Annotated in this window: 53 protein-coding genes (2 of these 53 cut by a window edge); 44 read left to right on the top strand and 9 right to left on the bottom strand. The window is 40.8% G+C overall.

Annotated features, from left to right (window positions below):
• From GRQ40_RS18990 to GRQ40_RS09170, 10 genes are all read left to right on the top strand, one after another.
• On the top strand, window positions 1-79 hold the 3' end of the coding sequence (locus GRQ40_RS18990) for a hypothetical protein (RefSeq protein ID WP_370514154.1). It extends 92 nt beyond the left edge of the window; the window shows 79 of its 171 coding nt (coding positions 93-171); its start codon lies off the left edge, out of view; its stop codon occupies window positions 77-79.
• 145 nt (window positions 80-224) lie between these two features.
• Window positions 225-410 carry a DUF4083 family protein gene (locus tag GRQ40_RS09210; protein ID WP_066149887.1) on the top strand — a complete coding sequence of 62 codons (186 nt, stop codon included), beginning with the start codon at window positions 225-227 and terminating at the stop codon, window positions 408-410.
• 68 nt (window positions 411-478) lie between these two features.
• Window positions 479-937: a YoqH family protein gene (locus tag GRQ40_RS09205; protein WP_066149890.1), complete on the top strand. Its 459-nt coding sequence runs from the start codon at window positions 479-481 to the stop codon at window positions 935-937.
• Window positions 938-1276: 339 nt separating this feature from the next.
• A complete protein-coding gene (locus tag GRQ40_RS09200; RefSeq protein ID WP_159719814.1) occupies window positions 1277-3343 on the top strand; it encodes a BglG family transcription antiterminator in 2067 nt (688 codons plus the stop codon).
• Window positions 3344-3583: 240 nt separating this feature from the next.
• Window positions 3584-3865: a PTS sugar transporter subunit IIB gene (locus GRQ40_RS09195; protein ID WP_044742463.1), complete on the top strand. Its 282-nt coding sequence runs from the start codon at window positions 3584-3586 to the stop codon at window positions 3863-3865.
• A 13-nt stretch (window positions 3866-3878) separates the two neighbouring features.
• Window positions 3879-5255 (top strand): PTS ascorbate transporter subunit IIC, encoded by a 1377-nt coding sequence (locus tag GRQ40_RS09190; protein WP_080861317.1) that lies wholly within the window; start codon window positions 3879-3881, stop codon window positions 5253-5255.
• 88 nt (window positions 5256-5343) lie between these two features.
• Window positions 5344-6186, top strand: a complete 843-nt coding sequence (locus GRQ40_RS09185) for a transketolase (RefSeq protein WP_159719813.1) — start codon at window positions 5344-5346, stop codon at window positions 6184-6186.
• On the top strand, window positions 6183-7145 hold the full coding sequence (locus GRQ40_RS09180; RefSeq protein WP_080861323.1) for a transketolase family protein: 963 nt from the start codon (window positions 6183-6185) through the stop codon (window positions 7143-7145). The genes GRQ40_RS09185 and GRQ40_RS09180 overlap by 4 nt, the downstream gene beginning before the upstream one ends.
• 259 nt (window positions 7146-7404) lie before the next feature.
• Entirely contained in the window at window positions 7405-7962 is a 558-nt protein-coding gene (locus GRQ40_RS09175) for a GNAT family N-acetyltransferase (protein WP_159720833.1), read from the top strand.
• Between the two features lie 293 nt (window positions 7963-8255).
• Window positions 8256-9578, top strand: coding sequence for a TIGR00366 family protein (locus GRQ40_RS09170; RefSeq protein WP_159719812.1), 1323 nt, complete (start codon window positions 8256-8258; stop codon window positions 9576-9578).
• Between the two features lie 106 nt (window positions 9579-9684).
• On the opposite strand, the gene GRQ40_RS09165 is transcribed toward GRQ40_RS09170, so the two are convergent.
• Window positions 9685-11136: a MocR-like pyridoxine biosynthesis transcription factor PdxR gene (locus GRQ40_RS09165; RefSeq protein ID WP_159719811.1), complete on the bottom strand. Its 1452-nt coding sequence runs from the start codon at window positions 11134-11136 to the stop codon at window positions 9685-9687.
• A 240-nt stretch (window positions 11137-11376) separates the two neighbouring features.
• Here GRQ40_RS09165 and GRQ40_RS09160 point away from each other — a divergent pair, with 240 nt between their 5' ends.
• Complete coding sequence (locus GRQ40_RS09160) at window positions 11377-11997, top strand: LysE/ArgO family amino acid transporter (RefSeq protein WP_080861334.1); 621 nt, start codon at window positions 11377-11379, stop codon at window positions 11995-11997.
• Between the two features lie 385 nt (window positions 11998-12382).
• Window positions 12383-13738, top strand: coding sequence for an Nramp family divalent metal transporter (locus GRQ40_RS09155; protein ID WP_201295950.1), 1356 nt, complete (start codon window positions 12383-12385; stop codon window positions 13736-13738).
• Between the two features lie 477 nt (window positions 13739-14215).
• Here GRQ40_RS09155 and GRQ40_RS09150 read toward each other — a convergent pair whose 3' ends face one another.
• The gene (locus tag GRQ40_RS09150; RefSeq protein ID WP_159719810.1) at window positions 14216-14509 is read right to left on the bottom strand and encodes a hypothetical protein; all 294 of its coding nucleotides are present in this window, start codon (window positions 14507-14509) and stop codon (window positions 14216-14218) included.
• 378 nt (window positions 14510-14887) lie between these two features.
• On the opposite strand from GRQ40_RS09150, the gene GRQ40_RS09145 reads away from it, so the two are divergent.
• From GRQ40_RS09145 to GRQ40_RS09135, 3 genes are all read left to right on the top strand, one after another.
• Window positions 14888-15736 (top strand): aminoglycoside 6-adenylyltransferase, encoded by an 849-nt coding sequence (locus GRQ40_RS09145; protein WP_159719809.1) that lies wholly within the window; start codon window positions 14888-14890, stop codon window positions 15734-15736.
• A gap of 251 nt (window positions 15737-15987) precedes the next feature.
• On the top strand, window positions 15988-16464 hold the full coding sequence (locus tag GRQ40_RS09140) for a tetratricopeptide repeat protein (RefSeq protein ID WP_159719808.1): 477 nt from the start codon (window positions 15988-15990) through the stop codon (window positions 16462-16464).
• Window positions 16465-16952: 488 nt separating this feature from the next.
• Window positions 16953-18536, top strand: coding sequence for a Vga family ABC-F type ribosomal protection protein (locus GRQ40_RS09135; RefSeq protein ID WP_159720829.1), 1584 nt, complete (start codon window positions 16953-16955; stop codon window positions 18534-18536).
• A gap of 4 nt (window positions 18537-18540) precedes the next feature.
• Here GRQ40_RS09135 and GRQ40_RS18985 read toward each other — a convergent pair whose 3' ends face one another.
• Both GRQ40_RS18985 and GRQ40_RS09125 read right to left on the bottom strand, forming a co-directional pair.
• Entirely contained in the window at window positions 18541-18840 is a 300-nt protein-coding gene (locus tag GRQ40_RS18985) for a cysteine hydrolase family protein (RefSeq protein WP_311975619.1), read from the bottom strand.
• Window positions 18841-19048: 208 nt separating this feature from the next.
• Window positions 19049-19516, bottom strand: coding sequence for a carboxymuconolactone decarboxylase family protein (locus tag GRQ40_RS09125; protein WP_159719807.1), 468 nt, complete (start codon window positions 19514-19516; stop codon window positions 19049-19051).
• 122 nt (window positions 19517-19638) lie between these two features.
• On the opposite strand from GRQ40_RS09125, the gene GRQ40_RS09120 reads away from it, so the two are divergent.
• Window positions 19639-20106 (top strand): Lrp/AsnC family transcriptional regulator, encoded by a 468-nt coding sequence (locus GRQ40_RS09120; RefSeq protein WP_159719806.1) that lies wholly within the window; start codon window positions 19639-19641, stop codon window positions 20104-20106.
• 231 nt (window positions 20107-20337) lie between these two features.
• On the opposite strand, the gene GRQ40_RS09115 is transcribed toward GRQ40_RS09120, so the two are convergent.
• On the bottom strand, window positions 20338-21003 hold the full coding sequence (locus GRQ40_RS09115) for an ATP-binding cassette domain-containing protein (protein ID WP_066149916.1): 666 nt from the start codon (window positions 21001-21003) through the stop codon (window positions 20338-20340).
• A gap of 53 nt (window positions 21004-21056) precedes the next feature.
• On the bottom strand, window positions 21057-21731 hold the full coding sequence (gene modB, locus GRQ40_RS09110) for a molybdate ABC transporter permease subunit (RefSeq protein ID WP_044741787.1): 675 nt from the start codon (window positions 21729-21731) through the stop codon (window positions 21057-21059).
• 290 nt (window positions 21732-22021) lie between these two features.
• Here modB and GRQ40_RS09105 point away from each other — a divergent pair, with 290 nt between their 5' ends.
• Together GRQ40_RS09105 and modA are read left to right on the top strand one after the other, a co-directional pair.
• Window positions 22022-22957 (top strand): helix-turn-helix transcriptional regulator, encoded by a 936-nt coding sequence (locus GRQ40_RS09105; protein ID WP_044741788.1) that lies wholly within the window; start codon window positions 22022-22024, stop codon window positions 22955-22957.
• Window positions 22958-23160: 203 nt separating this feature from the next.
• Window positions 23161-23961, top strand: a complete 801-nt coding sequence (modA, locus tag GRQ40_RS09100; RefSeq protein WP_369818763.1) for a molybdate ABC transporter substrate-binding protein — start codon at window positions 23161-23163, stop codon at window positions 23959-23961.
• Window positions 23962-24266: 305 nt separating this feature from the next.
• On the opposite strand, the gene GRQ40_RS09095 is transcribed toward modA, so the two are convergent.
• Entirely contained in the window at window positions 24267-26306 is a 2040-nt protein-coding gene (locus GRQ40_RS09095; RefSeq protein WP_159719805.1) for a molybdopterin oxidoreductase family protein, read from the bottom strand.
• 640 nt (window positions 26307-26946) lie between these two features.
• Between GRQ40_RS09095 and GRQ40_RS09090 the strand changes: the two genes are divergently transcribed.
• Window positions 26947-28146 carry a macrolide family glycosyltransferase gene (locus tag GRQ40_RS09090; RefSeq protein ID WP_159719804.1) on the top strand — a complete coding sequence of 400 codons (1200 nt, stop codon included), beginning with the start codon at window positions 26947-26949 and terminating at the stop codon, window positions 28144-28146.
• A 67-nt stretch (window positions 28147-28213) separates the two neighbouring features.
• Entirely contained in the window at window positions 28214-29080 is an 867-nt protein-coding gene (locus GRQ40_RS09085; RefSeq protein WP_159719803.1) for a GNAT family N-acetyltransferase, read from the top strand.
• 236 nt (window positions 29081-29316) lie between these two features.
• On the opposite strand, the gene GRQ40_RS09080 is transcribed toward GRQ40_RS09085, so the two are convergent.
• Entirely contained in the window at window positions 29317-30636 is a 1320-nt protein-coding gene (locus GRQ40_RS09080; protein ID WP_236546433.1) for an IS1182 family transposase, read from the bottom strand.
• Window positions 30637-30883: 247 nt separating this feature from the next.
• Here GRQ40_RS09080 and GRQ40_RS09075 point away from each other — a divergent pair, with 247 nt between their 5' ends.
• The 5 genes from GRQ40_RS09075 (at window position 30884) to GRQ40_RS09055 (ending at window position 38290) form a co-directional block, all read left to right on the top strand.
• The gene (locus GRQ40_RS09075) at window positions 30884-31399 is read left to right on the top strand and encodes a hypothetical protein (protein ID WP_159719802.1); all 516 of its coding nucleotides are present in this window, start codon (window positions 30884-30886) and stop codon (window positions 31397-31399) included.
• Between the two features lie 620 nt (window positions 31400-32019).
• Complete coding sequence (gene katG, locus GRQ40_RS09070) at window positions 32020-34233, top strand: catalase/peroxidase HPI (protein ID WP_159719801.1); 2214 nt, start codon at window positions 32020-32022, stop codon at window positions 34231-34233.
• Between the two features lie 169 nt (window positions 34234-34402).
• Complete coding sequence (locus GRQ40_RS09065) at window positions 34403-36250, top strand: IS1182 family transposase (RefSeq protein WP_236546432.1); 1848 nt, start codon at window positions 34403-34405, stop codon at window positions 36248-36250.
• Window positions 36251-36432: 182 nt separating this feature from the next.
• Window positions 36433-37698: an MFS transporter gene (locus tag GRQ40_RS09060; protein ID WP_236546431.1), complete on the top strand. Its 1266-nt coding sequence runs from the start codon at window positions 36433-36435 to the stop codon at window positions 37696-37698.
• The gene (locus GRQ40_RS09055) at window positions 37691-38290 is read left to right on the top strand and encodes a TetR/AcrR family transcriptional regulator (protein ID WP_080861387.1); all 600 of its coding nucleotides are present in this window, start codon (window positions 37691-37693) and stop codon (window positions 38288-38290) included. Before GRQ40_RS09060 ends, GRQ40_RS09055 begins: the two co-directional genes overlap by 8 nt.
• A 351-nt stretch (window positions 38291-38641) precedes the next feature.
• Here the strand turns inward: GRQ40_RS09055 and GRQ40_RS09050 are convergent, their stop codons facing one another.
• The gene (locus tag GRQ40_RS09050; RefSeq protein ID WP_159719799.1) at window positions 38642-40855 is read right to left on the bottom strand and encodes an MMPL family transporter; all 2214 of its coding nucleotides are present in this window, start codon (window positions 40853-40855) and stop codon (window positions 38642-38644) included.
• A gap of 126 nt (window positions 40856-40981) precedes the next feature.
• Here GRQ40_RS09050 and GRQ40_RS09045 point away from each other — a divergent pair, with 126 nt between their 5' ends.
• The 19 genes from GRQ40_RS09045 to GRQ40_RS08950 all read left to right on the top strand — a co-directional run.
• Window positions 40982-41596, top strand: a complete 615-nt coding sequence (locus GRQ40_RS09045) for a TetR/AcrR family transcriptional regulator (RefSeq protein WP_159719798.1) — start codon at window positions 40982-40984, stop codon at window positions 41594-41596.
• Between the two features lie 46 nt (window positions 41597-41642).
• Window positions 41643-41996, top strand: coding sequence for a DUF2200 domain-containing protein (locus GRQ40_RS09040; RefSeq protein WP_066149946.1), 354 nt, complete (start codon window positions 41643-41645; stop codon window positions 41994-41996).
• 922 nt (window positions 41997-42918) lie between these two features.
• Window positions 42919-43443 carry a sigma-70 family RNA polymerase sigma factor gene (locus GRQ40_RS09035; protein WP_236546430.1) on the top strand — a complete coding sequence of 175 codons (525 nt, stop codon included), beginning with the start codon at window positions 42919-42921 and terminating at the stop codon, window positions 43441-43443.
• The gene (locus GRQ40_RS09030) at window positions 43440-44504 is read left to right on the top strand and encodes an anti-sigma factor (RefSeq protein WP_159719797.1); all 1065 of its coding nucleotides are present in this window, start codon (window positions 43440-43442) and stop codon (window positions 44502-44504) included. The genes GRQ40_RS09035 and GRQ40_RS09030 overlap by 4 nt, the downstream gene beginning before the upstream one ends.
• Window positions 44505-44523: 19 nt before the next feature.
• Window positions 44524-44787 (top strand): hypothetical protein, encoded by a 264-nt coding sequence (locus GRQ40_RS09025; RefSeq protein WP_044741800.1) that lies wholly within the window; start codon window positions 44524-44526, stop codon window positions 44785-44787.
• A 303-nt stretch (window positions 44788-45090) separates the two neighbouring features.
• Window positions 45091-45438: an ArsR/SmtB family transcription factor gene (locus GRQ40_RS09020; protein WP_159719796.1), complete on the top strand. Its 348-nt coding sequence runs from the start codon at window positions 45091-45093 to the stop codon at window positions 45436-45438.
• A 25-nt stretch (window positions 45439-45463) separates the two neighbouring features.
• Entirely contained in the window at window positions 45464-46525 is a 1062-nt protein-coding gene (gene arsB, locus GRQ40_RS09015) for an ACR3 family arsenite efflux transporter (protein ID WP_159719795.1), read from the top strand.
• Window positions 46526-46546: 21 nt separating this feature from the next.
• On the top strand, window positions 46547-46969 hold the full coding sequence (gene arsC / locus GRQ40_RS09010; protein ID WP_159719794.1) for an arsenate reductase (thioredoxin): 423 nt from the start codon (window positions 46547-46549) through the stop codon (window positions 46967-46969).
• Between the two features lie 136 nt (window positions 46970-47105).
• Entirely contained in the window at window positions 47106-47552 is a 447-nt protein-coding gene (locus GRQ40_RS09005) for a MarR family winged helix-turn-helix transcriptional regulator (protein WP_159719793.1), read from the top strand.
• Between the two features lie 81 nt (window positions 47553-47633).
• On the top strand, window positions 47634-48500 hold the full coding sequence (locus tag GRQ40_RS09000) for a permease (protein WP_159719792.1): 867 nt from the start codon (window positions 47634-47636) through the stop codon (window positions 48498-48500).
• A gap of 118 nt (window positions 48501-48618) precedes the next feature.
• Window positions 48619-49896: an IS110 family RNA-guided transposase gene (locus tag GRQ40_RS08995; protein ID WP_159719187.1), complete on the top strand. Its 1278-nt coding sequence runs from the start codon at window positions 48619-48621 to the stop codon at window positions 49894-49896.
• A gap of 389 nt (window positions 49897-50285) precedes the next feature.
• Window positions 50286-50444, top strand: coding sequence for a hypothetical protein (locus GRQ40_RS08990; RefSeq protein ID WP_156450535.1), 159 nt, complete (start codon window positions 50286-50288; stop codon window positions 50442-50444).
• A gap of 369 nt (window positions 50445-50813) precedes the next feature.
• Window positions 50814-50984 carry a hypothetical protein gene (locus tag GRQ40_RS18980; protein WP_159719791.1) on the top strand — a complete coding sequence of 57 codons (171 nt, stop codon included), beginning with the start codon at window positions 50814-50816 and terminating at the stop codon, window positions 50982-50984.
• Window positions 50985-51003: 19 nt separating this feature from the next.
• Complete coding sequence (locus GRQ40_RS08980; RefSeq protein ID WP_082741694.1) at window positions 51004-51171, top strand: S-layer homology domain-containing protein; 168 nt, start codon at window positions 51004-51006, stop codon at window positions 51169-51171.
• Window positions 51172-51502: 331 nt separating this feature from the next.
• A complete protein-coding gene (locus GRQ40_RS08975) occupies window positions 51503-51901 on the top strand; it encodes an S-layer homology domain-containing protein (RefSeq protein WP_066149319.1) in 399 nt (132 codons plus the stop codon).
• A 3-nt stretch (window positions 51902-51904) separates the two neighbouring features.
• Window positions 51905-52327: a hypothetical protein gene (locus GRQ40_RS08970; RefSeq protein WP_159719790.1), complete on the top strand. Its 423-nt coding sequence runs from the start codon at window positions 51905-51907 to the stop codon at window positions 52325-52327.
• Window positions 52328-52673: 346 nt separating this feature from the next.
• Window positions 52674-53708 (top strand): DUF3231 family protein, encoded by a 1035-nt coding sequence (locus tag GRQ40_RS08965; RefSeq protein ID WP_066149315.1) that lies wholly within the window; start codon window positions 52674-52676, stop codon window positions 53706-53708.
• 863 nt (window positions 53709-54571) lie between these two features.
• Entirely contained in the window at window positions 54572-56707 is a 2136-nt protein-coding gene (locus GRQ40_RS08955; protein ID WP_159719789.1) for an alpha-amylase family glycosyl hydrolase, read from the top strand.
• A gap of 616 nt (window positions 56708-57323) precedes the next feature.
• Window positions 57324-57671, top strand: the 5' end (the start) of a protein-coding gene (locus tag GRQ40_RS08950; protein ID WP_159719788.1) for an aminoglycoside 6-adenylyltransferase. 489 nt of this gene lie beyond the right edge of the window; the window shows 348 of its 837 coding nt (coding positions 1-348); the start codon lies at window positions 57324-57326; its stop codon lies beyond the right edge, outside the window.

Below are 57671 nucleotides of genomic sequence, written 5' to 3'. Positions count from 1 at the left end.
GACAATATGGAAGACGATAATTATGAGAAAGAGCATATGCCAAAAAGGACGGAAAAAGAAAAAGCGAAATGATCCTTAGATGAATGTTCAATTATGTATTTTGTGCATAAAGAAGCATAACACGTCTTTATATATGTTGTCTTATCTTAGGGAAGCTTAAAGTAAAATTTTCTCTGCTACTGCGTCACTCCTTATGGTACAATAAGGAAAAAAGGAGAGTTGACATGCAGTGGGGAGACCTCATCTTTTTGCTGTTGATGCTCGCGTTATTTGCGGCTTTCATAAGTGCGATCTTTTGGGCGACCCGATCATTATTAGGGAGAAGCAGAGGCTCTGAAAGCCAATTAACTCAAATAGAAGAAAAGCTCGATCGGATCATTGAACTGCTGGAGAAGCAAAGGAAAAAATAGCGGATGGATGGTATAAGGGCGTAAAAAAAGATAAACACTAACCCAAAATGAACGGAATGGAGGTACATATGCAACGGGTCATTTTGGGATTAGGGTTAATCGGGATGATGACTGTAAGCTCTCACCACACTTATGCAGAATCTGAACGATCTTTGCCATGCAGCATGATTTTGCCATCTGTAGATCAGCGAAGTAAAAATGCAAACGGAGCCGCTCTGATTTACAAGGTGAAGCTGACGCCAAGTTTTCCGCGAACAAGCATCAGTATCCACGCTCTCCATTTGCCCGCCCCTAGCACTTTAGGAAATTACGATACGTATGAAGGGTTTGCTTTTATTCCAGGAGAAATTAGCTGGCGATTCAAGCTCCAGCCCATCCAAGAAAAGCATGGTTCGATATGGGCGGGAAAAATAGAGGATATTACCGCTCAAATGACAGGAGTGCAAATACAAGTGCGCCCATCCAATTCAAAAACGAGGCAATTAGGAGCTCCTGTCTTAACGAACCATGTGAAATATTGTAAATGAATATCGAAAAATAAAAAACAGCTGGCTGTTCATAGCCAGCTATTTTTATGACAGAAATGGCAAATGAACAATTGATCGATTCACTTATGATCTTCGTGTTGTATACGTATGATGAATGACGGCACTTGTCAAAACTCACGTTCGGAAGGCCAGCTGTTGCCGGCTACACCTAGACAAATGTGGAGGGAGCGAGGCGTTGTATATCTTGCTCAACAAGCGCCACGGGTTAATCAGATTGATCACAATGATTCATTATCTAACAAACATTCATTGTGCCAAACCATCCGCCACATTGTATCCGCTTTCACTTATACTATAACTAAAGGGAGGAGCTGCCTCATGCTTGATAAAAAAAATTCGGAATTATTTCAGCTGCTGATGTCGACAAGGCCGAAATCTTATCCGATTTTTATTGAAACCCATAGCTTGAGCGCAAGGCGCTTTTTTTACCATTTGGAAAAAATTAATGATTGGCTGAAGCAAAACGATTTGCCGGAAATCGATACAAAGCAAACAGAGCTGATCATCCCAAGTCAGTTGATTGAGTATTGGAAGAGCCAACAGATGAAAACAAACCCTATCCATAGGAAACAGGTTCATTTTGATGAACGTGAGCGGGTTTTGATTTTATTGCTTTATACCTTTATTCGAACAGAGCTGATTTCAAATGCGCACTACCAGTTTTTATTAAACGTCAGCAAAAATACGGTTACTACTGATGTTAAACGCGCCAATGAGTTCAGCAAAAAATTCAGGGTCAAGATCCGCTATACGAGAGAACAAGGTTTTCATTTAAGAGGATCGGAAGAAGACAAACGAAATTTAATGCTAAAATGCATTTCTATGTTTTCGTCTCATCCTTCTAAGCATGAAATCTTTGAATATCTTTTTAGGAAGCAGGGGCATCAAGATCAATTTACAACTTACGAAAAACATTTAAAGAACGTGGAAAAAGCTTTTCGCTTAACCTTTATTGAAGAAAGAATGTTTGACTTTATTTACCTGCTGCAAATGATTCACATTCGCCAGCATCAACAAAAATGGGTTCAAATTCACTCTGATACGAACCAATTTTTACAAAAGCATGATATGTATCCAGTCGCTCTGACAATCCAACAAGCTCTAAATGAAAGCACACAAACTGAAGAACTCGCCTATTTAACTATTCTGTTATTAGGAATTACCCAAGGACAATTATCGCCAACATCGACCGAGCTGCTAACTTCTATGACGAAAAAAATTATCAATGATTTTGAAAAATATGCGTGCTTTCAAATAAAAAATAAACCAAAAGCGATTGAAGCGCTTTATCGCCATTTTAAACCAGCCTATTATCGCATGCTGTATAAAATTCCGATTACCAACCCGCTATTAGAGGAAATTAAAGAAGAGCATGCAAGCTTGTTCAGCTTTGTATCAGAAGTGATGAAGCCCATTCAAGAAATGCTTAATATCGATATTCCCGAAGATGAGATTGGATTTTTGACGATTCACTTTGGTGCTTTGCTTGAACAAAATGCACTTGAAGCCAAAAACAAAAAACCGATACGAGCGGTCATTGTTTGTTCTAACGGTATTAGTTCAAGTTTAATGGTTGAAACTTATTTGCACTCATTATTTCCAAACTTCCACTGGCTTTCGCCTATGTCAAAGGATGCGTTTTCCAATCTGGATGAGCGAGACTACGATATCGTGTTTTCTACGGTTCCGCTGCAAACAAGTAAGACACTCTTTATCGTTAAACCGATTATGAACGAAGCGGAAAAAAAGCTTCTTCATCATACGGTAATGCAGCAACTATTTACCCATTCAACTCCATATCCGACACCGGAGCAAATTATAAAAATTATCGAAAGATATTGCGTGGTGCAGCATGCAGAAAAATTGAAAGAAGACATTACGGCCGTGTTATATGGACAGCCGAACAAAACCAACTTGAGGAGGAGACAACCGTTGTTGAATGAGCTGATTACAGAAGAAATGATTCAATTCGAAACAGGCATCTCCGATTGGAAGAAAGCCATTGCTAAAGCGGCAGAACCACTGTTGCAAAACGGATATATTCAGCCGTCCTACATTGATGAAATGATTGGAAACGTCGAGAAGTTAGGACCATATTTCATTGTCCATCCAGAGCTAGCGATTCCTCATGCTAGACCGGAATGCGGGGTACAAAAATTAGGAATGAGCATTTTAAAGCTTGATGAGCCTACTTATCTATTAAATGAAGAAAAGAATGCAGTCAAAGTGTTGATTTGTCTTGCAGCCATCGATAATACAACACATCTCAAAGCTCTCGCTCAGTTAACGAAGCTATTAGGAAATAAAGAAAGCCTTCAAGCACTTTTTCAAGCGAAAGATAAAGCCGAGCTTTTACAGCTTATTCATCAATATTCACTGACTTAATGCATGAATGAAACTTACTTCATGAAATAGAGAAAGGAGGCGAAGGGCCAAACTTCATATACGAATATTTTCATAGACATGGAATTGATGCCGTTTTTCGGCCGGTCGGATGGTTGGACCAAAACTGAATATAGGATGAAGAGAAGCGAAAGTCATCTCTGACCATCAATGTTCCAGAGGTCATAAGATTATTTTGTAAAAAACTATTTGATTCCAATAATTTTTTAGGAGGGATTTAGATTGAAAATTTTAGCCATTTGTGGATCCGGTCTTGGAAGTAGTTTTATGTTGGAAATGAATATTCAACAAGTATTAAGGGAGCTAGGGGTTGATCACATCGAAGTCGAACATTGCGATCTCAGCTCCGCTACAAGCGATATGGCTGATTTGTTCGTGATGGCTAAGGATATTGCAGAAGGCGCCAGCCATTTGGGAGATCGCATTATATTAGATAGCATTATCGATCAGGAAGAAATGAAAAATAAGCTAAAACAGAAGCTGGAGGAATTAGGAAAATTATAAGGAGGGGGTTCATGTGGGAAATGCGGTATTAAAGTTTGTGATGGATATTTTAAGCGAGCCGGCTGTATTAGTTTCCATCATTGCGCTAGTTGGACTCGTCATTCAAAAAAAGCCTGCCAGCGATATCATTAAAGGAACCACCAAATCGTTTTTAGGCTTCATTGTTATCTCTGCCGGGGCTAGCATCTTAGTGAGCTCGCTTGATCCTTTCGGCAAAATGTTTCAAGAAGCTTTCCACGTCAATGGAGTGGTGCCAAATAATGAAGCGATTGTGGCGATGGCATTATCCGAATACGGATCATCAACCGCTCTTATTATGTTTTTTGGAATGATTGCTAATATTTTAGTCGCTCGCTTTACAAAATTAAAATATATTTTCCTGACGGGACACCATACCTTGTATATGGCGTGCATGATTGCCGTGATTTTAGTTGCTGCGGGATTAAAAGGATTTCAGCTCGCCTTCGTCGGTTCTTTAGCGCTTGGTCTGATTATGGCGATTTTCCCAGCGCTGGCGCAACCGTTTATGAGAAAAATCACAGGAAATGATCAAGTCGGATTTGGCCATTTTAGCACGCTCGGGTATGCCTTATCTGGGGCGATCGGCAGTCTTGTCGGCAAAAATTCGCGTTCAACAGAAAAAATAAACTTTCCAAAAGGGCTCGGTTTTTTAAGAGACAGCTCTATCAGTATTGCATTAACAATGACCATCCTTTATATCATTGTAGCCATCATTGCTGGACCGGACTACATCGAAAAAAATTTAAGCGGCGGGAAAAACTTCATTGTCTTTTCCATCATTCAAGCGATTACGTTTGCCGCGGGAGTGTTCATTATTTTATCTGGAGTTCGGCTTGTCCTAGCAGAAATTGTTCCTGCGTTTAAAGGAATTTCGACCAAGCTTGTTCCAAACGCCAAACCAGCTCTTGATTGCCCCATTGTGTTTCCATATGCACCAAATGCGGTATTAATCGGATTTTTTTGCAGCTTCTTAGGTGGGATCGTCGGCATGATGATTCTTGGAATAGCCGGTTCGATCATTATTTTGCCAGGGGTTGTTCCGCATTTCTTCACAGGTGCGACAGCTGGCGTATTCGGGAATGCTACTGGTGGAATACGGGGCGCAACCATTGGATCTTTCGCCAATGGGCTGCTGATTACTTTCTTGCCGGTGTTCTTGATGCCGGTGCTAGGAGATTTAGGGTTTGCCAATACCACCTTCTCTGATGCCGATTTTGGGGCTTCTGGCATTGTGTTAGGTTATATAGCGAATGATTTAGGTTCAGTAGGAATTACTGTGACGATCATCGCCGCTGTCGTCATTGCCGTCGTCCTTTCTTTTATTCGCAACAAGAAAAATGCTTCTCCTGATCATACCACCAACGTTTAATGTTGGTGGTTCTCTTCTTAGAATGGTCTGCTCCCGGTTTTATTTTAATAGCTTTTTTGCATCAGTCATGATGAAGGAGGAATCAAAGATGAGCGAGCTGGAACGATTTCGCGATCAAATCAGATTATGGACATTAAAGCAGCTATATGCTTTAGGGTTCGGCCATTATGGAGGAAGCCTTTCAATTGTTGAAGTCCTAGCTGTGCTATACGGCAAAATCATGAACATTTCTCCACAACAAATGCACGATGAACGGCGTGATCGTTTTATTTTATCAAAAGGGCATGGCGGACCAGCCCTTTATGCGACATTAGCTGTCAAAGGTTTTTTTTCATATGATCTGCTCTATACATTGAATCAAACTGGGACCCGTATCCCTTCTCATCCCGACCGCAACTTAACACCGGGGGTAGAAATGACAACAGGTTCGTTAGGACAAGGACTTTCGGTCGCTGTCGGTGTTGCCTTATCACAAAAATTATCTGACTTGCCGTCTTATACGTATACGATTGTGGGAGATGGAGAATTAAACGAAGGCCAGTGCTGGGAAGCGATCCAGTTTGCGGCTCATCACAAGCTCCATCGCCTATTTGTCTTTGTCGATGACAATAAAAAGCAACTGGACGGCTGGACCAAAGAGATATGCGATCCTATCGATTTTGTAGAGAAATTCCGCTCTTTCGGCTTTTGGGTGCGCCGAGTGAACGGCGCGAGCTTGGAAGAGATTGAAGCAGCCATTCAAGCGGGAAAACAGCAAACAGAAAAGCCCGTGGCGATCATTCTCGATACGATTAAGGGCCAAGGCGTGCCGTATTTAGAACAAAAGGAGGACAATCACCATATAAGGCCATCAGACGAAGACCGTCAAGCGATCGAGGAAGCGATTTATGAACTCGAACAAAAATGTTCCACAGAGGATGTGATCAGATGAGCCTAAAGTACTGGCCGTTGGAATTAGAAGAAAAGGAAATGCGCCAAATCTATGCGGAAACGCTTTTAGAGCTGGCGCAAAAGGATCCGCGCGTGGTCGCCTTAGAAGCAGATTTAATGAGTTCGATCTCCACCAATAAAATCCAGTCGTTTATTCCAAAGCAACTAATCAATTGCGGCATTATGGAAGCTCATATGATGGGAGTGGCGGCCGGCTTCTCTCTAACTGGAAAAATTCCGTTTGTTCATACATTTGCTCAATTCGCGACAAGACGAGCCTTTGATCAATTATTTGTATCATGCGCATACGCCCAATTAAATGTAAAAATTATTGGATCTGACGCGGGAGTGACGGCAGAGCACAACGGTGGAACTCATATGGCTTTTGAGGACCTTGGTCTTGTAAGATTGATTCCGCATGCGACCGTTTATGAAGTCAGCGACAGCACCATGTTTCGCGCACTGCTTAAACAAATCTATCAAGAATACGGGATTCATTATATTCGCACCATCCGTAAAAAAGCGACGCGTCTTTATACAAATGGTGAATCCTTTCCAAAAGGAAAAGGCAAATGCTTGCGCCAAGGTCGTGACGTCGCTATCATCGCATCCGGAATTATGGTGGAAGAAGCATTGAAAGCAGCGGAACAGTTAGCCAACCGAGGAATCGAAGCGATGGTCATTGATATGTATTCCATCAAGCCGATTGACCAAGATTTGCTCATACATGCGGCTCAAAAAACAGGATTGATTGTCACAGCCGAAAATCATAATGTCATTGGCGGATTAGGGAGTGCCGTTGCTGAAACGCTGATGGAAACATATCCGGTTCCAGTATACCGTGTGGGGGTTCGTGAACAATTCGGTCAAGTTGGAAAAATGGATGAATTAAAAGAGGTTTACGGGCTAACAGCGGAACAAATCGTCCAAACGGTAATGAAGAAATGGCCGAAAGAATAAGCTCATTTATGGTGGTGTTTTCACAGCAAATGGGCTTGAAAACGCTTGGCAAACAAGGAGCGTAGCCGTTCGAATCTCATGATGAGAGGACGCAGTGACGCAGAATAAAATCGTTTATCAAGAACTTGAAACACGCATTATATGCGTGTTTTTTATATCGAACAGGATTTCAAACGAACAAGGAGAATGTAAGAATGAGGACGGCCAACCGTTTCGTGGCATTCTTTTTTCAGGAAAGGATAAAGATAAGGAGGATCGCATCATGAGAGTCTACGAAACCGATCGCTTGCGGTTAAGAGAACTAGATGACACATTTGCTGAAACCGTGCTGAGATATTATGAAAAAAACCGAGATTTTCTGCAAAAGTGGGAGGCGGACAGACAAGAACATTTTTTTACATTGGAATATCAAGCCAATCGATTGCGTCAAGATTTAGAACTAGCTAAAGCAGGAAATTTGCTTAAGCTTTGGCTGTTTCGCAAGGATGCTGGAGATGAAGCCCCAGCCATTGGCTGCATTAGTTTTAGCCATATAATCCGCGGCATTTTTCAATCGTGTATTTTAGGATATAAGCTGGATCAAGAGGAAATAAAGAAAGGATACATCACGGAAGCACTGAAAAAAGGAATCGGCATCATCTTTAATGAATATCGGCTTCATCGAATTGAAGCTCCCATTATGCCCAAAAATAAAGCCTCCATTCGAGTAGTCAAAAAACTTGGCTTCGAATGTGAAGGGATCGCCAAAAAAATGCTCAAAGTGAACGGAAAATGGGAAGACCACATCAGATGGGTGTTATTGAATGACCAAGTGTAAGGATATGGACAATTGGCTGCGAATATTTTTAAAAAGGTGCTAATGTTTAAGACAAAAAGGAGGTGATGGTCTGCCTTCATTACGTTACGTCATCAGCATGAAGTCGGATAAGATACTCTAATGAACAGGCCCTATATCTAGTTATAATAATAAATAAACAGTGAAGTAGTTTCAGTTCATTCTCTCCAAATATTTGAGAAATTGAAAAATTAGGAACAAATACACTGTTAATTCGATAATATTTCGTTTATTTATAATAGTATGAATATTCATGTTGTAAAGGAGAGAATGCTGTGAAAGTATTGTCCAATTTTTTTACTGTACTCGTTCAAAGGTTTTTGCCAGATCCTTTTGTCTTCGCGTTGATTCTAACCGCTATTTTGTTTATATCCGGGATCATCTTCACTCCCCATAGTCCACTCGAGATGGTTCATTTCTGGGGAGATGGTTTTTGGGACTTGCTGGCATTTGCTATGCAAATGAGCTTGATTTTAGTAACAGGGCACGCTTTAGCAAGTTCACCGCTTGTTAAAAAAGGACTGCAAAACCTTGCCGGTGTTGCTAAAACGCCTGCTCAGGGAGTCATCCTCGTAACATTAGGAGCGGCGATCGCTTCTTTAATTAATTGGGGATTTGGCTTAATTGTCGGCGCTTTGTTTGCCAAAGAAGTGGCAAAACGAGTGCCAGGTTCTGATTATCGTCTGTTAATTGCAAGCGCTTACATAGGATTTTTAACATGGCACGGCGGACTTTCTGGATCGGTTCCTTTATTAGCAGCCACACCCGGTAATCCGATGGAGAAAATATCCGGGATCATTCCATTAACGGAAACTATTTTTACCGGTTTTAATTTGTTTATTACCGTCTCGCTTCTTATTGTTTTACCGATTATGACAAGGTTCATGATGCCGAAATCACACGAAGTGGTAACAATTGACCCAAAACTGCTTGCTGAAGACCAAAACAATATACCATTGGCAGCAACAAGTGAAAAGAGCTTTGCGGTGCGGATGGAAAACAGCAGAATCTTAACCTATCTCATCGTTGCACTTGGGTACGCATATTTAATTTATTACTTTGTTACGAATGGATTTAAAATGGATGTCAATACCGTTAACTTAATCTTCTTTTTTACGGGTTTATTATTACACGGCACGCCTTTATCGTATATGCAAGCAATCACGAATGCTGCCCGTGGCACAGCTGGCATTTTAATTCAATTTCCTTTTTATGCCGGAATCCAAGGGATGATGGAGGAATCAGGATTAGGCGGCATGATTACGAATGCCTTTATCTCCATTTCTAATGAACATACTTTTCCGATTCTCGCTTTTTTAAGCTCTGGCTTCATTAATTTCTTTGTTCCATCTGGAGGAGGGCATTGGGTCGTTCAAGGACCTTTCATTATGCCGGCAGCTGCTTCGTTAGGAGTCGATCCAGGTATTGCCGCAATGGCTATTGCGTATGGCGAGGCATGGATGAATATGGCACAGCCGTTTTGGGCACTGCCAGCTCTTGCGATTGCGGGGTTAGGAGTCCGAGACATTATGGGATATTGCGTAACAACGTTATTAGTATCGGGAATTATTTTTATAGTCGGACTGACATTTTTCTAATTTTTTGTAAATAAAAAGAAAATCCTCCTTGTATGTCAAAGGAGGATTTTTCATTGTATCGCATCGGTGGACGAAGGAAAGAGGTAAAATAGATGATAGAAAAGAGTTATAAGGTTAGTTGACGAATCACTTCTGACAAACGAAAGATGCCGTTTTCAAGTTCATCCAAGGATGCATAGGAATAAGAAAGCCGAAGATACTGGGTTGCATGATGATCGTAGACATTTCCCGGATTTAACAAAATTCCGTGCTCTAACGCTTTTTCAAAAAGCTTTCTGCTAGAAATCGGAGGTAATAAGCGCAGCCATAGATAAAAACCGCCCTTAGGAACAGACCATGTGGCAATGTCGAAAAAGTGCTTTTGTAACGAATTAATCATGACATCTCTGCGCACCTTCAATTCTGTTCTGACTTTTTCTAAATGTTGGTGATACAATCCACTTGATAGCCATTCCGCCGCAACCCATTGAGATAAGGAACTCGATCCATAATCCGTTTGCATTTTAATATCTGCTAGTCGTTCAATGACAGGCTTTGGTCCGACCATCCAGCCGATGCGCAAACCAGGACTCAATGTTTTCGATATGCTGCCTAAGTATAGAACAAGTCCGTTCTTATCAATAGTTTTTAAGGGGAGAGGCGGCGGTGAATCTATCCAGAGTTCTCGGTATACGTCATCTTCAATAATTGGCAGCTGCTCTTGTTCACATACGTCCATGAGTTCTCTTCGTCTCTCTTTAGACATCAATATACCTGTTGGATTATGGAAAGATGGAATCGTATAAAGTAGTGAAGCATTCTGTCTCTTCTTTTGTTGCGCAATCATTTTTGCTTGAACACCATTTCCATCTAAAGGAAGCCCAAATAACCGCATGCCGGCGGATTGAAACACATGCAGAGAATACAAATACGATGGCTTCTCAAGAAAGATGGTAGAACCCCGATGTAATAAACCTATTGAAATCAATTGCAATGCTTGTAGGGCCCCTGACACAATCAAGATAGAGGATGGAGAAGCCTCGATTCCGATCGTTTTTAAATATGTACTAAGTTGTTCTCTCAGAAAAAGCAATCCTTTCGGTTCTTCGTAACCAAGCGAATCTATGCGGTCCGATACCCGATTCATGATTTGTTTCATCATCTCACGCGGAAATAGATCAGGAGAAAGCTCTCCTGTCCCCAATCGAATGATGTTAGGAGCAAATTCTGCTTTATTGATTTCCTGTATCGTAGGTAAATTAGGCGGATGAATTCCTGCCTGCACATAAGAGTTCCAATCGGGGGGCGAGGCAGACATCATCAAAGACCACGTATTGTTGATCACCTTCGTACCGCTTCTGCTTTTTCCTTCGAGCAATCCCTCTGAGATTAATTCTTCCACAGCCGTAACAATAGTGCTGCGGTTGACGCCCCATGCTTGAGCCAATGTACGCTGCGGAGGAATTTTCGTCCCTACAGTCCATTGTCCTGTTTCAATCTTTTCTCTTATATAGTCCTTAATTTGAATATAAAGAGGGATTGGCGATGATTTATCAGGCTTCCAATCCAATTCGATCATGCAACATTCTCTCCCTTATAAAAATAATTTGCTAGAACAATAGAATAAGCTCGTTGATAAAACTTCCCCGCTTGGTTTAGAGGCGAGAGACTTCCCCGGAGGGGGGCTATGTTAATTCTATTTCTTGCTTTGATTCTATATTTTGGTTGGGATAAAATCCATCTAATTGGTTGGAGACAATGATGGCTATCCAAGTATAATCATTATGTATCAATCGCACGCAAGGAGGGAATAGATAGAATGGCAGAAGCTTTTATTCATGGTTTTATTCTTGCATTGGGGTTGATTCTCCCGCTCGGTGTCCAAAATGTTTTTGTTTTTAACCAAGGAGCTCTTCAGCCTCGCTTGATTCAAGCGCTACCGGTTGTTTTGGCTGCTTCGCTATGCGATACATTGTTAATTATGCTTGCTGTTTTCGGTGTATCTGTTGCGATCTTAGGTTCATTTTGGCTTAAAACCATACTGATGTGTGCTGGTCTGTTATTTTTGCTATTTATGGGATGGAACACTTGGAAAAGCACTCCGGCCGATAGCAGCAAACAGATAGCCGAGAAAGCTTTTACCCCTTTGAAGCAAATTGCATTCTCCGCTTCGGTGTCGCTGCTGAATCCTCATGCAATTCTTGACACGATCGGGGTGATCGGAACAAGCTCACTCAGCTATACGGGTTCAGAAAAGATTGCGTTTACGGCCGCATGTATCATTGTTTCATGGGTATGGTTCATCCTTTTAGCATTGATGGGAAAACTAACAGGGAAGCTAGATCCATCTGGACGACTGCTGCGAATCCTTAACAAGGGCTCGGCCTTAGTGATGTGGGGAGCGGCTATATATATTGGTTTGATGGTAGTGATGGCGTAGACACACTTCCAACGGACGTTTTTATAATAGGTTGACAAATGAAAAAAAGATTTATCCATTTTTTTAGAATAACAGATGCTTATATTATCAACAAATACAGATGTTTTGTATATGGAAAGCATGAAATGATGAAAATCTTCTTGTAAAACATCGTTTAGGACAGGGAACGTTGTTCAATGTTATTTTCTTGACTTAAAAAATTTCCGATGTACAATTTATCTAGTTAACGTTTCTTTTCTCTTTACATATATTGGAAGATCGAACGAATCTTTTTTCACTCTGACGAAGGCCGTTAAAGTCGGTCTGTTTTATCAGCAAATTTTTTTGCAATAAAAGTTTGCTCTGTACAAAATATTTAGTGAACACCAATCATGAGGTGGCCATCATGAATAAAAATCATAAAAAACTGCCGACTGCAGTTGAAACTGGATGGAGAAAGCAACGAACACAACCAACGTTGCCTGAAGTCTATCGAAGTTTGCGCATTCCCAAAACGGGATCTTGGTTCAAAAAGTTTCTTGCGTTTGCCGGGCCAGGGTATTTAGTGGCCGTGGGATATATGGATCCTGGAAACTGGGCGACCGATATTGCCGGGGGCTCGCAGTTTGGATACACGCTTCTTTCCGTCATTTTACTTTCTAATTTAATGGCAATCTTGCTTCAAGCCTTAGCCGGGAAGCTTGGAATTGTAACAGGAAGAGATTTAGCACAAGCCTGCCGCGATCATTATAGCAAACCTGCTGCGATCGTATTGTGGATATTATGCGAGTTGGCTATTGCGGCATGCGATCTAGCAGAGGTCATCGGTTCGGCCATCGCGCTGAATTTATTGTTTGGTCTTCCATTAATATATGGAGTCCTGATCACCGCCGTGGATGTACTGGTCGTACTGATTTTGCAAAATAAAGGGTTTCGTTATATCGAAACATTGGTGATCGTTTTAATTGGAACGATTGGCGCTTGCTTTGCAACAGAAATCTTTCTTTCCAAGCCGGATGTCAGCGGTATATTGAAGGGATTTGTTCCAAGTGCCGAAATCGTCCACAATCCATCGATGCTTTATATCGCAATTGGTATTTTAGGCGCGACCGTCATGCCGCATAATCTATATTTACATTCTTCCATTGTACAAACGCGCCAATATGAGCAAACACATGCAGGAAAACGGCAAGCCATTCAATATGCTACATGGGATTCGACCATTGCCTTGTTTTTTGCTTTATTTATTAATGCCGCCATTCTCATTGTTTCAGCTGCTACCTTTCATCAAGCAGGAATGAAAGAGGTGGCAGAAATCAGTGATGCTTATCATTTGCTTGCGCCGCTGCTCGGAACGACGATGGGAAGCATTTTGTTTGGAGTTGCTTTGTTAGCTTCTGGACAAAACTCGACATTAACAGGAACGTTAGCGGGACAAATTGTGATGGAAGGCTTTCTCAACATTCGTCTTCCTGGTTGGTTAAGAAGACTTATTACCCGATTGATCGCGATTATCCCAGCTGTGATCGTTACAGCTCTTTATGGTGAAAGCGGAACGGCTCAATTGCTTATTTTCAGTCAAGTGATTCTCTCTTTGCAGCTTTCTTTTGCCGTTGTCCCTCTTGTCCAATTTACAAGCGATAAAAAGAAAATGGGGGAATTTGCAAATCCATTATGGCTCAAGGCTCTTGCTTGGGCCGTAGCGATCATCATTATCGGCTTAAACGGATACTTGCTGTTTCAAACGTTCTTTGGAGCGTAACTCACGTACACAAAGCGATGGAACAGGGAGTTTTCCATCATGGCTGCGATGAGACTATCACAAGAATAAGGTTTGCAAAAACAGGGAGACTCTTTCTCCATTGTTTCCATCTATCGATGAAAAGCCGAAAACGTGCAGCTGCACAGTTGATCGGCTTTTCATCATGTAATGCAACTTTGAACCCTGTTTGAAGTCGAATGATAGAGGCAAACTGGTGATGTGTGATCATTTGAGAGTGAATGTTTAGCCTTTTTCGCTTGACACATTCTCATGTTCCTTGATGCAAAATAACGGATATGAAATGTGGAAAAGCGCTTTGGTGGTTGAAGTGGGAAAAGATTCCAGTAGTCGGACGCTATTGAGAAGAAAGCAGTGGCTAATGCAAAGTAGAAGCTGATTTTATGCTCCGTTTGTGTTTCACGGTACCATTCGTTTGCAAGAGTCCGCACAGAGAACTGTTCAATAGGCGGAATGAAATTAGTATATGTTGAGAACATTTTTGACTCGCTTTATTTCTTTTTTGTTTTCAAACAACTCTTCCACGAGAATTTTTTGCCCGTTCGCTACATCAGTCAGTTGTTTATCCATCTGGACAATCTTTTGCTCAACTTGGCTGAGCTGCTCATTGATTTCCGTCAGCTGATGATTTGTTTGTTCAAAGCGTTGATCCATTTGTTCAAAGCGTTGATTGGTTTCTTCCTCATAATTTTTTAGCTGCTCCGCCAGCTCTTTAATCGCTTGCAAAATCATTTCATTTGTAATTTCCGCCATGAATATGCTCCTTTCTTCGTTTTCAGTATCTTGATTATTATAACATATTCCCGTCATTTCAACATGAATCTATTGACATGACAACTATATAATAAATATTCATGATCCGAGATTAAACCGATTCACTTATTGTTCTTATGCTATATTATCTTATGAATAAATGGCATCTGTCAGAGTTCACGGTTGGAAAGTAAGGCTACAGACTTATTTTTTGCCACGCATTCGCGTGATGAGAAACTCCCTGGGGAAAATAACCTAAGCTCCAGATTGTGGCATTTATCTAATATTTTTTATTTTCCTAAACAGTAATAAAAAGGAATAAACCGTTCAATATCCAATATATAAAATCAATGTTTCAAAATAGAGTGTAAAGGAGCGATGATTCAATGTGCGGGATTTGTAACTAGACACAAAGAAAGAGATTTAGAAATTCCAAAGCACCGTCAAGCTTTAATGACTGCAATTGAAAAAGATTTGTTTAATGACGATGATGTATTAGCGGCTTTTTATGGCGGTTCAATCGGAAATGAAAACATGGATTTATATTCCGACATTGACCTCCGCATCGTTGTATTACCTGAAAAATTTCAGGAGTTTATCTCAAACAAAAAAAAGCGCCCTAAAAAGTGGGGAAATGTTCTTTATTTTGAGGGCTTAGGTCCGTTTGTAACTTATTCAATCGCTCACTATGATTGTTTCGTTAAAGTGGATACATTTTATTATAAACCTGAAGACATTCAGCCTTCTATATGGTTGAAAAATATAAAAATTATAAAAGACACGAATGGAATGCTGGCAGATATTTTAGATAAATCAATGGCTTTATCCTATGAACCAACAGCAGAGGAAATCGAGATTTGGCGGACAAAGTTTTTTGCGTATTTTCATGAAGCTTATCGCAGAGTAATGAGGAAAGAGTATTACTATGCTTTAAAATGTATTGATCATTTACGTCTATCAATGGCAACCGCTTGGTACATGGAAATGGGGATTCAACCAAATGCGTTTGGCGATTGGGCAAAATACGAAGGCCAAAGAAGTAAACTAAAAGATTGGCAACGAGCTCTCCTTGAAAGCTGGGAATGTGGTAGAAATCCTCTTGAAATGATAAATGTGATGAAAAGTATTATTCCAGAATTTATAAGAGTTCATAAAAATCTTTGCCATAGACTTAGAATTGAAGAAAATTTTGAATGGATCAGCAGAGTCATTGACATGGTTATTTAAGATTCATATTAACGTCCCCAAAATAGGGGATGCCGCATTATACAAGATGAGGTTGGTGTTCTGCTACGGAAAATAAGGAAGTTGTATAGGTGAATGTTGCTTCATACAATCAAAAGTAAAATGAATGGATAATATTGGTTGAGAATACTCGAAAGATGGATAGGTGATGATCTATAAAGATTTCTTGCATCATTACCATCTCATATGATTCATCATTGCGAGGGGCAAATTAGAAAGGAGAGAACCTAATCTTGAATATCTCTGAATTAAGACAGTTGGCTGAAAAGTTCCGCCGAGAAGGCGATCTACAGAAAGCCTATCATTTGCTTATTCCGTTAGAAAAAACGGAAGTCGACAATCCCTTTATTCATTTAGAAATTGGCTTTACTCTAGATGCGATGGGTAAAGAAGAAGAAGCGATACATTACTACGAGAAGGCGTTGTCGCTCGGATTGCCGGCTGAACAACGCTGTGTCGCTTTATTATGCTTAGGTTCAAGTCTTAGAAATATAGGAAAGTTAGACGATGCTAAGCATATTCTTAAGACTGCAATGGATGAGTTTCCAAATCATATTGGTATCCATTGTTTTTATGCTTTAGCTCAATATCATGCGGGTGAGCACGGACAGTCTGTTCGTACTCTCATAAATGCCATATTGCTTCTTTCTCCTGAAAGCGTAAAACCTTTCACTCAAAGTCTTCAGTATTATGTAAATGAATTAAAATAAATATGGTTGATTACAGTGCTTCTGTGATCATCTACGAAACGTCCTGTTTGAGTTGACTCATAAAAACGTAGTTCGATGATTAACAAAATCTTTATTTCTCTTTTTGTACGTTTGATCGCTTTGTTGATAGAGGGATCTCACTCATAAAAGCCTTATTTTTATATACAACATTTGACAATGATTAAGATATTGTTTAAATTAAAATCAAGGCGAATCAATACGAACGGAAGGGTGAATCGACGAACATGAAGTGCTAATCCTATTTTGAAAAGACGTTAATTGAAGGCATTCTTTAGCGGAAGACGATTTCTGTTTTCTTTGTGTTGCCTTCAGTTAAAGTTTTCAGAATAGGATTGCATTTCTATCGTTTGTTGCACCCAAATAGAGTGTGCCTCTTTTTGGTGTCTGACGATGTCCATGCCTCCTATTCTGGAAACGGATAGGGGGCCTTTTTGTCCCCAAAAACACAGAAAAATGGGGATGATGATATGATGCTTTTAGAAGCATTGAATGTGAAGCACTATGTAAAAGACCGATTATTGTTTGAGATCGAACGATTAGCCATTTATGAAAATGACCGAATTGGCTTAGTTGGCAAGAATGGCAGCGGAAAAACGACATTGTTGAACATATTAGCGAAAAAGATTTCTTCAGAACAAGGAAGCGTGTTATGTCGCGCTCAATGCGGGCTTTTGCCGCAGCTCAAAAGAATCGATGCGATCAAAAGCGGGGGAGAAGTCACACAGTCATACATGAATGACCTCTTTTCAAAAGCGCCGAAGCTCTTATTGGCGGATGAACCAACAACCCATCTGGATCGAGAGCATATTGAATGGCTGGAAAAGAAACTAAGCCAATGGAAGGGAGCTTTTGTCATTGTATCCCATGATCGGGCCTTTCTTGATGCCCTTTGCACAACCATTTGGGAAATGGACGAAGGAAAGATCAAAGAGTATAAAGGCAATTACAGCGATTACTTGGAACAAAAAGAGTTGGAACGCCGCAGACAGCAATCCGCTTATGAACAGTATGAAAAAAAGAAGCAAGCGTTAGAGAGAGCATTGGAATTAAAAAAACAAAAAGCAGAAAGAGCAACAAAAGCTCCCAAAAAGGTGAGCCGGTCAGAAGCAAACATCATGGGTACTAAACCATATTTTGCCAAAAAACAAAAGAAGCTGCAAAAAACAGCCAAAGCGATGGAGACCCGATTAGAAAAGCTGGAAAAAGTGGAAAAAATAAAGGAAACGGCTCCCATCAACATGAGTTTGCCTCATGAAGACACTTTTCAAGATCGCATCATCATTCGCGTTGAGGAGGTTACGGGTGTCATTGGCCAACGTGTTTTATGGGAAAAAACTAGTTTTCATGTACGCGGCGGAGATAAACTGGCAGTGATCGGTCCGAATGGGAGCGGAAAAACGACACTTCTAAAAAAAATGATTCATCGGGATAACGGGATTGTCATTTCGCCGATCGTGAAAATCGGATATTTTAGTCAAAACTTAGATATTTTAGAGGTTGAGAAGTCGATTTTAGAGAATGTACAATCCACTTCCAAACAAGAGGAAACACTGATTCGTACCATTCTTGCAAGATTGCATTTTTTCAGAGATGATGTGTATAAGCCAATAGGAGTTTTAAGTGGCGGCGAACGGGTAAAAGTAGCGCTGGCCAAATTATTTGTCAGTGATGTGAATACACTCATTTTAGATGAACCGACGAATTTTCTCGATATTGAAGCAGCTCGTGCATTGGAATCGCTGTTACAAGAGTATAAAGGAACCGTCATCTTCGCCTCGCACGACCGCCGATTCATTGAAAATGTCGCGACAAAAATGCTGGTCATCCAGGACAAAGTCATTCAATGGTTTGATGGCACCTATCAACAATATGAACAACATGTCCGTCAAAAAGATCGCCATGCGGATACGCAAGCAGATCAACGGCTCTTACTTGAAACGAAAATGTCAGAGGTGCTCAGCCGACTAAGTATGGAGCCAAGTGAAGAACTTGAGAAGGAATTTCAGTTGCTTTTAGAGAAAAAACGGAAGTTGGATAAGGGAATCAACTAATTGATCACTCATCGACGAATAGGTGGAAGAGCGCGTTATCGTTATAAAGGATCTGCGAATTTGCATGAGGAAAGGAGCTTGGTGATTCCAAGCTCCTTTTTGTAAATGGGCGTGCTTGGCACTCTATCGCGTCTGAAACCAGGTAGGTATGAAACCCTAAGTTGTTGCTCATTCTGGCAGTAGTGGAGACACAATGAGGGGTCGTTAAACCGGTAATCACCACATGATTGATATCGTGATCTTTTAAGTACTGTTCCGGCTTTGTCCCTATAAAGGCGCTGTTCCCGTTTTTTTGAATGATCACTCTTCGTCTCTCGGCTTGACAATCTCCTTAAATAAGACCCCATTGCCGTTGGCCCATAGGGGAGAATCAGGAATGAGTAGATAGATGCTAGACGTGTATAATAGGCCATTTTCGTTCTCTCCATATTTGGAGTAGACGGTAGAGGTTTTTCACGGCATCTGGATTATTACGTTCTCCCCATTTTTTATTCTCAAAGCCTTGTTGTACATCAATAATCATGAGGGTTAATTTGTTGCTTTGCTTCATTTTTATCTTCCTTCATTTTTTCATTTGGCTGTAAGTTCATCATGGCACCAAAATATTGCGAGGCGGTTGTAAAACAAATAAATGCGCATAGTTCGCTAATTTCCGCATCGCTAAATTCATTTTTTAAAACGGAAAAAAGGGAGTCTTCAATTTGCCCTTGTTGTTTGACAAACACCTCCGCAAACCCGACGGCTAGTGATGTTTTTTCATCAAACAAATGCGGTTCCGGCTTTCCTTTTGCTTTGCAGTATTCACAACCATTGTTTTGAGCAAGCATGCGCCGCACTTGTTCTTTCAATTGGGACGAAAGAAGACCATCTTTTTCAAGTTCTTCGCCTAGCCGCCGCCATGCTTCCATAATCGTTGGATTGTGACCGAGCAATTGTTGAAATGGGGTTTCTCCATATAAGGAAAATGAAATTCTAGCCATTGATTCCATCCTTTCTTTTTTCTTTATTTTAAAAGGTTTGAAGTGTAATTGGTATTTAATATAAAATAAATTTATTAGAAATATCATTCGTATGAAACAAAAAATAAAGGAAGGGTTTACAAATGAAAATAGATGAGATTGACTTACACATCCTTGCAGAGTTAAAGAAAAACTCCCGTTTGTCCATGAGAGAGTTAGGAAGGAAAGTCCGCTTATCGCCTCCTTCGGTTACCGAAAGAGTGAAAAGATTAGAGGAACATGGAGTGATTGAGGGATACACCATTCAAATCAATCGCAAAAAACTGGGATTTACGATCGACTGTATGATGGAAGTGACGATCAAAAACGGGGAATATAAGCGATTCAAAGAGTTTATTGAACAGTACCCAACCGCATTATCTTGTTATCGTATTGCCGGACGAGCATGCTATATGGTGATGTTGACGGTAAGTCGATTAGAGGAAATCGAAGAATTTATTAATGACGTTTCTGCCTTTGCCACCACTCTTACCCATATCATCTTCTCGGAAGTGAAAATAAACAATCATTTAGAAGCACGCACTCCTTTACTGGATTCGGATGAGAAATAAGATATAATTAGATTGAATTACATTCCCGAATGTTAAATGTCTTTTATATTTGAACGGTGAATGTCTAGAGAAAAAGGGGTTCAAACACGCTTTCATCAAAGTTGGCCGCGCTCACTAACGTTTTTCATCGAGAAACCTCCCGTCTCTAGACGAAGGATGATTCCTGATGATAAGAGGGGAGGCTTTCTCATGATTTAAGAGATGGATCTTTTAGAATATGAGAAAGCATGTTCAGTTTGTTGAGGATGAATAAGTCAGGGAAAGGTCCGCTTTCATTTTATCGTTATGAATTTTTCCTTCATGTAAATATAAGATTCGATCCCCTAATTTTTTTGCTTCCTCATTATGGTGTGTTACGAGTATAATGGGAATCCTCCAATGTTTATGGATACGTAATAATTCCTCATGGCCTTTTAACCTTGTTTGTTCATCTAAAGCAGAAAAAGGTTCGTCTAAAAGCAAAGCATCCGGCTCGGTGGCGATGGCTCGAGCAATAGCGACCCGTTGTTTTTCACCACCTGAAATCTCAGATGGATAGCTGTCTCTAAGATGATCAATTCGCAGCTCTTTCATTAATTCTTTTGCAAAGCTTTCGTTTTTCATACCATAAGCAATATTTTTCCAAACCGTCATATGCGGAAAAAGCGCGTAATCCTGAAATACATAGCCAATATTTCTTTTTTGGATCGGAACAAACACCTTCTTATGTTGAAATAAAATCGTGTCATGGAGCTGGATGATTCCGGAAGTGGGCTTACTGATTCCAGCAATACAATTTAAGATGGTCGTTTTCCCAGATCCAGAAGGGCCAAAAAGGACAACAATCTCATTCGCTACCGAAAAGTTGACATTTAATTCAAAATGGGAGAGTTGTTTTTGAATATCGACGACAAGCATAAGAAAAACTCCTTTGCGCAATACCAATAAGGTTTCGGATTCACGTGCTGATTTTATTTGTGTATATGTTTCATCATGTTCTTTTTGCTCCACCAATTAAGCCATAAAATAGCACTAAAGCCAAGGCAAACGATCATTATCACCCAAAATTTTGCTGCCTCCATATTTCCTGACTCCACGGCAAAATAGATGGCGAGAGGAATGGTGTCGGTAACGTTCGGAATATAGCCTGCGATCATGAGGGTAGCGCCGAATTCTCCTAACGCTCGGGCAAAGGATAAAACGAAGCCAGATAACAAACCCGGCCATGCAAGCGGAAAGGAGATCGTCCAAAATACCCTCCATTTAGAGGCTCCCATCGTATAAGCCGCATTTTCAATATTTTGGTCATACTGCTGGAACGCTGCAGCGGCACTTTGATACATTAAAGGGAAGGATACAACTACAGCTGCAATCACTACACCATACCACGTGAAAACAATCTGAAAATCAAACCAATCAAGCAGTAATCGACCTATAAACCCGTTTTTACCGAATACATATAATAAACCAAACCCCACAACGGTAGGGGGAAGCACAAGCGGCAATAAAATGACCGCTTCTATCATACTTTTTCCTTTAAAGGAACTACGGCTGATCAATCGCGCCAACACAACCCCGGTAATAAAGACGATCAGCGTTGCAATGGTAGCTGTTTTCAACGAGAGTATAAGCGGAGAGTAATTCATGGTTTCCATTCACCTTTTAAATATTTCATGATTATCAGCTTCGGCGTAGAAGGAATGATATAATAAAACACAAGTTTGTTTCTGCTCTTTCCTTGGACAAGACCGCCAGCGTTCATTGTTCGGCCGCCAAGACAGGTCGAAATCAAACGGTCGCTTCATCGAAAAAGAGATACATGACAGATGATCTATATCATCAACTATAAATGATGGTATGGAGGTTATCAATATATTATATAAAATTAAATTTAATTACTTATAATCAAACTTTTCAATGGAGGAGTTAAGTGGTTATGGAAAAAAATCATTCTTATACAACCGAGGAAGTTGCTAACATATTAAAAGTTTCCAAATTAACTGTATACGATTTGGTGAAAAAAGGGCGATTGCCTGCTTATCGTGTCGGACGGCAAATGAGAATCGATCCTTCTGATTTAGAAGAGTATATCAAACGGTCAAAAGGAAAGCTACAGCCATTCCATCATAAAGAAACAACAAGCGACACACAAGAGTATTTGCAAGTAAGGCGATTAGTCATAAGTGGTCAAGATATCAGTTTAGATATTTTGGCTAACTACTTAGAAAAATCCTCGAAAAAGTTTCGTCCGCTGCGTTCTTATACCGGGAGCTTGGAAAGTCTTATTTCCATGTATCAGGGCTATTCAGACATTGTAAGTACACATTTAATAGAAGGCGTTTCTGGTGAATATAATGTTCCCTATATCAATAAGATACTCGTGAATTTTCAGTATATCGTCATTCGACTGCTGGCTAGGAGGGCAGGCTTTTATGTCAAAAAAGGCAATCCATTGAATATAAAGCATTGGGAAGATTTAAGAAAAAAAGATATAAAAATGGTGAACCGTGAAAAAGGAGCTGGCGCTCGAGTTTTACTGGATGAAAGTTTGAAAAAATATCGCATCCCTGTATCTGGAATCAATGGTTACGATGACGAGGTAACCAATCATGTCAGTGTCGCAAGTGCTGTCGCCAAAGGGAGAGCGGATGTCGGCGTAGGAATTGAAAGGGGCGCTAATCTAGTGAAAGAGGTTGATTTCATTCCGCTTGTCAACGAAAAGTATGATTTGGTGATTTTAAAGAATGAGGAGAATCGAGAATTAATAAGTCAAGTGCTGCAAATTTTAAGCTCTGACAGCTTTCGAAATGATTTGGAAGCATTAGGCGGCTACGATTTATCACAAACAGGACAGGTGGTTTATGAAACATGAATCGAGTGATATCCAGCCAATTTAAAGCTGGAATAAATGATGGCCAGAGTTCTTTCTCGAAAACTCTGGCTTTTGTTTTCCGTATGATTTCATATTTTTATATTTAGTTATATCTTATATGATTTAATTATATAATGTACAAAATGATTTTAAATAATTATAATTAGTTTTATTGATGACAAATGAAGAAAGGAAGGGGCAGAATCATGAAGCATTCGATTCGCGTGATCATGAGTATGTTTTTGTGTGCTTCTTTCCTCTTTCTTTTTGGTTGTACGAATCAAGAGGAAAAACAGGAAGCGAAGCAGACTGTAAAGCTAACCATCTCAGCAGCATCCAGTTTACAAGACGCGCTGACGGAAATCCAGAAACAGTATGAGAAAGAACACAAAAATATCAAATTATCCTTTAACTTTGGAAGTTCTGGCGCACTACAGCAGCAAATCGAACAAGGAGCGCCAGTTGATTTATTTTTCTCAGCTGCTGAAGATAAATTTCGCCCTCTCGTAGACAAAGGATTGATTAACAAGGAAGAGAGTAAAAATTTGTTAGGAAATGAACTCGTTTTAATCGTTCCGAAAGACAAAGCAGGTACTATAAAAGATTTTCCGTCTTTAGGAGACGGCAACATCAAGCAATTGGCCATCGGGAATCCTGAAACAACTCCAGCAGGCCAATACGGAAAGCAAACATTGTCCAAGTTAAATCTTTGGACAAAATTAGAAGGGAAAATCGTGTATACGAAGGATGTGCGTCAAGTATTATTGTATGTAGAAACAAATACGGTGGATGCGGGGATTGTATTCAAAACGGATGCCCAAATCTCTGATAAAGTAAAAATGGTTGACACAGCAGCTGGTAATACGCATGATCCGATTATTTATCCGGTCGGGATCATAAAGAATACGAAGCATAAAACAGAAGCGACAACTTTCTACCAATACATACAGACAAAAGAGGCTCGCCGAATCTTTGAAAAATATGGATTTAAGATTTTGAAATAAGCGATGTCCTACCAGCGGTTAAGAACACGATAACGCACATGTGTTCAAGATGAATCGATCCATTAACGGCTATTTATTATATCGCATAAGTGATTTTACCAGTTAAGGATAAGTAGAAATTGGAACGGATCACCCATGCAAAGGCAGCATCCTATTGTTTCAACGAACAAAGGCAAGTCAATGACTTGCCTTACATCACATCAAAAACAAGCAAAAAGATGCATCCTCGATTTCACCCTTTATGTTTGGTGTGAAAAGAGGGGAGCCATGGTGCACCTATTCACGCCAATAATCTCCTTTTCATCCTAACATTTCTCCACATCGACACGTCCTGAAAAAAAAGTGGCTCCACCGCCCATATCGGCGATCCGATCTGGAGTAAGGGAGTTTACTAAACGCTTCGCTTCTGAAGAATCTGCCCAAAGTCCTTGCGTGACAACGACACCAGGAAGCACATGTTCTCCAACAGAAGCTTTCAATATACATTCCCCGCGCTCATTCCACACCCGGACTTGGTCTCCATCCTGAATTCCTTTCGCTAAAGCATCTTGGATATTCATATATAAACGCGGTTCTTTTTCGAAAGAAATGTGTTTTTCATGATTCGAAAAAGTGGTGTTTAAGAAATTATGATTGGGACCAGGCACAAATAAAAAAGGAAAGTCTCCATCATCAGCAATCGGTGTATAGGTTGGCAACGGTGGATAGCCATGTTGTTCCATTTTTCTCGAATAAAGCTCAATTTTTCCGCTTGGAGTCGGCAGCTTTCCCGGCAGCAACGGTTTGACATTTGCTTTTATATACTGCTTTTCCACCAATGCTTCATAATCGATTCCTTGCAAAAAAGGATGATTTGGGTTATCCAAGGCTTGCCTAATCATTTCCTCTTCGGTTTCGTATAAACATGAATCCTCAAAGCCCATGTTTTTCGCAAGCAATTGGAATACTTCGACATTGGATTTGGCCTCTCCATACCGTTCAATTACAGGCTGCTGGATTTGAATATAATGGTGCCAGTATGAGGTATAAAGATCCGTATTTTCGAATGAAGAGGTGGCAGGAAGCACCATATCTGCATATTTGGCTGTTTCTGTTAAAAATAAGTCATGCACGACGACAAAAAGATCTTCTCTTGCCAATCCTCTCCTTACCTTATTGCTATCCGGGGCGACCACTGCCGGGTTTGTACCATACACGAATAAAGATTTGATCGGCGGATCTTGTTCCAATAATGCCCGGCCGAGCAGATTCATGTTAATGATTCGCGTATCCTTCTTTTGCAGCAAATCCGGGCGCTGCAAGCTCTTTTGATTAAGCGCCAAATAGCCGCTATTGGATTTGATCGCTCCGCCGCCTTTGACAAGCCATTGTCCGGTCAAGGCAGGAAGGCAAGCGATGGTCCGGATACACATGCCTCCATTGTCGTGATGCTGAAGGCCATTGCCAATTCGAATAAAAGAAGGTGTTGTTTGCCCATACCATCTAGCAAGCTGATAAATATCTGCAACAGGAACACCTGTCATTTTGGAAACCGTGACAGGGTCGTATTGGACGACATGTTCACGCAATTCTTCATGTCCGACTGTATATTTCGCCAGAAAGTCATCGTCTACCATATTTTCCATAAACAAAATGTGCATCACGCCTAAAGCGAGAGCCGCATCGGTACCCGGCAAGATCGGAATGAACCAATCGGCGAACTGGCCGGTTTGATTTTTATGAACATCAATAACAATGATCTTTGCTCCGTTTTTTCGGGCTTTTTGGGCCAATACCACTTGATGCATGTTCGTGCTGACCGCATTGATTCCCCAGAAGATGATGAGTTTTGCATGAATCGTATCTTCCGGATCTGTTCCAAAGCCGCCTCCCATTGTATATTGAAGTCCTTCTGATCCAGCTGACGAACAAATGGTTCGATCCAACAGGGAGGCGCCCAACCGATGGAAAAACCGCCGATCCATTCCTTCGGCGCTAAGTCTCCCCATATTGCCATAAAAGCTATACGGAAGAATGCTTTCAGGTCCTTCTGTTTCAATCAGCTCTTTCCATTTTGCCGTAATGGTCTCCATCGCTTCGTCCCAGCTGATCCGCGTAAATTTTCCTTCACCTTTAGCCCCTGTACGTTTCAATGGATATTTCAAGCGCTTGGGATCGTAAATTCGTTCGGTCATATTCCGCACTTTATTGCATATATTGCCTTTTGTCACAGGATGATCCGGATCTCCTTGGATTTTCACGATTTTTCCATCTTGCTTATGTACGAGCAACCCGCATTGATCGGGACAATCCAGAGAACAAACGGACGGAAATACACCTGTTGGCTGCTGCACAAATGGTTCCATCTTTTTCTCCTTTCCATTATTCCAGATTGTAAATAAAGCCATGTTTACACATCAGTTAAGATGCTTAATATGATAAAATAATTTGAAAAGTAAGGCAATCATAATCGATAGGCTTTTTAGATCTCTCATTTGTTTTACAGAAAAATGCAGAAAGCATGAAGGAAAGATTTATAAATGCAACGGAAAGGTGATGAACTTGTATGAAAAAATATGTTTTTTTAATACAGAAAATAAGAGATTAAGTGTAGCCATCTTTCGTGTTATAAAGTTTATTGATATCATGATTACGTATTTCCTGACAAAAGCCTTCCGCCTCTAAAAGCGGAAGAACCTTCTCTCGATGATTAGAAGGGGATGGATGGCAGTCGGCATTAGCCAAAATGATTGAAGAATAAGAACATATGTACTATTATATATTTGTAAGCGGGCTCGTTTATGGATAAAAGTTTTACATAAAATAGTGAGTACGATAGACCTGGATACATAGCGACACTTGTTTGTCAAAGTATCAATGTACACATACAGAGGTTCCGAACTATCATTTTAAGTTACATCCAAAAGTCAAATTCCATATATTGTATGAAAAACAACTCTTATTTTAACATAATTTAGAGAACCATTCAGCTGAGGAGTGACAGAAATGGCGCGTGTTTTATTTATTAATGCTGGATCGGAAGGGCATGTCAATCCAACGATCGGAGTTGTGCAAGAGCTTATTTCACGCGGAGAAGAGGTTGTATACTTTACGATCGAAGCTTTTCGAGAGCGAGTGGAAAAGACGGGGGCTACTGTACGAACGTTTGATGATCAAAAATTTCTTAAAGCCTTTCTTTCAGGAGGAAGAAATTATTTGCTTGAAAGAGTCAACGGTCTTTTACGTACGGCAGATATCGTCATACCTAGCGTTCTTGAACAGATCAACGGAGAGCATTTTGATTACATCATCCATGATTCCATGTTTGGTTGTGGACGGTTACTCGCCCAAATTCTTGAAATTCCCGCTATCAATTCTTGTACTTCTTTTGCGCAGACAAAAGCTTCCTTTGATAAAATGCTGGAACATCTTTCGAAAGAAATTCCTGCAAAACTACTGAACGCTGTATACGATGAATTTCAACACCTTGCAGAAATGGTGGAGAAAAAATATCATGTGGAGATCCATTCTCCTTATGAAGTTTTTTGTAATCCTGCACCGCTTACCATCGTTTATACAACTAGAGAGTTTCAACCTTCTGGAGAAGCATTCGACCAAACTTACAAATTTGTAGGTCCATCTATCTCTTCGCGATTATCACACGAAAACTTCGATCTTACTGAAATTAAGGGGAAAAGTCTCATTTACATTTCATTAGGTACGGTCTTCAATCAAGCAATTGATTTCTATAAGCTTTGCTTTAAAGCACTGGGGAATACGGATTATACTGTTGTCATGTCTGTTGGGAAAAAAACGAAAATTTCGGATTTAGGTGAGATTCCTAAAAACTTCATTGTAAAAAATTATGTCCCACAAATGGAGGTGCTGAAATACAGCCAATTATTTATTACGCACGGCGGAATGAACAGTACTAATGAAGGTCTTTATTATGGGGTTCCGCTTATTGTAATTCCACAAAGCGCGGATCAGCCGATCATTGCAGAACAAGTTGTCAATATCGGAGCCGGTATTCAATTAGAAATGCAAAGTTTGACTGCAAATCAACTGCGTGAAGCCGTAGACCACGTGTTAAACGAACCAGCTTTTCACCAAGCAGTGGAAAAGATTAAGGAATCCTTTCAAAAAGTAAGCGGATATCGTCAAGCGGTTGATGAGATTTTCAAGTTTCAAAGTCGTTTATATTAAGGAGAAATGCTTAAAGTGCCGGCGTAATGTCTTTCTTAATTCGTAAACAACAAAGGGGGGGATTTATATGAGAACACATAAAGATCAATCCATTGATTGTGTAACATTAAGTTATGAAGATATCCCGGCATTAATAGCGCTCTCCACGTCAGTAGGATGGGATTATGATGAACATGAAATTCGAACAATAATAAAATCAGGAAAAATCTACGGATATAAAAGAGAAGGGAAAGTTGTATCAAGCGCTGCTATTATCCCTTATGACGCTTCTTTAGCTTCTATTGGCATGGTAATCGTTCATGAAGCATACAGGGGAATGGGGCTTGGGAAAATTGTTACACAAATGTGTATAGATACGGTTTCAAAGGATACTACTATTATGCTAATCGCGACGGAACAAGGAAAACCTTTATATGAAAAAATGGGGTTTAGTGCAGTGGATTGTGTCCAAAAATATCTTTGTGATCGTTATATCCCTATTCAATCAAACGATAAAATGGAGATGGAAATACACACTTTTAGTCCAAAAGATTTAGCGCAAATAGTAACATTAGATGAAAGAGCGGTTGGAGCGAAAAGAAAAAAATTCCTTATTAATAGGATTGAACAAGCAAAAGAATGTTTAACTGTAAAAGATAGGGACGGAACCGTGATCGGCTATGGACTTTCGATTCTAGGACCTGTCAATCTTATCTTAGGTCCAATTGTAGCTCCTAATTTTGAAATAGCGTGTTTATTGGTAGATAAATTAGCTCGCAATCATCAAGGAAGAGTAAGAATTGATGTTCCATCAGGACATGAAGAATTTATGTTATTTCTGGAACAGCATGATTTTTATAAAGTAAGCCAGTCTCCAGTCATGATTATAAATTCAAAGCAATTACCCCCACGAAACGGGACGTTATATGGAATCGCGGCACAGGTGTTTGGATGATGTTTATGTAGGGTTACAGCAGATGAATAATGGCCGATTCCATTCTAACTTATCCTAAAAATTAAACGATGGATCACATCTAAAAAGAAAAACCTAAGAAATCCTCCTAATTGAGGAGGATTTCAAAGTGTTGAAAAAGTCAGGCGTCAAGAAAAAGTTCACGGAACATGTGAACTTTTTCTTTTCTTTTGGCTTTACATTTGGTACGTTAAAGATAGGCCATAGAGTTGAAGCGATCATAATTTGGCCCATTTTTTTAGGTTTTGGATCATGGCGGTGATCCAAACCTGAATCTGTACGTATCGAACTCCTCGGTACCGCGCAAAGCGAAGACCGTGGAGTTCTTTGCTTTCTGCGAAACTTCGCTCGATCGTGGCGGGACGAACTGATCGCAACACCTTGCCCCTTGCCGATAACCGACGATTCCTCATTCGATCATAGATGTCTTGATGAACGGATACTCGGAAGACGCGATCCTTGGGGCCTTTGGCGGCAGGACATCCCGCACAGCTTCCTTTCATAGCGGGTCGATATTCATGATAACCGGTACGGGTGGAGGTCGAATAGGTCAATTTCACCCCACACGGACACGCATACACATCGTCCGCGACCCACCGAAACTGTGCCGAACGACAATCGGGGTGTTCTTTTCGATGAACACGTCGATACGATATATACGCTTCCATCCCTTTGTTTTCGAGTACTCGCCCAAGTCGTGCGTTATAATAGCCGGCATCCAAGACGATTTCTTTTGGAACCATACCGACTCGCTGTTGGACTCGCTCGATTCGATCCATTAATACGCGATGTCCTGGTACTGTCGCAGCGGTCACATACGCGTCCAAAATCAAGTTGTGAAGGGTATCCACGATTCGATGATCATGAAAGGCAAAGAGACCTCGTGGGTCATGTTTGACCGATAGGCCCGCGTCCGGATCCGTTGTACTGCAGATGATGGTTTTCGTCCTTTCTTTTGCGGCTTGAGGAGGAAGGGGTTTTTTTCCGTGCTGTCGTCGTTTTTCATTCACGAGTTTCAACACCTCCTCCTCTTCTTGATCCACCACGGTCTGAACGACTTGGATCCGTTTGCGTTTATTAGCGTGGGCTTTTAACTCGGTTTCATCGGCTGCCCACGTGTCGGGCGATAAAAATCCTTCTTCATGAATTTGTCGAAGGACACGCTCAAACATCGATTCCCATACTTGGGGATCGACTCGATGACGGAGGAATTTGGACACACTCGAGTGACAAGGAACGGAATCGTGAAGGGAAAGACCTAAAAACCAACGATAGGTCATGTGTTGTTGGATTTGTTTACAGGTAAATCGAACGGAACGAAACCCTTCTAGGTATTGGATCATGAGGATTTTTACCAAGATTAAAGGGTCGATGGAAGGACGGCCTGTGTTCATCGAGTAAAACGGTTGGAGTAAGCGATACACATGATTCCAATCCATGAAACGATCGATTTGAACCAACACATGATTCGAATCGACCATGGACTCATACGCTCGACGGTTTTCTTGAATTTCTAAATTCGATCGGTAGAAATACATAGGGGAGCTCTCCTCATCGGTATTTCCTTCATATATATCATAAAAAAACGATTTTGTCGTTGACAAAATCGTTTTTCAACAGTCTGAAATCCTCCTAATTGAGGAGGATTTTATGTAGAGTATCCCGAATTGATAATTTATAATGTGATTCTAATATTTAAGCCTCAAGATAACACATTCATTAATAGTTGGTATTGAGCGTTGAAAAGTATAAACCATTGGGAGACGTTCAAAGGGGACAAACGAAATGATAACCAAAGCAGAGTTAATCAATCAACCTTATTCAGGGCAATACAAGGAGAAGATATATGATATTTCGAGTCCATGGAACTCTCAAAATTGGAGTTGGATAAAGTTCACAAATGATGATTTAACAGAATGGTGTGGGAACTTTCGAGGGTTTCCGCGAGATGTTGCAATATCAAATAAGTATAACATCGTTCTTGTTCTCACTTCGGATTATTTATTTAAGCTTGATTGTTTTAGTGAAGAATTAGTCGAATATGAGTCTCATCCCCAATATCGAAGTCTAACTGTAACTCCTTTAGGAGATTTTGTACTAGCTGATTATTATGATATTGAAATTATAAAATCGAATTTAGAAGATAAGATTCCAGTACATAGTCCAATAAAAATGGATAATATCCAGCTTCATGGTTGGTCTAATAATAAATTATCCATAATATGCGATGAATTTCTAACCGGGAACCATCATGTGGAGTTAGAGCTTGATGGCGAGACATTCGAAATAACTTTTAAATGACAACATGAGAAAATATGCAAAAAAACAAACATGATTCAGCACTCCTGCGTAATCAAAAAGAGGAAAGAGAAGCTTTTACTTTTATTTTATTATAATGAATGGAAGAAGAGCGTCTTTCTATTCTCCTTCATTGCTGCTTGTATCTGTTCGAAGTGGTCTATCGTTTTCGATTCCGCATCATCCACCAATGACTTCCCTAACCAATAAAATGATTTATACAATGGAGCGTTTGATGAATAAAACGCACCTCAAAAAACTTGGCCCGCCTTTACAAAAATATCTTAATGATCATGGCCTATCATACTGCGGTTGCGGCTATGGAGGAAAGATCATAAATCACATTAAAATAAATAGCTAGAGAAAAAGAATTGCGGGGCATCATACTTTGTCCATTATGTTGTTCGCATCGATACGATTTCCCCAGTGACGTTAGATTCGTTAAGGGGAAAGCCAGCATCACTCATAGAAATCATAGTCGCTAAAAATACTGAATCTTTTTTCTTTACTACTAAGTATTAATTTAATATAATTTTAATGTAGTAATCATTATCAATTAAGTTGTTAAAGGATAACAACGAAAACAGATAATGATTGAATTTACGATTGAAAGGAGAAGAGTGATGGAAAACAAAAATCATCACAACGCATCCCAATGCCCGTTTTCTCATGGCAGTGTAACAAGTCATACCTCTAAGAGAACAACAAATAAAGACTGGTGGCCTAACCAGCTGAATTTAAGCATTCTCCACCAACATGACCGAAAAACCAATCCTCATGATGAAGAGTTTCATTATGCTCAAGAATTTCAAAAATTGGATTATCAGGCTCTAAAAGAAGATTTGCGCAAGCTGATGACCTCAAGCCAAGATTGGTGGCCAGCTGATTATGGACATTATGGCCCGCTGTTTATTCGCATGGCTTGGCATTCTGCAGGAACATACCGCATCGGTGATGGACGAGGCGGCGCTGCTACGGGTTCGCAACGTTTTGCTCCTCTGAACAGTTGGCCGGATAATGTCAACTTAGATAAAGCGCGCCGGCTGTTGTGGCCGATCAAAAAGAAATATGGCAACAAAATTTCCTGGGCTGACCTGATCGTATTAGCCGGCAATGTGGCTATTGAATCCATGGGAGGGAAAACGATCGGTTTCGGCGCCGGCCGTGTCGACGTTTGGCATCCGGAAGAAGACATTTACTGGGGAGCTGAAAAGGAATGGCTTGATGAGAAACGTTACACAGGAGAGCGCGATCTAGAAAATCCGCTTGCGGCTGTTCAGATGGGGCTCATTTATGTCAATCCGGAAGGTCCTGATGGGAAACCAGATCCAATTGCGGCGGCCCGTGACATCCGGGAGACATTCAAACGCATGGGGATGAACGATGAGGAAACAGTTGCGCTTATTGCTGGAGGGCATACGTTTGGCAAGGCGCACGGTGCCGGTGATGCCTCGCACGTAGGTCCTGAACCTGAAGCGGCGCCGATTGAAGCACAAGGATTAGGATGGGTCAGCTCCTATGGAAAAGGAAAAGGCCGTGATACGATTACGAGCGGGCTTGAAGGCTCTTGGACCCCAACTCCTACCAAGTGGGATATGTCTTATTTTGATTTGTTGTTTGGATATGAATGGTGGCTGACAAAGAGCCCGGCCGGAGCATGGCAATGGCAAGCTGTGAATCAGGATGAAAAAGACTTAGCCCCAGATGCTGAAGATCCTTCGAAAAAAGTTCCAACGATCATGTTTACAACAGATCTGGCGCTTCGTTTTGATCCGGAATATGAAAAGATTGCCCGCCGGTTCCATCAAAATCCAGATGAATTTGCGGATGCTTTTGCCCGCGCCTGGTTTAAACTGCTTCATAGAGACATGGGACCAAAAACGAGATATCTCGGTCCGGAAGTGCCAAAAGAAGATTTCGTTTGGCAAGATCCGATTCCTGAAGTTGACTATGAATTAACCGATTCCGAAATTGAAGAAATCAAAGCGAAAATTTTGAACTCGGGACTAACCGTCAGCGAGTTGGTGAAAACGGCTTGGGCTTCTGCCAGCACGTTCCGCAACTCTGATAAGCGCGGTGGAGCCAACGGTGCCCGTATTCGCCTTGCTCCCCAAAAAGATTGGGAAGTAAACGAACCGGAACCATTAGCAAAAGTGCTAGCTGTTTATGAAGATATTCAAAGCGAGCTACCTAAAAAGGTAAGCCTTGCCGATTTGATCGTTCTTGGTGGCAGCGCGGCAGTGGAAAAGGCAGCCCGCGATGCCGGCTTTGATGTCACGGTGCCTTTTATTCCAGGACGGGGTGATGCGACACAAGAACAGACAGATGCGGAAAGTTTTGCGGTATTAGAACCAGTTGCAGACGGTTTCCGCAACTATCAAAAGAAGGAATACAGCGTCGGTCCTGAAGAGTTGCTGCTAGACAAGGCGCAGCTGCTGGATCTGACCGCTCCTGAAATGACGGTGTTAATCGGTGGTCTGCGGGTGTTGGGGGCTAATTATCGTGATCTGCCTCATGGCGTATTCACGCACCGCGTTGGCGTGCTGACCAATGATTTCTTTGTTAACTTGGTAGATATGAACAATAAATGGGTACCGGTGGAAGGCGGTATTTATGAAATTCGCGACCGGCAAACAGATGAAGTGCTGTGGACGGCTACCCGGGTGGACCTCATTTTCGGCTCTAACTCGGTGCTCCGTTCCTACTCCGAATTTTACGCCCAAGATGATAATCAAGAAAAATTTGTCCGTGATTTTATTAAAGCTTGGGTCAAAGTGATGAATGCTGACCGCTTTGATATTCATTTAAAAAACGTAAGAGCGTCGGTGCCTGTTTGATCGATTTAAACCCAATCCTATAACAAAATGGGGGCTGTCCAAAAAGTCAGGGTAACTGACTTTTTGAAGCCCCTCTCATTTTTTTCATTTTTTAAAAAAGTACACAAAAAAATCGTCCTATCCTGTAAAATGAAGGTACCAGCACAACATTCCAGAAAGGACGATTTTTATGAGCAATCAAATGATTACTACTGAAAATTATAACACGCAAATGACACTTTTTCCAGAGACAGAGGAAAAAAAGCCCTCTAAAAGACCATTAGCCCCTACTTTTAAACCCTATGACAATCGTCAAACTCAAGTGATTTTTGATATTGAAGCCCTTATACCAGAACATCACGTCGCACGAGTAGTGGACGAAATGGTGGAATCTGTACCAGATGAGCTATTGTTTTCTCATTATAAAGGTGGTGGCAGAAGTTCCTATCATCCCAAAATGATGCTGAAAATCATTCTGTATAGTTATTCCCAAAAGGTTTATTCCTGCCGTGGAATCGAAAAACTCATAAAAGAAAATCTTCCTGCCATATGGTTAGCTGCGATGCAACAACCCGATTTCCGCACGATCAATGAGTTCCGCGGAGAACGGATGAAAGCCTTGATGGATGAGTTATTTGAAGCCATGATTCTAAAATTGATTGAAGAAAAGTACATCACAATGGAAAACTACTTTTTGGATGGCACCAAGATGGAAGCCAACGCCAATAAGTATTCTTTCGTGTGGAAAAAATCAACAGAGAAATGGGAAGCAACATTAAAAGAAAAAATTCAAGAAACACTTGAGTACATTCATGAATTGACACCATTAGAAGCTGGAACGGGAGAAAAGGAAACCGAACAACGTGAAGAGATCACCGAACATCATTTAGAGACAGTCGCTAAGGAGATAGAAGAAAAAGTTGAAACGCTAACAGAGGAAATAGAAAAGGAACCAGAGACAAAGATTCGTAAGGAAAAGCGCCAAGAATGCAGGAAATGGAAAAAACCTTTAAAGCTGATTCGGGAAAATTTCTTACCACGACTAGCTACATACAAGGAACAGAACGAAATCTTTGGCGACCGTAACAGTTATTCCAAAACAGACAAAGACGCAACCTTCATGCGCATGAAAGAAGATCATATGAAAAACGGTCAGCTCAAGCCAGGGTATAACGTGCAAATAGGGACAGAGAATCAGTTTATCTTGTTTTATACGATTCACCAACGACCTACAGACACGCGTTGTTTGATCCCACATTTGGAGAAACTGGCGGCTACTTCTTTACCGATGCCCAAAACCATCATCGCGGATGCAGGATATGGCAGTGAAGAAAACTATGTATATGCGATTGGTGATGAGAAAGAGCCTCGATTGGATTTTCTCATTCCTTATGGATCCTATGTACGAGAACAGACACGCAAAGACAAAAAGGATATCAAAAACGCGAAAAACTGGACCTATTGTGAGCAAGATGATGGTTTTATTTGCCCGAATGGAAGAAAAGTAACGTTTAAAAAATATCAAAACCAAAAGAATCCATCTGGTTATGAACAAAGCTTCAAAATATACGAATGTGAAGATTGTACAGATTGCCCATTAAAAGCGAAATGCACGAAGGCGAAGGGCAATCGTCAAGTTCACTGGAATACCGTCTTCGAAGAAATGAAAGCGAAGGCAAAAACAGCCCTTGAATGTGAAGAGAAAGCCGCCATCTACGCTCGGCGCAAAGTCGAAGTAGAAAGTGTGTTCGGTCACATCAAGGGCAATCGGTCGTTCCGCAGATTTTCTTTGCGGGGCCTCGACAAGGTACATGTCGAGTTTGGGATTGTGGCGTTAGCCCACAACATACTGAAAGTAGCAGGCATCCGCCAGCTACTTTCGAAGAAAAATCGAAAAAATACAAAAGCAAGTGGAGAAAAACGGCTCGTTTTTCTCCACTTGTTTCATTTTAGGGACTTATCAGACAGCCCCATAGTTTTTGGAGAAAAACGATTGAACTTGGTTCTTTATACTGTTTCCATACCGGATATGACGTAGGACTATTTTTTCTTTATTGTGGAATCTCGGCCATCTTTAACATTTTTCCTCATATTCATGATGGCCATGCTTTTGTAAACTTGATGGTTTGAAAACGTTTTTGATAGAATATAGAATGAACGTTCAGTATAATAATAATGTATACCGATCACAGTGACAAAATTGACTTGGAGGAACACAAGATGATGGAATTGGCAACAAGGAACAGAGGAGCCATACTCATCCTTATGTTGAACATTTTTTTGGCTTTTGTCGGTGTTGGCCTGGTTATCCCGATTATGCCGACATACATGAACGTGCTTGGGATTTCTGGAACGGTTGTCGGCTTTCTGGTGGCCGTTTTTTCTTTAACCCAATTTTTGGTGGCGCCTTATGCAGGAAGTTGGTCAGACTTATATGGGAGAAAATGGGTGATTGTGATTGGTATGTTGATTTTTGCCGTTTCCGAATTCATTTTTGGTCTGGCCAATAACGCTCTTCTCCTGTTTCTATCGAGAATGTTGGGCGGTGTGTCAGTCGCCTTCATCATGCCAGCTGTCATGGCGTATGTGGTTGACATTACCTCAGAAGAAGAGCGGGGCACAGGAATGGGCTGGGTCAATGCGGCTATTTCGACTGGTTTTATCATCGGGCCGGCGATCGGCGGATTTTTGGCGGAATACGGTTTGCGAGTACCTTTCTTCGCAGCAGCCAGCGCCGCCGCTGTTGCTGGCGTTGTTTCGACCATTCTTCCTGAATCGCTCGACAAGAGTAAACGCCTTGACATGATGGCGTCTCAAAAGAAACGAACCAATCAGATGGCACAACTCGCTCGGTCTTACCGCACGCCATACTTTACTGGATTGGTGATCATTTTGATCATCTCGCTTGGAATCTCTCAATATGAAACCGTGCTTGGGCTCTTTGTCGATCACAGGTATGGATATACCCCGAGAGAAATTGCCTGGTTGATCATGATCGGCTCCATCATTGGAGCCGTCGCGCAGTTGACGCTCTTTGGACGATTAATCAATTGGATCGGCGAGAAGAAGCTGTCGGCCTATTGTCTATTGTTGATCGTCGTGTTCATGGTGGTGACCCTCTTTTCGTTCCGTTATTGGATGATGGTCACTTCAGTCACTCTTGTCTTTTTGGCAGTTGATTTTGTACGGCCAGCCATCAGCACGTATTTCTCTAGAATCGCAGGCGATGATCAAGGATTTGTGGCTGGAATGAACGCATCGTATACGAGTCTTGGAAATATTGCCGGTCCTTTGCTGGCCGGAGCTTTGTTCGATATTCAAATGAATTCGCCATTTCTAATCGGCAGTCTGATTATGCTGGCTGGTTTTCTGTTGAATTTGTACTGGATTCGCAAGGAGAGGAAAGAGCACCGGTCGGTTCACCAAAGCAACACCAAAACAAAAAACTATCATGATGAAGGTGGCAGGAGGGCATACAATGAATAAAAAGAAGCTGCAGAGCGAACAGACGAAAAAATGCATTGCCGAAGCAGCCATGCAATTGTTTGCCCAAAAAGGATATAAGGGGACATCTATCGAAGATATCGTCGCGGCAACAGGAAAGAGCAAGGGCAATATTTATTATCACTTCGGCAATAAGGAACAGCTGTTTCAATATTTGTTGGATGAATGGGATCGTGATTGGCGGGAGAAGTGGAAGCAAAAAGAGTCGCAGTGGCCGACATTTGCCGAAAAGCTTCTCGGATTGGCAGAGCATATTGTTACAAATGATGTAAATCATCCCTTGACAAACGCGATGGATGAATTTCTCAATAGTGAATGGAACAACAGTGAAGTGCAGGAAAGGGTAACGAAGTTCTATTCCGATCAGATTGCTTTTTTTCAAGAGATGATACAGACAGCGATGGACGACGGAGAGCTACAACAGGATCAAGCGCAGATGTTGGCGGTTATTTTTGGAGCGATGATAATGGGATTGGGGGAAATCTCACGGCGTATCCAGTTTCAAGAGGCATTGAAATTATATCACAAAGCGATTGATGTTTTTTTGCATGGAACGTTGACACGCGATTCCTAAGTGAAAACAAAATCAAATGATGAAATGAACAATGTCAATTGCTTAGAGAACGTCGCTAGCTCCGGCGTTCTCTTTTTGATTCGCACTTTCCCAACAGACCAACCCTCTCGTTCGATGAAGATCCAAACAGGGACTCACAATAAAATTTCCCTTTCCTCTGTTGAAGCGTCCTTTTGTTTTGCATCGGTTTTTCAATAAGGAATAGGTTGAGGAGAGGGACAAGTGGTATAATAGAAACATTCCTGTGCAGAGGCTTGATCAAAAAAGCTCCCTTAGTGTGATGCAGGGGTGTCGGTAGACAAAACCCCGTCATCACACCAAGAGAATTTGATATGCTTTGGATGGCCGATTTTACTTGGCTCGTGTTTTCAACGAAGATTCCTGCTGTTTTGAACGACTCGGCCAAAATGCCATTTTTCCCATAAGCGCCGTCAAGGAAGGCACCAGCAATGCTCGAACGACAAAAGTATCTAAAAGTACGCCAAGAGCCGTGATTAAACCAAATTGAACAAGGACTTGTATAGGCATGGTGATCAATACAGCGAAGGTGGCCGCTAGGATCAGACCTGCTGATGTAATGACACCGCTCGTTTGTGTCACCCCTTCTTTAATGGCTTCTTTTAACGGCATGGTCTTGGCTTTTTTCCAGATACTCGAAATCATAAAAATATTATAATCTTCGCCAAGAGCAATCAAGAAGACGAAAGCATACAGAGGAATGGCTCCTTGAATCGCTGCTACGCCAAATCCGTAATGAAGGATAATCCACCCCATTCCCAAGGCCGCAACATAAGAAAGCAAAACAGTCAATATTAGATTAATCGTCGTTATGAGCGAGCGCAAGTATGCAAAAAGCAAGACCGCGATCAGACCGATCACAAGGGGAATGATCACGTGGCTGTCCCGATCGGTCCATGATTTCACATCATATTGCTCCGCTGTTTGTCCAGCAAGCCAAATAGAAGTGTCATTCTGTACGGCTCCGCTAGTTTCCAGAGCCTCTGCGGCAATGTTGCGCAGCTCCGGAATAACCTTCATCGCTTCTTGTGAATAAGGGTTTGCGTTAAGAACTAGACGGTATAAAGAGTAGGCGGGATCAATGGTGCTGATTTGACGCTCAGCAACCTCATTCACCGCAGGATGTTCCGCCAGAGTTTTGCTTAGATCGGGACCATTTTTGACGATCACGGAAACCGGAGCAAGCTCCCCAGGGGAATAGCTCTCGGCTATGCGTTCAAACCCCTCGCGGGAAGGCATATTTTTCGGGAACGATGACAGCAAATCATACGTAAAGGTTATTTGACTGGCGAATGCGGCCAAAATCCCAAGCGTTATGGTGCAGGCAATGACAACTCTTCGCGGTTTGGTAACGACTAGTTGACCGACAGTTGCACTCAAGGTACGTCTAGCTTTTTTAGGTTTATAATCCTTGCCCTTCTCAACGGCACGCTGCTGCTCTTCTTCTGGTGTCCGAGGAACAAATGGGAAGAAGGCGACGCGTCCGATGATGGCCAGCAACGCCGGCACCAACGTCAGACTGGCAAGCATCATGATCAGAATAGATAAGCTAAACGGCACTGCGAAACGTTCGTATGCACCATATTTAGCTACAAGCAATGCTAGCAAAGCTAGCATCACGGTGAAACCGCTCATGGCTATGGCACCTGAAGCTTCTCGGAAGGTGCGGCGCAGTGCATGAAAACGATTGCTGTCACGCATCAGCTCTTGTCGGAAGCGGGTAATGAAAAATAGACAATAGTCTGTACCAGCGCCGAAAAGAAGGACGGTCATGATCGCAAGGCTTTGAGAGTCGACTACAATCCATCCTTTCTTGGCCATCCAGCCCAATAGGGGACTGGTTACAGCATAAGCGAAGCCAACACCAATTAACGGGATGATCGCTAAGAGAGGAGAACGGTAGATCAAGAGCAAAACGACTAACACTAACAAGATGGTGGCGATCAATAAAACGAAATCAGCATTCAGAAACAAATCGGTAGCATCCACCGCAATGCCTGCGGGACCGCTAATGCGAAGACTCAATTTGTCCGGCGCGTCCATTGTTGTGGTAAAAGGATCGGTACCAGAAGCTTTCTTGATTCTGTCCTGAAGAGCATGTAAACTCTTTTTAAGCTGCTCCGGCTCCATACTCTCATCAAATATGATCGGCTGAACAAGTGTGCTGCCATCCTCAGAAACCATTTGTTTCAAGGCAGGAGGAGGAAACTGATGCAAGGAAAGCAAGCTTTTTTGGCCTTTCAGCGGTTTTTCTTTGAGCTGTTGAGAAATTTCTGCCATCAGATGAAAATCCTGTTCGTTCAAACCGTCAGGCCGATGCCAAACCACTAAAGCAGGGAGCCCTGACTCCCCAGGGAAATACTTTTCCATGACACGAGCCGCCTGTAAAGAGGAACTGTCTTTATGAAGATTGCCGGCGTTGTTTTGTTTTTGATCACCTGCGGCTGGTAAGGAAACCGAGAGAATGATGGACATGGCTACCCAGACAATCAGCGTTGCCCACCGTGTTTTCGGTCCGCTAACCAGCGCTCCGATCGAGTGAAACATATTACTGTCCTTCCTTTCTTTACGCGTTTTGACGCTATTTACGTATCTTTTATGTGGAGATGATATAATTATATATACCAGAAGGTTAATTAATCAAGCTTTATTTTAGAGCGGGAGGGAGCAACTGTGAATCAATCCAGAGAAAAACGTAAACCAGGCCGTCCAAAAGCAACCGAGTCTTCACAAACGATGATACAAATATTGCGGACTGCTTCCGCTTTATTTATGGAATACGGGTTTGAAAAGGTGTCCCTTGAAACCGTAGCTAAAACATGCGGTTTAACCAAAGCAAGTGTTTATTACTATTTCAGTAACAAATCCATGTTATTTACCAAATGTCTGTTGTTTGTGTTAAAGGTTGCACACGATCAAACCGTTGCCATTATGAACGGTCCCGGGACATTGCAGGAACGTCTGCGGGAGGTCGCTATACGCTATATGCAAAATACGTATGTGGATTTTGAAACGATGATGCGTGAAGCCTCGTCGGAGTTATCAGAGGAACAAACTGCAGAAATTCGCAATGCTGAACGGAAGTTGCATGAAGTGCTTGAGCACGCCTTTCAAAAAGCAATGGAAAAGGAGGAGATTGTGCCGTATGATCCTTTCTTGCTTTCCCATCTTTTTGTCGCCATGTTGACCGTTCGCAATCGCCAAGAAGTAATGAATAAGCGCCAAATGGTGGAAGAAGTTGCCTCTGAAATGGTCCGATTGTTGCTTAACGGTCTTTCTCCACGTTAAAAAGAGGATGGTTCTCATATAATAAAAGATAGAAAGGGGAGATATTATGGACAAGCATCGGATTTATACAACAAGTGTCGCCAGTGTCTACCCTCACTATGTGACAAAGGCAGAGAAAAAAGGGCGCACGAAAAAGGAGGTTGATACAATCATTTGTTGGTTGACTGGATACAGCCAGGAAGAGTTAAATACACACTTAGAAAAAAAGACAGACTTTGAAACTTTCTTTACAGAAGCTCCGCACTTGAACCCTTCGCGAACTCTCATCAAAGGTGTGGTCTGCGGTGTCCGGGTGGAAAATATCGAAGAACCCATCATGCGAGAAATTCGCTATTTAGATAAGCTGATTGATGAGCTAGCAAGAGGGAAGGCGATGGAGAAGATTTTACGGAAATCATAATCGAAAACAAGAGCGTGCGTGTGGGGAGGAAGTGACACGAACTTGAAAAACAAGCCCGCGATGGGCATGTTTGGTTGTAGAATTTTACAGAGATTCAAAGACACATGAAACCAAAGTAGACAGTTGACCAAATGGGTGATCGACATTCGTCGATCACCCATAGCTTTTGGAGGAAAACGATTTAGCTTAATGGCTTCTTTATGCTTGACACGTGATCCTTTTCTGTTTTTCTTTGTTCGATGAAAGGGGATTGCGCACATTTCATTTGGTTAGATTTACATTCACGTTATCTTTGTCTGGTTGTCGTCTTTGCCATTCGGACAGATAGATATGTGCATTCTGTTCTTGACTGTGTGTTCTCCGTTAATCCCTCTTCCATTTGATTGCTTCACCAATAAAGATAAACTTGATCGAGTTTTTCAATAAACATCTACAAATAATGTGAACTACTCACCACTTAGCTAAAGCTTGAAGTGGGAGCTTCTCAGTTCCACGACGAAAGCCGCCTTTCGTCTCCTTGAGCGTGACTTCGGGTCGTTCCAACCCTAGATGTCCGACAATTCGGAGTTCTTTTGTACCTTGGATATTTTACGCATGGAAGGATCCGCTTGGTTTTCGCATTTTATTTTCTCCATGCAACCTCCTATATCCAGTTATGAAAGAACGACATAGGTTTATTTTACCACAGGGTCAGACAATTGAACAGGCAAAAGCCTGTCCTTGTCCGAAGTCGATTCATCTCCCACTTTCATCAAGCTTCGCAAGATTTAGAAATGGGAGACTTCTCGACTGAAGAATGTTAAAAATACATATTCATATTCGGTTTCAAGATCACATTCGATGATCGTTCTCCATTTCATAAAAAATTTTGGAAAAACAGAAACATTTTTGTGTTTTATGCGTCTTTTATAGCGGAAGGAGGGTGGAAACCATTGCTAATAAGTGTGAATTTGATCTACTTATGCGCTTATATTCGAAATCCCTTTTTCGGTATCTATACAGATTAACCAATGATTATCATTTAGCGGAGGATCTCCTGCAGGAAACATTTTACAAGGTTTATTTACATTTAAGCACAATGAACGAGGTAGTACAAATAAAATCATGGTTGTACCGGATAGCCTATAACACCTACATCGACCACTACAGAAAAACAAAAAAGATAAAAGCTGTACAGGTTGATGATTTTTATACGTCGTTGAAGCTAGATCCATCACTGGAAACGGAGAATGCGGTCTTGCAGAAATATCAAGAGGAATTAATTTATAAACATTTAGCTACAATGAAAGAACTGCAGCAAAAAGCCATTACGTTAGTCGATATTAAAGGATTTAGCTACAAAGAAGCGGCGGATATGTTAAATGTAAAAATCCCTTATTTAAAAAGCCTTTTGTTTCGGGGCAGACGGGAGTTAGAAAAACGATTGCGTAATGAGGTGAAGGGATGAAAAAAGACGAGCTAAAAGAATTGTTACAGAAATATCAAAATGGGGCATTAAGCAAGGAAGAAGAACGAAAAGTAGAGGAGCTTCTAGAAAACTTTGATGCATACAACGAATTTCTTCATGAGAACCTTTATGAGGAAGGGATGGAGGAAGCGGATCTCGCCAAAATGATGAAAAAGGCCCAACAAAAATTCTTTTTTAGAAATACGCTGCTCGTTTTATCATTTATACTCGTTATTGTTCCGCTATTGACGATGGTTACTGTTATTTATTACGGTTGGGGGCGAGACCACAACAAAGGGAACGAATTTATACGAACTATTAGGACTGCGAGTGAAATGATGGTCCCAAATGTGTACGTGGATTACGATACCGTTGACGACGAAATTAAGCCTTTTACCATGAGCATAACAACCGACAAATATAAAATGTTTGATGATCAAAGAAGTTATATAGGAAAGGATACTTACAAACTATTCCTAGATGATGTGTTTGCTAAAGAATCTAATTATCGACCGATTGGATACTCGAGTCATCACATGGGAATCAACTTTATCCACCCGAAAGCAAAATACTATTTACCTGACGAAAGAACAAAAATTCAGTCTTTTCCGGGTGATTGGCCGCTTGAAATCTATATTTCCTTGGATCAGTCCTACTCCTTAAAAGAAATAAACGAAAAATTTAAAGGATATAACATTACATGGCTTGCATTAGATACAGGAGTTGAGAAACAAATGAAGGATGATTTAGATTTTATGCAAACACCTGTCATTGGCTTTCCGTACAAAAAAGTGCATGTAGATTCTGTATTCAATCGCTCGTTTACTGATTACGAAGAAGTAGTCAAAGGGCTCAAGCTATTAACCAAAAACGAAAAATGGGCAACACAATTAACGGAATATAAAAACTTAAAGATGGCCGAGCGACTGAAATGGGTGAAAAAGAATAAAGAATTGAAGGTTTATGGAATCGCTATAACAGGAACCGCTAAAGATGTATTATCTTTGGAAAAGATGAAGGAAGTTCATGTGATTCGCTTAGGACAGATCTATTGGCCGTAATAAAGGGAGATGATTAAAAATGAAAATGCTATCCATCCATCTGCTCAATACATTAGTCGCTATATTTTTGCTGATTTTGTTAAATGTGCAAGCGATAGTGGATATCCCTGTTTTTCGTATTCGTTATATTTGGATTTCATTGTTTGGAATGCTTATATGTTTGTTTGGATGGGTCAAAAATGATCGATTCTATTCTTATTTAGCCGGCGTTCTTCACCTTATTCTCATCGTTTCTTGCATGGGCATCATTTGGTTTGGTTTAGGAATTCATCCCCATCCATAAGAAAACAAGTCTTACAGATTCACTTCTGCTTACAAAATATATTAGGGGATTTTTTAACATCATCCATTGAGAAGTCTCTCACCTCTAAGCAAAGTGTAGGTGAGGGAGATTCATATAGCGACAGAAGCAAGAAGACTTCTGTCTTTCTGCTTTTTTATGTTAAAAGTATGTTAAAAGTATGTTAAGATTTCTTATCCTCACTTGCTTTATATAAGTATATGCTTATATGATTATATTCAGTGATTGGAGAATGATTTTACGTCTTCTATTTCTACAGCAAGACTTAAAAAGGGAGGAGAGTTGATGAGTGAGACCGCTTGGGAAATCGAAAAAGCAGCGCATATTTTAAAATTGTTAGGCGATAAAACCCGCTTAACCATTGTCGCTATTTTAAAACAGCGGGAATGTTGTGTTTGTGAGCTTCTTGAAGTGTTTAATATGAGCCAGCCATCTGTGAGTCAACATCTTCGTAAGTTGAAGGATGCCGGATTAATCAAAGAGGAGAGAAGGGGACAGTGGATTTACTATTCTCTTCATCCACAAAACAAGGAATATGATTTGATGGAGGCTATTTTACAACATATTCCCGATCAAACCGAGAATATCCGTAGGATCGAAGAAACCAATCATACGCTTCGTTGCGGCTGTTAATCTACATGAAATGAGGAGAGGAAAGATGAATAATACGAAAAGAAAGCGGCTATCGTTCTTGGATCGATACTTAACGCTTTGGATTTTTCTCGCGATGGCAGCGGGAATGGGGATGGGTTTCTTCTTTCCAGACTTTGTAGAGAAGATGAACCGTTTACAGACGGGAACGACATACATTCCAATTGCTGTTGGTTTAATTTTAATGATGTATCCTCCGTTAACTAAAGTTCGTTATGAAGAGATGGGACGCGTATTTAAAGATCTAAAAATATTGGTTTTGTCCCTTATCCAAAATTGGATCATTGGACCAATTTTAATGTTTGTATTGGCCATTGTATTTTTGCCGGATAAGCCTGAATATATGGTCGGACTGATCCTGATTGGCCTGGCTCGTTGTATTGCGATGGTGATCGTCTGGAATGATTTAGCAAAGGGGGATCGAGAGTATGCAGCTGGACTCGTAGCATTTAATTCTGTATTTCAAATGCTCTTTTTCTCGATTTACGCGTATGTGTTTGTAACAATCATTCCAGAATGGCTAGGATTAGAAGGTGTTGGCATTCATATCACGATGATGGAAGTCGCGAAGTCCGTGTTCATTTACTTAGGAATCCCGTTTCTCGGCGGAATGATCACGCGCTTTATCTTGGTACAAGCAAGAGGAAAGCAATGGTACGAAAACGTATTCATTCCAAACATCAGTCCGATTACATTCATTTCACTGTTATATACGATTATCGTCATGTTCTCATTAAAAGGAGAGGTTATTGTCAGCTTGCCATTGGATGTCGTGAGAGTGGCCATTCCATTGCTCATTTACTTTGTGTTGATGTTCTTTGTTTCCTTCTTCTTGGGAAGGAAAATTGGCGCGAGCTACCCTATAACGACAACCCTTGCCTTTACAGCCGGAAGCAATAACTTTGAATTAGCCATTGCCGTCGCTGTTGGTGTATTTGGAATCCATTCGGGCGCAGCCTTTGCAGCTGTTATTGGACCGCTTGTGGAAGTGCCGATTATGATCGCGCTGGTCAACGTGGCACTACGGTTTCAACGAAAATACTTCAAAACAGAATCTGTATCATACTAACAACAAAAGGTGGGGTAAAAATTGCAAGATAAAAAGACCATTTACTTCTTATGTACAGGAAACTCTTGCCGTAGCCAAATGGCCGAAGGATGGGCCAAAAAATACCTTGGTGATGAATGGGACGTTTATAGTGCAGGTATCGAAGCTCACGGACTTAATCCGAGCGCAGTAAAAGCCATGAAAGAAGTAGGAATTGATATTTCTAGCCAAACATCCGACGTCATTGATCCTGAAATTTTAAATCAAGCAGATTTAGTCGTAACATTATGCGGCCATGCAGCCGATCACTGTCCGGTAACACCGCCACATGTGAAGCGCGTACATTGGGGATTTGATGATCCTGCGAAGGCGGAAGGAACCGAGGAAGAAAAATGGTCTGTATTTCAGCGTGTTCGTGATGAAATTGGCGCTCGCATCAAAACATTTTCTGAAACAGGAGAATAACACTGAAAAACAGCCGAGAAGAATCTTCTCGGCTGTTTTTATTGAAGTTGATACAGTCAAAAAGCTGCTTTTTTTAAATGAAAAAATGTTGCAATTTACAAATAAAATGATATAAATAATGATAGAGGTGAAAAAAATGGAAAACATTAGAGAGCTGTTTCAGGTGATGACACGTCGTTTCGGATTGCTGAATAAAAATTGCTGTTCCATTGATCCTATAGATATTTCGCTGGCTCAAAGCCATATTCTTTATGAAATTGATAAGCATCATTCTCCTTCCATGCAGCAAATAGCCGATATATTAGCAATGGATATCACAACATTCAGCAGGCAAATTCAAAATTTAGTGAAAATGGGGCTTGTAAAAAAAGAGCCATCCCCTGAAGATAGACGCGTATACATGCTGTCCTTAACAACCCAAGGAAAGTTTATTGCAACAACCATTGATCGAGAAATCAATCAATATTTAGCCGAGGTATTTTCGCGTATGACTGAATTTGAGAAAGAAACCGTGATTCGTTCGATTAAATTACTGAATGAATGCATGGCGAAATCGAGCGTTTGTTGTAAACCCTTGTTTTAAGGCAAGTCTAATAAGGCTTGCCAATCATTAAAACAAATATTTGTATTTTGCAAATAAAATAAACGCAATGGGGGATTGTCCATGAGTATAGCTGCTCTTCAAGATTTTCTTTATATTATGTTTGAATTGACTCTTTTGTTTTTTAGTATTTCATTCATCATTAACTTTTTAGAAGGCTATATCCCTTATGCCAAAATGACATATTTCTTAACAAAGCATCACCCATTATTAGGAGCAGGGATTGCTATAGCATTTGCTTTTATTACGCCGTTTTGCTCCTGTTCAACGATACCGGTTGTTGTATCACTTCTAAATCAGCAAGTCCGTTTTGGGATTGTAATGGTATTTCTATTTGCTTCGCCTGTGCTAGACCCAACCATATTAACCCTCATGGCGACGATACTTGGAGTAAAAGTAGCGCTTGCTTATACGATAATCACCGCTATCATGTCCATTCTCATTGGTTTTGCACTTGAAAAATTCCGATTCGAACATCAAGTGAAACAGGTCATTGTGAAAGGAGAAATGCGCCTTGGCAAAAAGCGCAACATAAAAGAAGCTCTTCAAGAGACGTTTCAGCTCATGAAAAACGTTTATCCATATTTACTTGTTGGCGCAGGCATTGGGGCCATAATTCATGGAGTGGTGCCGTCCGAATGGATTTCGACCTATATGGGAGGTGATAAATGGTGGCTTGTTCCGCTGGCAGCAATCATCGGAATTCCATTGTATATTCGTCTTTCCACAATGATTCCTATTTCACAAATGTTGCTCGCCAAAGGGATGGCATTGGGACCTATCATGGCGTTGATGATTAGTTCAGCCGGTGCAAGCTTGCCAGAGATTACATTATTGCACAGCATCTTTAACAAGAAGCTTATTGCTGCGTTTATCGGTTCTGTCATAACAATGGCCACATTATCAGGATGGTTATTTTATGTGATATAAGGAGCATTCCTGTTAGAAGTTTTTTCGGGGACTTGAATAAAAAAAGCCCTCTTGGTATGATTCGGGGGTGTCAATCGGATGAATTGACCCCTAATTTGGATACCAAGGAGGACTATACATGAATTCTATCTCAAACAAGAAGATTAATCAAGTCACCGATCAAACGCTCGTCGTTGGCATGGATATCGCGAAAAAGAAGCATTATGCCTGCTTTGTGGATGAGCGAGGGAGGGTGCTAAAAAAATCGTTTCCCGTTCCGCAATCCAGAGAAGGGTTGGAATGGTTGTACCAGTGCATCGTGAAAGCGATGGAGGAATTTGAAAAAACGGAAGTGATCGTTGGCATCGAGCCAACGGGACATTATTGGCTCAATCTCGCTTACTTTCTTGACGAGAAGGGCATCTCTCTCGTGATGACAAACCCGATGCACGTGAAGCGCTCTAAAGAGCTAGACGACAATCTTCCAACCAAGCATGATGCGAAAGACGCGCTCGTCATTGCCCGGTTAGTGAAAGACGGCCGATTCAGCTATCCGCGTACTCTGAAAGGGATGGAGGCCGAACTGCGCGCAGGGGCGACGTTTCGATCCAAACTCGTGAAAGAGCAGGGGGCGGTTCGAAACCAGATGATTCGCTGGCTCGATCGGTATTTTCCGGAATTTACGCAAGTCTTTCCGTCGTTTGGGAAAATGGCGCTCGCTGTGCTGGAACAGACGCCGTTTCCGTCGGATTTAGCAGGGAAAGAGATCGAAGAGGTTCTCCCCCTTTACCGGCAAAGCGAGGGATTACAATCGCCACAAAAGCCGAAAGCGAAGAAGTTGATGGAACTGGCCCAACACTCCATTGGCGTAACGGAAGGACAACAGATGGCCCGTATCGAAATCGCCACACTTGTCCGCTGGTACCGCCAATTGGAGGAAGAAATCGAGGCACTGACCCAGCAACTAACGGAACTTGTGCAAACATCCGTGGAATACGAATGGCTCAAAACGGTTCCGGGCTTAGGGGATGCGACTATCGTGGAACTGTTATCGGAAATCGGGAGTTTTTCCCACTATCAGGATCCGCGCCAATTATTGAAACTTGCGGGCCTGACACTGCGGGAGCATTCCTCCGGCCAACACAAAGGGCAAAAACGGATCTCGAAGCGTGGAAGAAGGCGGTTGCGCGCCCTCCTCTTCCGCGTGATGATGCCGATGATCCGCCACAACGAAGCGTTTCGACAGTTACATGAATATTACACGACACGGCCCGATAATCCGTTGCGCAAGAAGCAATCCATTGTGGTGTTATGCGGGAAATTACTGAAGGTACTGCACGCTGTGTGTACGAAGCACCAGGCGTTCGATGCGAAGCGAATGATGCAGGACATCTTTGGTCTCGAAACGGCGGCTTGATGCCTGCATGCCTTGTGATTCCCTAGACAACAAGGATGACACGGAGAAGCTGGCACGATATCATCCATTCGACCTTGAGTCCCTAAAGGAGCTTCGCCAGCCTCTGCCTGATGACTAGACTGAACGAAGGAATGTAGGCACAAGGATGCCCAGAGACATGGGAGGGTTCGTCATCATCAGCGATGCAGAGATCCAAGGTGCATCCCATACATTTACAACCATTACAACCAAATTAAACCGGTAGTGGCAGCGAAGCGCACCCATCCAATGTCATATATATACAGATTTGAGAAACAAAGTTAGAAAACGTGTCGAAAAAAATTTTTTTGACACCCCTGAAATGGCTACAACCATTGATATATCAACATTTATAGAGGGAGGTATTTTAGATGAACATGTTGAAAGTTCTATTTGGCAAATCCGAAGAAAGCAAAGGTTGTTGCGATATCCAAATTGTTGAAGTGAAAGAAACGGAGAAAAATTTGGACAAAAACAAGCAGATGGATCGGGAATGTTGCTCTCCTGCATCTAGCTGTGAGAGCTGCTAATAGGACAAAAAAGCATTCGAGCAACTCGACTTGAAAATCACCTGAAGAAAATATCAGGAGAGTCGAATGGATAGATTTAGAGTGTGCCATGTCATCCAGAAGGAATAATACAAAACAGATAGAGCCATGGTAGGTAAGATTTACAGGAGCTAATGTAAAAGAGATCCTTCTTTTTTATCTACATCGCTTATTTAAAATATAGAACTATGTGCTAAATAATAAAAAACAACTAGCCAAACACCAACTATTAGAAATGGGGGAGTTACATAAAAAAAATAGTTCCTGTGATTTGTGGGTTAAGTCTTATAGTGGGAAAATATTCAGCAGCCTACACGTGTTGAAGCCGCTCAAATCAAGGCATTTAACGACGTGAATTCGGCTTATTGGGCTTTTGAGGAAATTCAATATCTGTTGAATCAAGGGATTGCAGAAGTCCTAAAGGGAAACAGCCATTGTCCAAATGAGAATATTACACGGGCAAAAGCCGCTAGAATGCTCGTTAAAGCCTTAAAACTAAATATCAACAATCCCGAAGTATAAGGATGTTCATTTCCCTGATATGGCTAAAGACCATCCGGATTATGATTATATCAAAGCGGCCGTTAACGAAGGAATTTTCAAAGGGGATGATAGCGGCAAATTCGGTCCGGATAAACCATTAACTCGCGCGCAAATGGCCAAAGTGCTTGTAGAGGCCTTTCATGTGAACTACTCACCACTTAGCTAAAGCTTGAAGTGGGAGCTTCTCAGTTCCACGACGAAAGCCGCCTTTCGTCTCCCTGAGCGTGACTTCGGGTCGTTCCAACCCTAGATGTCCGACAATTCGGAGTTCTTTTGTACCTTGGATATTTTACGCATGGAAGGATCCGCTTGGTTTTCGCATTTTATTTTCTCCATGCAACCTCCTATATCCAGTTATGAAAGAACGACATAGGTTTATTTTACCACAGGGTCAGACAATTGAACAGGCAAAAGCCTGTCCTTGTCCGAAGTCGATTCATCTCCCACTTTCATCAAGCTTCGCAAGATTTAGAAGTGGGAGACTTCTCGACTGAAGAATGTTAAAAGGCGACTATCCGGTAGATTTTAAAGACGTAAACGCTAAGTTCTGGGCATATTCCTATATCGATAAATTGGCCGCAAGCGAGGTCACTAACGGATATATGGATTTAACCTTCAAGCCCAACCATTATGTCACGCGAGCCCAAATGGCAGCGTTCATTTATCGCGCTTTAACGGGCAGTCCTTTTAATCCGGAAAAATACAAAGACCTTCTCTCATTTGAAACCTTCCAAGTGAAAAATGGCGCTTTCTATTTTGACAACATGAACCCAAAATTGCCTAGCAGCAAAATCAACCCGTACATCCATCGGCAAATTTACAGCGTGGTACAGTCACTGGTAGATACCCGCTATTACACAAAAGTATCCTACAATTCTAGCAACGCGGCAGAGTAGAGAGTGGCGATTCAATTTGGGAGAAATCCCGCCTTTATAGCAAAATCTTATTATAATTTTTCTTTTCTAATGTGGGACCAATCCTATCAAAAGCCTTATTATCCTAATTATAGTGATAAAATTGTCATCTCCTTGTTCATCAATCGTCTTTGGGATGACTATCACAATCGGATAAAAGGGGAATACACTGAAACATACATTAAAGACAAATTAAAAACCAGTTCGGAGGCCTTATTTGGACAAGGAACAGGGGAAAAGGTATTTGCGTATGTGTACCCTCTTTATCACTCACATCAGGAGTTTTGGATGAATTACAATAGCCTAGAGACTTTCATGAAAAATTTAGGCACTAAAAAAATTGATAACCTTCAGGTAAATGTTGAAGCTTTTCAGTCCGAAATCATTGTTACATTTAGTTATAGATAAGAGGAGAAGAAATGGGTCAAATTCATACAATAAACGAGGAATCGAAAAGCAGAATTGTTATCTAACTTTCCCATCATATATGATCCCTAATTGGTTAATTTTCTTTTATAAACTAAAATCCATGTTTTAAAAAATAAACTTGACAGGAGCAAATAAGCTTCCTGTCTTATTTATTTAGGAATGGCCAAATCGTGCTTAATCCATAATTAAAAGTAGTATGCATAAACGACATGATTTTTATTTATGTTATTTTACAAATCAACGGGAATAATACCACATATGAGAAATCTGTTTCTGTGCATAATAATACATACACGAAACAAAGATTGGTGGAGGGATACAACATATGAACCAGCAGATTGACAATGTAAGCAAACAAACACCCCATTATATAAGGCTAACCGCCCCAGAAATTGCTGCCCTTTGGTCGCAATATCAAAGTGACACAATGGCCATTTGTGTTTACAAATACATGTTGAATATTGTGAAGGATGCATCTATTCGTCCTATTCTAGAGTTTGCCTTTAAATTAGCAGAGAGCCACATAACAAAAGTAAAGGACTATTTAAGTCAAGATGAGTTCCCGATTCCTCACGGATTTAATGAGGCCGATGTCAATCTGAGTGCTCCTAGGCTGTTTTCAGACGAAATTTGTTTAACTTACACGTACTTGATGGCGGTTAACGGGATGGCTTTGTATGCTGGTGCCATCGCCACAGCGATACGTAAAGATGTAAGGGATTACTTTATTCAATGTGAAGATGAATCGATGGAACTCTTTAATCAGTCCATCGATCTACTATTGCAAAAAGGATTTGTATCAAGGCCCCCATACATCTATCCTCGTAAAGAGGTGGAGTTTATTGAAAGTAAACGTTTTATGGGAAGCTTTCTAGGAGGAAAAAGGCCGCTCAGCTGTATAGAGATTAGCCATGTATATTGGGATTTGAAAAAAATTCAGCTAAGCAAAGCCTTTACGATGGCTTTCGCTCAAGTAGCTCAATCCAAAGAAGTCAGCAAACATTTATGGAGAGGGGTAGAAATTTACACGAAACAAGTTGAAGTCATGGAATCCATCTTATCTCAAGAACAGCTCTCTACTCCAAAATCAGAGGAAGCGGAAATTACAAATTCTACCGTTGCCCCTTTTTCTGATCGCTTGATGATGTATCATAAGACCCTTTTTGGTTCTACTACCTTGTCTCTGTATGGAACAGCGATAGGATCTTGCCAGCGCGCGGACTTATCCCTTCATTATGCAAGGTTCATGGCGGAACTTGCGCAGTATATGAAGGATGCGTTTAGTTTGATGATTAAAAACAAATGGGTGGAACAGCCACCAATGGCGGAGGATAGAGAAGCACTTGCCACAGAACAATAATAAAAGAAGAGGAATGTGATGTGATTTCAAAAAAGCAAAAGTCACCAAATTAACCATCGCGTGATTACTTTTCAAGACGTTCACCATTAGCAGTTGATGTTTTTTAGCTTCGTTTATATTTTTAGCCATGCGGAGGTTCCCTTCAAATAGGCAGAAGGGAACTATAATTGTATTTAAAGGGAGATGCTAAAGAAGCAAAAAGTTTGATAAACAAATTAGAACATGAATGAAGTTATATGAATGGTCAAAGTGTATATCATGTCGAAAAAGATATCTTAACAAAAATTAAGATTAAAATAATGACATAATGCTTACAAATTTAACGAAAATGAAAATAAGGAGGGATTTTTAATATAGAGGATTGCTGCAAGTTAAGGAAATTTACAAGCAAGGAATTGCGGCAGGACAAGCAACGTTGAAACGACAGTACCGTCATTAGAAAAATGGGAATCGACTATTGCCGCAAATTTATGTGTAGTCGCTGAAGATGAAGAAGGCATTAAAGGCTGGTGTAAAAGTAAGGTATCAGATCGCTGAGAGGTGAGTGCGTATGTTCGAGATGTGAGCCGGGGAAAGGGAGTTGGAAAACAACTTCTTAAGACGAAATAATAATTCTTGTTCCTTTTTACCTTCCTTGCCACTTACCGTCTTGACAAGAAATAACAGACAGAATATTATAAAAATGACTTCGTTGTTGGTGTTTCAATCTGAGGGCAATGCTTGTTTTCATTGATTGGAGATGGAAACACAACCCCGTCGTATCTTTATTGATATGACGGGGTTTTTATATATTAGGAGGTGAGGTCATCCTTAGCAACTCTACCATTTTAAAAGCTATTATTAAGTATAAGGAGGATCATTGCATGAAAAGATGGCTTTCGGTGGTTTTGAGCATGTCACTTGTATTCAGCGCATTTTTTTTGGTTTCTGATACACAGAAAGTTACCGTTGAAGCAGCTGGAAATCTTAATAAGGTAAACTTTACATCGGATATTGTTTATCAAATTGTGGTAGACCGCTTTGTGGATGGAAATACATCTAATAATCCAAGTGGATCCTTATTTAGCTCAGGATGTACGAATTTACGCAAGTATTGCGGTGGTGATTGGCAAGGTATTATTAACAAAATTAACGATGGATATTTAACAGAAATGGGTGTAACAGCGATATGGATATCCCAACCAGTGGAAAATGTATTTGCTGTTATGAACGATGCCGATGGCTCTACATCATACCACGGTTATTGGGCACGTGACTTTAAAAAGACGAACCCCTTCTTCGGTACCCTAAGTGATTTCCAACGCTTAGTCGATGCCGCACATGCTAAAGGAATAAAAGTAATCATTGACTTTGCACCGAATCATACTTCTCCTGCTTCAGAAACTAATCCTTCTTATATGGAAAATGGTCGTCTTTATGATAACGGTACGTTAATTGGTGGTTACACAAATGATACCAATAGTTATTTCCATCACAATGGCGGAACGACGTTTTCAAACTTAGAGGATGGTATTTATCGGAATTTGTTTGATTTGGCAGACTTTAATCATCAAAATCAATTTATTGATAAATATTTAAAAGATGCGATAAAATTGTGGCTCGATATGGGGATTGACGGTATCCGCATGGATGCGGTTAAGCACATGCCATTCGGCTGGCAAAAATCGTTCATGGATGAGGTTTATGACTATCGTCCTGTCTTTACATTTGGGGAATGGTTTTTGTCAGAAAATGAAGTTGATTCCAATAATCACTTCTTCGCGAATGAAAGTGGAATGAGTTTACTTGATTTTCGTTTCGGACAAAAGCTTCGCCAAGTATTGCGCAATAACAGCGATGATTGGTATGGATTTAACCAAATGATTCAAGATACAGCATCGGCATACGATGAGGTTATCGATCAAGTAACATTCATAGACAATCATGATATGGATCGGTTTATGGCTGACGAGGGAGATCCACGCAAGGTTGATATAGCACTCGCCGTTTTATTGACATCCCGTGGTGTGCCGAATATTTATTATGGTACGGAACAATATATGACTGGAAACGGTGATCCTAATAACCGTAAAATGATGACTTCATTTAATAAAAATACCCGTGCTTATCAAGTAATTCAGAAACTATCTTCCCTTCGACGAAGCAATCCGGCGCTCTCTTATGGCGATACAGAACAGAGATGGATTAATAGTGATGTATACATTTATGAGAGACAGTTTGGAAAAGATGTTGTGTTAGTCGCTGTTAATCGCAGTTTAAGCAAAAGCTATTCGATTACTGGCCTATTTACAGCATTACCATCAGGAACCTATACGGATCAGCTTGGCGCTCTTTTAGACGGAAATACAATTCAAGTCGGTTCAAATGGGGCAGTTAACGCATTTAACTTAGGACCAGGGGAAGTTGGTGTATGGACATATAGTGCAGCAGAAAGTGTGCCAATTATTGGTCATATTGGACCGATGATGGGGCAGGTCGGTCACAAATTAACCATTGACGGTGAAGGATTCGGAACAAATGTTGGTACCGTGAAATTCGGAAACACAGTCGCATCCGTAGTGTCTTGGTCTAACAATCAAATCACTGTAACTGTACCGAATATACCTGCAGGAAAATATAACATTACCGTCCAAACATCCGGAGGGCAAGTGAGCGCTGCCTATGATAATTTTGAAGTATTAACGAATGACCAAGTATCTGTTCGTTTTGTTGTAAACAACGCCAACACAAACTGGGGAGAAAACATTTATCTTGTCGGTAATGTGCATGAACTTGGCAATTGGAATACAAGCAAAGCAATTGGTCCATTATTTAACCAAGTTATTTACTCCTATCCTACATGGTATGTTGATGTCAGCGTACCAGAAGGAAAGACAATTGAGTTTAAGTTTATTAAAAAAGACGGAAGTGGCAATGTTATTTGGGAAAGCGGTTCCAATCACGTTTATACTACACCTACGAGTACAACAGGAACAGTAAATGTAAACTGGCAGTATTAATTAAGAAAGATATACAATCCTTTGTCCGAAGAATAGCTGAAGCTTCCTTGTATCCTCACAAACATATAAGCAGTAAGATATAAAAATCCCCTTTAGGCTAACTAAAGGGGAGGTCTTTTATCTTTGCTTCTCTTTTTCATTGGGATAAAACTCATGAAACATCTTCATCAGTAACTCATCGAGATCGAGATTATTTATGTAAACATTAGCAAATGCGTTCTTATTTGTCTATATACAAGATAGTAAAATATGTAAAATTCAGAAACTAAAAAGAACAAAACAGGCTGTTGATTATAAAGAAAGGGAAGTTAAGTAGCGAATAACTACTTTTATATTTTTGGATTTTAGTTTACATAATATAAAGTGAAGGATAAAAAAATGATAAGTCAGTAAGTTTACTTAATAATCAGGTATAAACTTTGATAATTCGTATAAAAAAATGATAATTGTAGCCAAAAAATAAATTGAGTTAATTTATATAAATATTAGCGCATGTGTTCTTATTTGTCTAGATAAAAAATAGAAAGGAAGGAATCAAATGTTAAATATCTAATATATAAAATCAATATGGATTTATATTCTAAAAATATATTTTAGAGGAGTTGTTATTCAATGTGTGGGATTTGTAACTAGACACAATGAAAGAGATTTAGAAATTCCAAAACACCGTCAAGATTTAATGATTGCAATTGAAAAAGATTTGTTCAATGACGACGATGTATTAGCGGCTTTTTATGGCGGTTCAATCGGAAATGAAAACATGGATCTATATTCCGATATTGACCTCCGCATCGTTGTATTACCTGAAAAATTTCAAGCATTTATCTCGAACAAAAAAAATCGCCCTAAAAAATGGGGAAATGTTCTTTATTTTGAGGATTTAGGTCCGTTTGTACCTTATTCAATCGCTCACTATGATTGTTTTGTTAAAGTGGATACATTTTATTATAAACCTGAAGACATT

It is taken from the genome of Anoxybacillus sp. PDR2 (genome assembly GCF_009834045.1).
In the GTDB taxonomy this organism is placed as follows: domain Bacteria; phylum Bacillota; class Bacilli; order Bacillales; family Anoxybacillaceae; genus Anoxybacteroides; species Anoxybacteroides rupiense.
Note: the sequence above shows the minus strand (reverse complement) of the source record. Positions and strands in the feature narration are given on the sequence as shown.

What these genes read in the sequence shown, in the direction of transcription:
- GRQ40_RS09210 (WP_066149887.1), top strand. Translation starts at nt 225, where the DNA reads ATGCAGTGGGGAGACCTCATCTTTTTGCTGTTGATGCTCGCGTTATTT.
- GRQ40_RS09205 (WP_066149890.1), top strand. Translation starts at nt 479, where the DNA reads ATGCAACGGGTCATTTTGGGATTAGGGTTAATCGGGATGATGACTGTA.
- GRQ40_RS09200 (WP_159719814.1), top strand. Translation starts at nt 1,277, where the DNA reads ATGCTTGATAAAAAAAATTCGGAATTATTTCAGCTGCTGATGTCGACA.
- GRQ40_RS09185 (WP_159719813.1), top strand. Translation starts at nt 5,344, where the DNA reads ATGAGCGAGCTGGAACGATTTCGCGATCAAATCAGATTATGGACATTA.
- GRQ40_RS09180 (WP_080861323.1), top strand. Translation starts at nt 6,183, where the DNA reads ATGAGCCTAAAGTACTGGCCGTTGGAATTAGAAGAAAAGGAAATGCGC.
- GRQ40_RS09165 (WP_159719811.1), bottom strand. Translation starts at nt 11,136, where the DNA reads ATGATCGAATTGGATTGGAAGCCTGATAAATCATCGCCAATCCCTCTT.
- GRQ40_RS09160 (WP_080861334.1), top strand. Translation starts at nt 11,377, where the DNA reads ATGGCAGAAGCTTTTATTCATGGTTTTATTCTTGCATTGGGGTTGATT.
- GRQ40_RS09155 (WP_201295950.1), top strand. Translation starts at nt 12,383, where the DNA reads ATGAATAAAAATCATAAAAAACTGCCGACTGCAGTTGAAACTGGATGG.
- GRQ40_RS09150 (WP_159719810.1), bottom strand. Translation starts at nt 14,509, where the DNA reads ATGGCGGAAATTACAAATGAAATGATTTTGCAAGCGATTAAAGAGCTG.
- GRQ40_RS09145 (WP_159719809.1), top strand. Translation starts at nt 14,888, where the DNA reads ATGATTCAATGTGCGGGATTTGTAACTAGACACAAAGAAAGAGATTTA.
- GRQ40_RS09135 (WP_159720829.1), top strand. Translation starts at nt 16,953, where the DNA reads ATGATGCTTTTAGAAGCATTGAATGTGAAGCACTATGTAAAAGACCGA.
- GRQ40_RS09125 (WP_159719807.1), bottom strand. Translation starts at nt 19,516, where the DNA reads ATGGCTAGAATTTCATTTTCCTTATATGGAGAAACCCCATTTCAACAA.
- GRQ40_RS09120 (WP_159719806.1), top strand. Translation starts at nt 19,639, where the DNA reads ATGAAAATAGATGAGATTGACTTACACATCCTTGCAGAGTTAAAGAAA.
- GRQ40_RS09115 (WP_066149916.1), bottom strand. Translation starts at nt 21,003, where the DNA reads ATGCTTGTCGTCGATATTCAAAAACAACTCTCCCATTTTGAATTAAAT.
- modB (WP_044741787.1), bottom strand. Translation starts at nt 21,731, where the DNA reads ATGAATTACTCTCCGCTTATACTCTCGTTGAAAACAGCTACCATTGCA.
- GRQ40_RS09105 (WP_044741788.1), top strand. Translation starts at nt 22,022, where the DNA reads ATGGAAAAAAATCATTCTTATACAACCGAGGAAGTTGCTAACATATTA.
- GRQ40_RS09095 (WP_159719805.1), bottom strand. Translation starts at nt 26,306, where the DNA reads ATGGAACCATTTGTGCAGCAGCCAACAGGTGTATTTCCGTCCGTTTGT.
- GRQ40_RS09090 (WP_159719804.1), top strand. Translation starts at nt 26,947, where the DNA reads ATGGCGCGTGTTTTATTTATTAATGCTGGATCGGAAGGGCATGTCAAT.
- GRQ40_RS09085 (WP_159719803.1), top strand. Translation starts at nt 28,214, where the DNA reads ATGAGAACACATAAAGATCAATCCATTGATTGTGTAACATTAAGTTAT.
- GRQ40_RS09080 (WP_236546433.1), bottom strand. Translation starts at nt 30,636, where the DNA reads ATGTATTTCTACCGATCGAATTTAGAAATTCAAGAAAACCGTCGAGCG.
- GRQ40_RS09075 (WP_159719802.1), top strand. Translation starts at nt 30,884, where the DNA reads ATGATAACCAAAGCAGAGTTAATCAATCAACCTTATTCAGGGCAATAC.
- katG (WP_159719801.1), top strand. Translation starts at nt 32,020, where the DNA reads ATGGAAAACAAAAATCATCACAACGCATCCCAATGCCCGTTTTCTCAT.
- GRQ40_RS09065 (WP_236546432.1), top strand. Translation starts at nt 34,403, where the DNA reads ATGAGCAATCAAATGATTACTACTGAAAATTATAACACGCAAATGACA.
- GRQ40_RS09060 (WP_236546431.1), top strand. Translation starts at nt 36,433, where the DNA reads ATGATGGAATTGGCAACAAGGAACAGAGGAGCCATACTCATCCTTATG.
- GRQ40_RS09055 (WP_080861387.1), top strand. Translation starts at nt 37,691, where the DNA reads ATGAATAAAAAGAAGCTGCAGAGCGAACAGACGAAAAAATGCATTGCC.
- GRQ40_RS09050 (WP_159719799.1), bottom strand. Translation starts at nt 40,855, where the DNA reads ATGTTTCACTCGATCGGAGCGCTGGTTAGCGGACCGAAAACACGGTGG.
- GRQ40_RS09040 (WP_066149946.1), top strand. Translation starts at nt 41,643, where the DNA reads ATGGACAAGCATCGGATTTATACAACAAGTGTCGCCAGTGTCTACCCT.
- GRQ40_RS09030 (WP_159719797.1), top strand. Translation starts at nt 43,440, where the DNA reads ATGAAAAAAGACGAGCTAAAAGAATTGTTACAGAAATATCAAAATGGG.
- GRQ40_RS09025 (WP_044741800.1), top strand. Translation starts at nt 44,524, where the DNA reads ATGAAAATGCTATCCATCCATCTGCTCAATACATTAGTCGCTATATTT.
- GRQ40_RS09020 (WP_159719796.1), top strand. Translation starts at nt 45,091, where the DNA reads ATGAGTGAGACCGCTTGGGAAATCGAAAAAGCAGCGCATATTTTAAAA.
- arsB (WP_159719795.1), top strand. Translation starts at nt 45,464, where the DNA reads ATGAATAATACGAAAAGAAAGCGGCTATCGTTCTTGGATCGATACTTA.
- GRQ40_RS09005 (WP_159719793.1), top strand. Translation starts at nt 47,106, where the DNA reads ATGGAAAACATTAGAGAGCTGTTTCAGGTGATGACACGTCGTTTCGGA.
- GRQ40_RS09000 (WP_159719792.1), top strand. Translation starts at nt 47,634, where the DNA reads ATGAGTATAGCTGCTCTTCAAGATTTTCTTTATATTATGTTTGAATTG.
- GRQ40_RS08995 (WP_159719187.1), top strand. Translation starts at nt 48,619, where the DNA reads ATGAATTCTATCTCAAACAAGAAGATTAATCAAGTCACCGATCAAACG.
- GRQ40_RS08990 (WP_156450535.1), top strand. Translation starts at nt 50,286, where the DNA reads ATGAACATGTTGAAAGTTCTATTTGGCAAATCCGAAGAAAGCAAAGGT.
- GRQ40_RS08980 (WP_082741694.1), top strand. Translation starts at nt 51,004, where the DNA reads ATGGCTAAAGACCATCCGGATTATGATTATATCAAAGCGGCCGTTAAC.
- GRQ40_RS08975 (WP_066149319.1), top strand. Translation starts at nt 51,503, where the DNA reads ATGTTAAAAGGCGACTATCCGGTAGATTTTAAAGACGTAAACGCTAAG.
- GRQ40_RS08965 (WP_066149315.1), top strand. Translation starts at nt 52,674, where the DNA reads ATGAACCAGCAGATTGACAATGTAAGCAAACAAACACCCCATTATATA.
- GRQ40_RS08955 (WP_159719789.1), top strand. Translation starts at nt 54,572, where the DNA reads ATGAAAAGATGGCTTTCGGTGGTTTTGAGCATGTCACTTGTATTCAGC.